Here is a 57,671-nt window from a genome sequence, read left to right on the forward strand (position 1 = left end):
GATATGCTGGTTTATCATTTAGATATTCATGGTATAGCCGCTTCTACAGGTAGTGCGTGTACCAGTGGCAGTGCGTTGGGTTCGTCTGTTATAGCTGCTTTACAAAAAGACACCCACCATGCCATACGTTTTTCTTTTAGTAAAAATACGACCCTTGCAGAGGTTGAAAAAACAGTTGCCTTGCTAGCGCAACGTTGTGCAAAGTAGATGTTTACATACCGAATGCATGTTAAGACTAAATGGTATCTGTTCACGATACTGGTTAATGCAGTAAGCTCAGTAATTTTAAAGTTCTACATCCTTATAGGGGTCATATTGTACGACCATTACACCAAATTCATGTAGAAAATTTAAGCCCTCTTCACAATCCAGATTTTTATAAGTTGCGTAAGAATCCTTGTATACAACCTTTTTGATGCCTACACTAAAGATAATGCGGGCACAAGGCAGACAGGGCGAAAGCGTGGTGTACAGTATCCCATCCTTTACATTGATGTGATGGGTTAATGCATACAGCACCGCATTTTGTTCTGCATGAATGGCTAAAAAACAACTTCCCCTTATATTTCTTGCACAACCCGTTTTAGGCCATATTTCATCGCAATTATAGGCGCCAGCTGGTGGGCCATTGTATCCTATGGAAATGATGCGGGTCTCTTTTGTTAACACAGCGCCTACTTGTTTTTTAACACAATGTGAGCGTTGGGCCAATTGCATCGCCAAGGACATAAAAATAGCATCAAATGTAGGTTTTTGCGTCATTAATATATACTACTATAGTGGTATCTGCCTCCCCCCTTGGAATTTAATCAATTTTTTGCATTACTGCTTGATTTTTGTATGCTTTTAATAAAATTATAAAGCAGAAAAGATGCGCTATGGTATTGGTATGTTGCTTCCTACTCGCTTAAATCTAACGTATAGTACAGTAACAAATCCAATCCTTTTTTATAAATTTAAGCAACGATTGAGATGCTGTATGGAAACATATTGAAGCGGTTAAATACTGTATCAATCAATTAAAGGTATTGAAAATCAGTTGTTGGGTTGGGCATTGGTAGGATGAATCGTAGGCTATATCGTCCAGTTTTTGCGTTATATTGCTAGTTTTAACAAAATTCTCTATAAATTTACAGTCATCCTAACGAACCAGTGTCCGTGCATAGACACTTTAATTTTTTGATTTCATAAAAAATAATGTCCCATACTGGAAAAATTATTCAAATTATAGGTCCTGTAATTGATGTTCGTTTTAATGAGGAAGCTAGTCTACCTAGTATATTAAATGCATTGTATATCAAAACCCCATCTGGTAAATCGGTGACCTTAGAATGCCAACAGCATCTAGGTGAGCATTGTGTACGCGCCATTGCTATGGAAGGTACAGAGGGGTTAATGCGCGGTTTAGAGGTAATAGATACAGGTGCTCCTATTCAAGTACCTGTAGGCGATGCGGTACGTGGTCGTCTTTTTAATGTTACAGGGGCCGCTATAGATGGTATGCAGCAACCAGAAACAGATAAGAAGCTACCCATTCATAGAACGCCCCCCCCTTTTGATCAACTTTCTTCCACAACAGAAATCCTCTATACCGGTATCAAGGTGATTGATCTGCTGGCGCCCTATGTGAAGGGTGGTAAGATTGGCTTATTTGGTGGTGCAGGTGTAGGCAAAACGGTGTTGATTATGGAGTTGATTGATAACATTGCTAAATCCTATAATGGACTTTCCGTATTTGCTGGTGTAGGAGAACGCACCCGTGAAGGCAATGACCTTTTGCGAGAAATGATTGAAGCAGGTGTAGTCAATTATGGCGAAGCATTTGTGCAGGCTATGGAGCAAGGCGATTGGGACCTTAGTAAGGTAGATCAGAAAGCGTTACAAACCTCTCAGGCTGCACTTGTATTTGGTCAGATGAATGAATCGCCTGGCGCAAGGGCACGGGTAGCGCTGACAGGGCTTTCTATTGCAGAGTATTTTCGTGATCATGGTGAAGGTGGAAAAGATATTCTCTTTTTTGTGGATAATATTTTTCGTTTCACACAAGCTGGTGCAGAAATTTCTGCTTTATTGGGTCGCATACCTTCTGCCGTAGGTTATCAACCCACCTTAGCTACCGAGATGGGTGCCATGCAAGAACGCATTGCCTCTGTGAAGCATGGTTCTATTACCTCTGTTCAAGCAGTTTATGTGCCAGCGGATGATTTAACGGACCCTGCTCCTGCGACTACCTTTACCCATCTAGATACTACTACGGTCCTTTCCAGAAGAATAGCTGCACTGGGCATTTATCCGGCAGTAGATCCTTTAGCTTCTTCTTCTAGAGCCTTAAATCCTGAAATCTTAGGCCACCTCCATTATGGTACCGCTCAGAAGGTAAAAAGAACCCTTCAGCGTTATAAAGAACTACAGGATATTATAGCTATTTTAGGTATGGATGAACTTTCAGAGGAAGATATACGGACGGTCTACCGTGCTAGAAAGGTAGAGCGGTTTTTATCCCAGCCATTTAATGTAGCAGAAAGATTCACAGGACTTGCAGGCACACGTGTGCCTATAGAAGATACCATTAAAGGCTTTAATATGATCATTGATGGGGCAGTAGACCATCTGCCTGAAATGGCGTTTAATTTAGTTGGGAATATTGAACAAGCCATTCAAAAAGGAGAAAAACTGCTAGGCCATCAGGGTAAAGAGAGTCATTAGTATCATTTGGTGGCGTGTAATCTATAACAAGTCTGTAAAAAGATTATAAAATCTATTTTTTTAATTAAATTTACTAGGTAACATCATACAATCAAGTATGTTATTGAGGTGAAGAGATGGCGTAATGTTTAATATTATCATCCATAGCGGTTCTTTTTTTCATCGGTTAACTTGATCTTGATCCTAATTATATGTAAATATGTATTTTTAGGTAAATAGAACCTACCTATTGGTATGAATAGGTGGATGGTTATAAGCGGAGGTCTGGATATACTATATTAGATATCCCTGTTATATGAATATTTGAATATTAATTAAACGTTAAAATTGTACTGTAATGAATTATAAATTTTTAGCTACATGGGCACTTCTTATCTGTATGGGTACTAATGTAAAAGCGGATGGTTCACCTAAGGTTATTGAGCAGCCTCAAGTAGTATCATCTAGTTTAAAGCTTGGGTATGTAGATATGTCTTCTATTTTAGACAATCTGACAGAGGCTCAAAAGAATGAATGTGAAATTAAAAGTTTTCAGAAACAGCTGGATAAGCAGATTCAGGAAAAATACGCAGAATTTCAAAAAGCAGTTGCGACTTTTCAGGAGCAGGTAAATACCCTTACAGAAGCTCAAAAAAAGCAAAAATATACGGAAGTGTACAATTTAGAGGCAGCTGTTCACGAGCTTCAGGATCAAAGGCCTGCTAAAATGGCAGAAAAGTGTAAGGTTGTTATGCAACCCCTCTATGACAAAATACAAGCGGTCATTGAGGAAATTAAAACGGAACACGCTTATCATTTTGTATTCAGTAAACATACAGATGCTGGACCTGTAGTGCTTGCTGCTGGGAAGGAATATAATCTTACTCCGCTTGTATTGAAGAAACTTGAGAAAATGGCGCCTAAAGAGGCACAACCGCCTGTAGTAGGTTTGAAAGCGCAACCACCTGCTAAGGTGGCTAAACCATCTGTCAAGAAAAAATAAATCATCTGATGCTTGCTGGTGTATAGTATAAAAGGGCGTATCCATACTGGTTGCTATGTTTGTAGTGGCCAGTATTTCATTTTAGCATCAATTTTTGTAGATTCATTTTGAGGTTATCTCGTTTGGGCAAGCTTTCTGTTTGTGGCTTATTGTTATTGATGTTTCTTTACTGGGTAGTACGGCGCTGTGGTGCTAAAAAAAGTATCCAAAAGTTGCAAAAAGAATCTTTTATTGCTTGTGTAGGCAAACAATTTCTATATCCGTCAGATCTTGCATCAATGGATCTTTCCCACATTGACGCTGCAGATGCCGATTTTTTTATTAAAAAATATGTCGAGGAATGGGTGTGTAAACAGCTTCTTATTGCCCAAGCAAACGATCCATCTATCCAGCCTGCTCTGGAAGGCAGGTTAAATGACTATAAGCATGATTTATTGGCCTACCATTTTTTAGAAGCTCTGATTCAACCTGAGTTTAATCTCCATGTATCGTCAGAAGAAATAGCGGATTATTACCAAAAGCACAAGCAGCGTGATTTTATATTGCATCATGATATCGTAAAGGGTATTTTTTTAGCGATTCCCAAAAAAGCCACTTGTATCAATGCAATCAAGGCACTGATGTTGTCAGGTAAAGTTGCAGATCGAAAAAAATTACAACTCTATTGCAAACCTTATGCCCATACTACTATCTTAGAAACCGATACATGGTTTGCTTGGGAAGCTGTTTTATCTAAAATTGGTTATCGTCCTAGTGGAGATGCACCTAGATTATTAAAAACTAATAAATTTATCCATGTAGCAGGCCGAAAGCATATCTATTTTTTAAAGATTAATCAGTATAAACTAGCACAAGAAATTGCGCCATTAGAAGCAGTGATAGATCGGATTAAGGCGGTTATCCTACATAAAAGGAAAGCAGATCTGATAAATAAAATTAAATGTAAACTTTTAGAAGATGCTAAAAAAAATCATACCTGTCTTATCCAAATGCAGTAAAAGCCTTATGGCTGTTTTTTGCTTACTCGTTTGCATTTGGTCACCTGCAACTAAGGCGGCTGATACATTATTATTAGATAAAGTCATTGCTACTGTGAATCAAGAACTGATTTTGCATTCTGATTTAGAAGCAGCATGCAAACAATTGGAGTCGCAAGGGAAGGTAGTGGATGCATCTGTCAAGCTGGGTCTATTGCGAGAGCTGGTTTTAAACAAGATTTTCTTATCAAAGGCTGCGTTATATGATGTTAAAGCGCCTAAAGCCCATATTCAAACGAAATGTGATGTTGAACTAGCCAGTTTGATACAGGAAGCAGGGTCTGAAGCAAAGCTTGTCCAGGCTTCCCATCAATCTATAAAGGCTATTAAGAAAGGTCTAAAGGAGCGATGCAAGGCAGAATGGTTGGCTTCATGGGTTTATCAGCACCTTACCCAACAGGTTGTGGTTACCCCAGCAGAAGTAGAGGCTTATTTTAATGCGTTGCCTTCCCATAGTCGTCCTTACTACCCTTCCTCTGTTGAGGTACGTCAATTGGTTGTCTATCCCAAGGTAGATGCAGCAAGACGAGAAGCAGTGAAAAATAAACTTTTGGATTTTAAGCAGTTGATCTTAACGGGTAAGGCTACCTTTTCTGACTTGGCTAAGGCGCATTCCGATGATCCCTATTCTGCTGCTAAAGGAGGTGAGATTGGCTGGGTCCCTTTGGGTGTATTGGCACCAGCTTATGAAGTAGCTGCCCTTTCGCTCAAGTGTGGGGAGATAAGTGATCCTATTGCTTCTGAATTTGGGCTCCATCTTATAGAACTTATAGCACGTAAAAAAGACCAATACAATACCCGACATATCTTGCAGATGCTGAAGCCAACAGAAGAAGAAATTAAGTTAGCTGAAGTTGAATTGCATAAAATTAGATCGAAAATAATTGCGGGCACTTTAACCTTTGAAGCAGCGGTAGCCCAATATTCAGAAGATAAGGAAACAGTGGCACAAGGAGGTCTGATTACTACCACTCATCAAGGGAGTGGCCTGTTGCCGGGTCTATTAACCCCTGTAGAATCCTTGTATCACGCAGTCTATTTTGTGATTGATGGGCTTGAAGTAGGTGGAGTAAGCAAGCCCCAGTATATCAAAAACCCCGATAAATATGCTTGGCGGTTGCTTTATCTCAAGCAAAGGGTAGCGCCTCATCCAATGAATCTTCAGCAGGATTATGAAAAGATTCACCACGATCTACTGCAACAGAAAAAAAAAGAGTCAGTTTATAAATGGTTGCAAACTGCTAAGTCGGAATTTGTGATTAGCTTTGCACCAGAATATCAGGAGGTGGAGCAGTTACTTGGATAGCTGATTAAAAGTGTGCTTTAGTATCTTAATTAGATGGATTATTAAGTTATTGTTAGCATGTTTTGGATTAAGCAATGGGTTAAGTTAACGCTATTAACGGGTGGGTTATTGATTGAGGGATATGTATCAGATAAAATAAAATGAATATCAATATGAAAAAATTATTTATAAATTATTTATAAATAATTTATGTTACTCTGCTGTACTCGGGTTAGTTGGATGTAATCATATCAGCAACAGAATGGGCATGGTGCAGGAAGAGTTTTCTAAAGACCATATTCTTACTAATGCAGCCAGTTCTTGTCCTGTCCAACATCCGACGAACGAAGGAGAACTAGAAGGCAAGATTCTAGGAAAAGACATAGAGCAGGACTTTATTTCATTTAAAAAAAAATGTGTTAAACTCATTGTTTAAAGAAGAAGAAGTAAAATCTGAGCTCGAACCATGCAATCTAGCGTTAGAAACGCTTATGAAAAAGGGAAAGAAGGTTATGGAACTATTCCAAAAAGTGCCGGTGAATCAATCAAAAATAGAAGAATGGCCCGCTCTGCTAAACCTAGGCATGCCTGAGTTATATTATTCTTCTCGAATTGTATCCAACAACATAAGCGAAAGGGAAGCGTATATTTTAGAAGAAGTAAATGGTAAGTATAAAAACGGAGAAGATCTGAAAACGTTTATAAAAACATGTAAAGATAGCGTAAACAATCGAGTAAGATCCTTAAAAGAAATAGATCTACCAATCGAAGCGTGTGCCACTTTGAAGAACTTAACGCAAGCTTTAGGTTTAGTGGTAGAAGAAATAATCAAAATGGTAGACCAAGGAGGAGAAGAAGCATTAGCATTAGAACGAGTATCTCTGCCAAAAGGCGTAAAAGCACTACTAGAGCAGATACCAGGGTGGACACTGTTACTAGATAAGGTAAAAGCTGTATTAATAGTAATAGCAGAAGCCGTAATAAAACAAATCATGAAAGTGGTTGGGACTATACGTTATGGAAAATCATACATAAGCTATCAAGAAAAATTTGGGGAACCTTATAAAGAAAAGGTTGCAGAGATAGCATTATACACAAACTATCTATTTACTTCCGTAACAAAGATAACCTTATCGGTAGAAAAAATATGCCCGGAATTAGCAGGCGAAATATAGACAAGTAGGGCAGCATTAGACACAATCATAAACAACCAGAAAGGTAAACTTCTCGAGAAGAAGTATCAGCAAGATAAAAATACTATTTTAAAAGCTATTAAGGAGAGATCGACGTGGCTAGGCCAGGTAGAGTGCGAATTGAAATCAATAAAAAATACCAAGTAATTGTAAGTTTAAGATAGCTATATTAGGTTGGCTGATGATCTATGGCCCATCCTGCAAGGAATGTATCTATTTCAGCCATCTGGCAACGCTACATTCCAGCAGGAGCAAAACTGCGCCCTTGTAACACCCGTTGTATTAGACAAGGCTTGAGTTTTTACCCACTTTTTTATCAAGAAAAAAATGGAATACAATCGATTATTAACCAGTAACGTGAAGAGATACTACTAACTAGTGACGCGAACAGATACGAATTCTTTAGCTATTTCCTTATAAAGCCAAGAGCAGCTATTTACTTTATTCAGTGTTGATTTTCCACTTTTTTCATCCTTGAGCGTAGAACCTGCACCATAGCATTAAAGGAAGCTATTTAACTGTATTCAGTAGCAATTTCCGAATTTCTCCACTTTTGAACTCATAATTTGCACCATAGTCTAGAAGCAAGAAAACAGCATCTAGACAGCAATCAATTCCATTTACGTAGCATTTATTAGTATTATATACGTCCAACAAAGTGTACAGGTATCCACTAAACATTAACTTTGCAAGTGGTAGCGCCCCATTCTTATCATGGCGGTACGGATCTACTAAGTTATTTTTTAATAAATAGTCTAGTATATGAAGCAAATCAGTACTGCTATAGTACCGTGCCTTTTTATTTTTATACTCCCTCCATTTAGGCTTAAAGTCATAACCTTTAGGACCATATCCAGAAGCTATCTTATCTATTACCTCGTAAAATAGGTCATTACTGTTTGCACCATTCTCTAGTAATCGTTTTACCATCTCGCTATAATAATTTTCTAAAGCCGTACCGCATTTATTGCGCCTAGGGAATATCTGTTTTATTTTTTGTTTGATGTTTTGTTCGATTTCTTTTTTGATTTCTTGTTCGAATTTTTGTTTGACTTTTTGGTCAAAGATACAAAACGCTAGCAATTGCATAGTTTTTTTGCGGTCCTTCTTTTTTAAGTCAGAGCTAGATATAGAACTTATATCACTGCTTTTAGATAGAGAACATGTGTGAGCGCCATATCCCTTGTTGAGGTTATTACAACCTATTGTTATCAATAGTATAAGACTACTACACAACATGGTTATTATCTGTTTAATAGGGCATCTTCTCTTGCCTTGTTGCGTTGTTATTGTGTAATTGAATTTTATCATAATCGTAATCATTATTAAGTTATAATGGCTGCGCTCTATTGCTATTATGCTAATAAGTGTAGAGCATAGCAACGAAAAACTACTCCCATTTAGGAGAAATTTAAACCATAATTTTAAAGTATTATGAATTTTATGTAGTAGCTTATTTTTTATAAAAAAGCAATAGCTAATGATTGCTATAAGCCGTTTAGATTAAATAATGTTTTAGTTAAAGCAACCTATCTGCTCAGTCAATGGCGTCAACTTAAGGGACATCTATATCTAACACATAGACAGAAATAGCTAATGCGTATAGGTCGTTGCCCATGTCCGCCAAGTTTTTTTATCGGCGGACATGAACGCTTTAAATGGACGCAATGGAAGCAAACACCCATTAAAATGATAGGTATCTGTTGTTCCAGTCTCTGGTTTTTTTCGTTAAAAAAACGCCCCTGTAAAAAGTCGCGGTTTAGAAAGTGGCATTTTACAGATGATTAAGAAAAACAGTTTCCTTTGAAGCCCCCAAAGGGGGCGCTTTCTGTTTTTCCATCTGTAGGATGCCACTTTCAGCGGCTTTTGCCGAGGGCTTGATTTTTTCTTACTTTTTTATCAAGAAAAAAGTAAAAATAAACATGCCTTAAGTTGACGCCATACCAGATACCTTATAGATCCTTTATTTAGGTTATATAATTATTATTTAGAATAGTAATTACTACTACTATTTAGATTGGCCAAAATGGTTGTATTCTTCTTCAGGGGTCATGTTATGCTTGTTGCACTTTATGGTCAAGTTTGCACCGGCTGCTACGAGTAAATTATATATGTCTTTATGGCCTTTACGTGCTGCCTGATGTGCTGGGGTATGCCCGTGTGCATTTGTTATATTCAGTAGATCCCTACTGTCTGGGTGCGTTTGTATCCATTCAATGATCCATTTCATCATCTTTGTATAGTCTAGACATGCTATTATATGTATTAGGGTATTTCCATATCCATTAACTTCTCCCAAAACGCCTGAATCTTCTGCTACTAGTTTCTGAACCTCATCCAGATCATTATTGAATACGGCTAAATGTATGGCACGATTTCCGTGCTGCGCATCACTAGGTGATGCAATAGCCATAGACGTATCTACCGGCTGCTCATCAACTGGCTTTACTACATCATTAGTAGATGCATGCATCTCCATTGGTTCATCTGGTTCATTTTCATTATTGATACCACATCTACTACTATTGCAAGCAGTGACAAAAGGTGATCCTATGATTGCAGCTATTACATAGCGTGATGCAATATGGCTTATATGTCTTGGTAACTTATATGTATTATTCATGATATGATTCATTTTAGATGTATGTTGGTATTATAGAGAGGAAATGTATCCAATGAAACCTATTCGTTAGATTGATCTATTCTACTTTCCTCCTTTATTTACTATTCACTAGTTTCTAATGCGCTAGATGCTGGATCTACTGGCCTAGTCAAGCGTACTTGAATACTAATTTTGGTTCAAGTCAATAGTAACTATAGCGTGAATTTTATATTAGACATTTTTTTTTTATTTATGCAATACTATAATGGGGTATTTTGCTCAGGCAACTTTTTAACTTGTTTTTGCATGCCTTTGCGCAAAGGTTGCTATTGTTTGATACATCAATTTGATACATCAATAAGTTTTATCAGAATGATGGTTTTATAATCCAGAGGAAATCCACTCATCTTAATTTATTTCGGATAAATTTTAATAAATTGCTATGTTTAATATGCGCCATTTGTTACCAGTCCGTAACGCAGGGTGGGCTAGATTTTGATCTATCCACCTCTGTTTTAGACGCAGTATGATCACCATATATCCTTTTAGACATGTCAGAAATTATTGCTAGTCTTGACATAGGTACCCGTAAAATTTGTGTGGTTATAGGTGCACAAAGCCAGTATGATGCCAATAAACTTGAGGTTTTAGGTATGGGCAGTGCAGCTTCAGATGGGGTGGTACGTGGTATGGTTGTGAATATTGATAAAGCAGCTATGGCGGTCAAGCAAGCCCTACAAGCTGCTGAAGAGGATTCTGGTATCAATATCAATATTGTAAACGTGAATGTTTCTGGCAAGCATGTAACAGGCGCCTGCCACCATGGTAGCATTACGAGGGATGCGGTACAAGAAGAAATTACGGTGGAAGATATCAAAAAGCTTACGGGTGATATGTATCGCATTGTGCCCCCCCTAGGTACAGAAATTGTGCATGCCATGCCGCAGGCCTATACCATAGATTATGAAATTGTAACCCAGGATCCAGTAGGTATGTCAGGTGTGAAATTAGAGGCTAATTTTCATATCATTACGGCTAAAACCGATGCCATTCAAAACATACATAAATGTATTAAAAAAGCTGGTGTAGAAGCAGATATGGTTATGGCTTCTGCGTTAGCAGCTGGTTTAGCTATATTGAGTGATGAGGAGAAAGAGGCAGGGGTCTGTTTGATTGATTTTGGGGATAGTATGATTAATCTGGTGATCTTTTATGATTCCATTATTCGGTATACTGCTACCATTCCACTCGGCGGCCATATGGTAACTTCAGACATCCAACAAAGTTGTATGGTTATGGAGCGACAAGCAGAGTTATTAAAGGTAAAATTTGGCAGCGTTGTACCCGATGCTTTAGCTGCTCAAGCAGTAGTAACCATTCCAGGATTGCGTAATCGTGCACCAAAAGAGTTGGTGACTAGTCATTTGAATAAAATTATACAAGCACGTGTAGAAGAAATCGTCACATTTGTCTATGAAGAAATGATACGTTCTGGTTTTTATGACAAGCTAGTTGCTGGTATGGTCATAACAGGTGGAAGCGCTAATTTGCCCGGTATGCAATCCATACTTCAGGCAGTAACCGGTTTGGATACCCGTTTGGGTTTTCCAGATGAGTATTTAGAAGAGGGTAGTAGAAAACAATTGCGCGATCCTAGCTATGCCACTGCTGTTGGACTTGCTTTAGCTGGATTTAAAACATTGGATTACAGGGAAGCCTACTATAGAGCAGCGCAATCTCCTGACTTGAATTTTATGAAAAAAAATATTAAAAAATCAAAAAAAAGCAGTTTTTCTTTTGCACGCATGCTTACCAAAACGAAAGCTTTTTTAGTAGATGATTATGATGACAACTAGTAGGGCATTAGCCTGCTTCCGGAACTGGTTTAACTGTCTAGATAATAGGTGGTTTGTGCACCTCATTGTGTAAATTATGAAGGATATTACCTATAAGTTTGAGCTACCTGCTCACCACAAATCTATTATTAAAGTAATAGGGGTAGGTGGTGGGGGAAGTAATGCCGTAAATAATATGTATAAGCGTGGCATTAAAGATGTTTCCTTTATTGTTTGCAATACAGATGTGCAAGCGTTACAAAGTAGCCCTATACCCATTAAGCTTCAAATTGGCGCGGCACTTACCAGTGGGCTAGGCGCTGGTGCCAATCCAGAAGTAGGGCGCAATGCTGCATTAGAAAGCAAAGAAAGCATTCGAGAATTATTGGATGATGAGACAAAAATGCTTTTCGTTACCGCTGGTATGGGTGGTGGAACCGGAACAGGCGCGGCCCCTGTCATTGCTAGTGTTGCCCGTAAGCAGGGCATCTTAACGGTTGGTATTGTCACGCTTCCATTTTCATTTGAAGGTAAAAAAAAGCATGTGCAAGCCCAAGAAGGCATTAATGAATTGCGGAAACATTGTGATACCGTTCTTATCATTTTAAATGATAAAATACAAGCCATATTAGGGGGGCTTTCTATTAGTGAAGCGTTTTTAGAGGCAGATAATGTGTTAACCACTGCCGCCAAAAGCATTGCGGAGATTATTACGGTACCTGGTTATGTAAATGTAGATTTTGAGGATGTCAAGACAGTAATGAAAAATGCAGGAGCAGCGGTTATGGGCTCTGGTGAAGCGGAGGGTGAAGGCAGGGCATTACAGGCGGCTGAAACCGCGCTGGCCTCTCCTTTGTTAGACTATACAGATATCCGGGGTGCAAAAAAGATCCTCTTATCTATTGTTTCTGGTAAAGCAGCCGAGCTACAAATGGATGAGTTGACAATTATTACCAATTATATACAAGAGCAGACGGGCAATGATGCGGAAATGATTTTTGGTCATGGTTCTGATCCAGAAATGTCAGAAAGTATTAGGGTAACCGTTATTGCTACTGGATTTAATAGAGAAGAAGAGGTAGAAAATTACCATCTGTTTGAGGACCCAAAGCCGAATATGATGCACCTTGGTGCTGAAATGTCCCATCATCCACCATCTAGTAAGCAGGGCTTGGCTGCTGATGCGGCCAAATCAGTGATGGAGGTAACCTCACAATCACCTAAGAAAAGAATAAAGGAAGCTGGTGAAGAAGCTGCGGTACAGTTGCCCTTACCTTTTGGTGCGCCTCAGGAAGTAGCGTTGGAAACAAGTTGCCCATATGGACATGCGGTGCCTACGTATGCCAAACCTGGCACACCACCCAGAAGCTGGGAAGACCGTTATGTAAAAGAACAGTTAGAGATTCCGACTTATGTAAGAAAAAAAGTACTACTCGACCCTGTAGATGCGGAGACCCAAAAAAAGTGGACACGCTATCGATTAGATGATGCATTAGATAGCCCTGATTCATAACTGGAGCAGATATGCAGTCGGATGCGTTGTGAAAAAAGTAGACCAAACATGCTGAATGCATTTGTGTAATTTTTTTAAAATGCTTAAATTGCCTATCCCTTAATTACGTTGGTGATGTAGCTCAGTCGGTAGAGCATCGGACTGAAAATCCGTGGGTCGGAGGTTCGAGTCCTCTCATCACCACTTTATACCTGTACAGTAGACTGCTTGCCAAACGCGTTTATTACCCATACCAAAATGTTGCATCAACTTTTTTCTAAAATTTTTACTTCCAAGAAAGAGAAACAACACCGTTTTTATAATCAAAAAGTAGCTGAGATCAATCAAAATTGTCAGTTATTGTCAGCTCTTTCCCATGATCAATTACGGGAAGAAGTTAGGGTTATTCGCCAAGAGATCGCTACACATTTGCAACCTATTGCATCTGAAATGGAGCGACTCAGTAGATCAATGGATGAACAGCTGACCGATGCGTTGGCTACTGCGCATGCAAGCCTAGAGGGGTATAAGCGTTTGGAGGAGTTAAAAAAACAACATAAAGCGGCGTTGGCTACCATTTTAGATCAGGTATTGGTGCGGGTCTTTGCCATTGTAAAAGAAACTGCGCGCCGTTTTAAGGATCATAGCCAGTTAAGAGTTGTTGCCAATGACCATGATCAAGCCATTGCTACCCGTAAGCCTTATGTAACCATAGCCGGCAATCAAGCCATTTGGCAAAATAGATGGCCCGTAAGTGAACACATCGTTGTTTGGGCAATGGTTCATTATGATGTGCAATTGATAGGTGGGATGGTCTTGCATCAAGGGAAAATAGCTGAAATGGCTACTGGTGAGGGTAAAACGTTGATTACCACCCTAGCTGCCTTTTTAAATGCATTAAGCAATGAAGGTGTGCATGTGGTTACGGTAAACGACTACTTAGCTAAGAGAGATGCGGAATGGATGGCACCTATTTTTGAGTTTCATGGTTTTACGGTAGACTGCATAGATAACTACCCTGCCTACTCCATCGAGCGACAACGTGCCTATCAAGCAGATATTATATTTGGTACCAATAATGAGTTTGGGTTTGATTACCTCAGGGACAATATGGCAACAGATGCCAGTGATTTGGTACAGCGTGCCCACTATTTTGCTATTGTAGATGAAGTAGACTCTGTACTGATCGATGATGCTAGAACACCACTTATCATTTCAGGTCCTGTAGAAGAGAGTGATGAGCATATTTATAAAGAGTTGGCGCCTAAAATTGCACAGGTTTATGCGCTACAAAAGGAGCTAGTGATTAAGCTGTTGCAAGAAGCAAAGCAAAAAATCAAAGCAGGTAACGTAGAGGAAGGAGGGCTTGCCCTTTTTCGTGCGTATAGAGGGTTGCCTAAATACAAACCTTTGATTAAGTTTCTTAGCGAAAAAGGGATGCGTCAGATCCTAGATAATGTAGAATCTTATTACATACAGGAAAATGCGAAGATGATGCCTGAAGCAGACCAACCGCTTTTCTTTTCCATTGATGAAAGGCACAACAATGTTGAGATTACTGAAAAGGGGCTTACCTATTTAACGGAGCAAGAAAACGATCCCTCTTTCTTTGTATTACCAGATGTAGCCGCCCACATTGCAGCTATTGAGAACGATACGGCTTTGACGCATGAAGAAAGTCTTGCCAAGCGCGCTTATTTTCAGCAAACCTATAAGGTAAAAGCACAACGCATTCATGCCCTGCATCAGTTGTTAAAAGCATATGCCTTGTTTGAAAAAGATGTCGCCTATATTGTAGCCAAGGGTAAGGTAAAAATTGTAGATGAACAAACCGGGCGCGTATTAGACGGGCGTAGATATTCAGATGGTCTACACCAAGCCTTAGAAGCCAAAGAGGGCGTTAAGATTGAAAAACCCTCTCAAACCTATGCTTCCATTACCCTTCAGAGCTACTTTCATATGTATGATAAGTTAGCGGGTATGACCGGTACAGCGGAAACAGATGCAGAGGAATTTTGGGATATTTATGGCCTTGCAGTAGTACCTATTCCTACCCATAGGCCACTGTTACGGGAAGATAGAGAAGATAAGATTTACAAAACAGTACGGGAAAAATTTAATGCCATCATTGAAGAAATTGTCGCCTTATCGAGTCAAGGGAGACCAGTTTTAGTGGGTACTACTTCTGTAGAAATATCTGAATTGGTGAGTAAGATGCTTGCTTTTCGTAAAATTCCCCATCAGATTTTAAATGCAAAACACCATCAAAAAGAAGCAGAAATAGTAGCGCAAGCTGGTATTGCTGGTACCGTTACCATTGCTACCAATATGGCGGGTCGTGGTACCGATATTAAATTGACCCAACCCTCAAAAGAGTCCGGTGGGTTGGCTATTATTGGTACAGAGCGCCATGAGTCAAGGCGTGTAGACAGGCAGTTGCGTGGCCGTTCTGGGCGACAAGGCGATCCAGGTTCTTCGCAGTTTTTCCTTTCTTTAGAAGATAGTTTAATGCGGCTCTTTGGCTCTGATAGAATTGCTGCTATAATGGATAGAATTGGTTTAGAAGAGGGGGAAGTGATTCAACATAGTATGGTGAGTAGGTCTATCGAAAGGGCACAAAAAAAAGTAGAGCAGAACAACTTTGCGATGCGCAAACGTTTGTTAGAGTATGATCGTGAAATGGGTACCCATCGTGGTGCCGTTTATCAACGGCGAAACCATGCCTTATTGGGTAAAGGCGTAGAGGTGGATATTATGCATATGCTCTACGATACCGTTAACAATATCATAGAGCATGAAGATAGCAAACAAGAAGCCAGTTTTCTAAACCCGATTTTTTCCACTGTATTTGGCGAAACTTTTGCAGCATCATTTTTTGAAGGTAAAAAGAAAGAAGTGCTGGTAGAAGCTATCTATCAGCAGCTGATGCAGGTATATTACCAGCGCACTACAGCGTTGCAAAAGCGGTTATTTGACTATTTTACAGCATCTTCTGTAGGGAATGGAGCTCGTTTCGAAGCCCCCTTTTTTGATGGAAAAATATATATTAGTGCTACGGCTTACCCTACTACCTTTGTGGCATCTGGTGGCAGAGCGCTCATTAAAAATTTAGAATGCATGGTTGTCCTGCATGTCATTGATCAACATTGGAAAAGTCATTTACGGGTCATGGATGATTTAAAGCAATCGGTTCAAAATGCGATTTATGAAAGGCAAGATCCGATTATAACCTTTAAGTTTGAAGCTTACCACTTATTTAGAAAATTTATGGCTACCGTAAGCCAAGAAATTATTTCTTTTTTGTTTCATGCATCCCTTTATGTACAATTGCCAGTTGGTCCAGAAGCGCAACCAGGTAAAAAAGAGTAACAGGTATCATCGATCTCCTACTTATAACGCTGCGCATACGCTGCTGAATACACCTTAATACAGCTGATAAGCATTGCGTTATGCATCCATATATGAACAGATTACACAATAAAATGATGCACATTCTAATAGATGGCCAGCAAAGGTCATTTCCCAAGGGGAGTACGGGTTTAACTATTGCCCAACAAGTAGGGGTACCCATGGATATTTTAGCCGTTCAGGTCAATGAGGAAGTCTATGACCTTACCCGTTCTATTGAAATAGATGCCACCATTCGTTTCCTTAGATGGGAAGACGATGCAGGCAAGCAACTTTTTTGGCACTCTTCTGCCCACCTTTTGGCGGCAGCTTTGGAATGCCTTTATCCTGGTGTTAAATTTGGTATAGGTCCTCCCATCGCGCAAGGTTTCTATTATGATGTAGATTTAGGTGCCCATGGTCCTGATACCTTAGACCTAGAAGCCATAGAAAAAACAATTATTACGCTGGCGCAGCGAAAAGATCCATTTATCCGTCGATCGGTTTCCAAACAAGAAGCGGTTGACTTTTTTACTAAAAAAAAAGATCCGTATAAGTTAGAATTACTAGAAGGGCTAGCGGATGGGACTATTACCTTTTATCAACAAGGCGACTTTGTCGATCTATGTAAAGGCGCCCATCTGCCCCATACTGGATGGGTGAAGGCTGTTAAAATTTTAAATGTTTCAGGTGCCTACTGGCGGGGTAATGAGAAAAACAAACAACTTACCCGTATCTATGGCATCACCTTTCCAACTAAAAAAGAATTGGCTGATTTTCTACATGTTAGAGAAGAAGCCCAAAAAAGAAGTCATGTCAAAATAGGGCAAGCACTTGGCTTGTTCACTTTTTCTGAGCGGGTAGGGCTGGGCCTACCGCTCTGGTTGCCTAAGGGTGCGCTATTGTGTGATGCCTTGGTGCAATTCCTTAAAAAAGAGCAAATCAAGCGTGGCTATCAGCCGGTGATTACCCCTCATATTGGCCATAAGGCATTATATATCACCTCTGGCCATTATGAAAAGTATCAATCGGATTGTTTTCAACCCATTCGTACGGCAGAAGAGGAATATCTCTTAAAGCCCATGAATTGTCCCCATCATTGTGAGATTTACAACAGTGCACCCCGTTCTTATAAAGAATTGCCCATCCGTTTGGCAGAATTTGGAACCGTCTATCGATACGAGTTACATGGTGCTTTACATGGTTTAACTCGAACCCGTTGTTTTACGCAGGATGATGCCCACATTTTTTGCCGTTCCGACCAAGTGGCAGAAGAATTTGCTAAAGTAATTGATTTGGTCCTTTATATATTTGGTCTGTTGGGTTTTGAAACCTATACCGCACAACTCTCTTTTAGAGACCCTAATAGAGATAAATATATCGGTCAGGCGGCAGACTGGGATTTGGCCGAAGCAGCGATTCAAACGATAACCCAAGAAAAAGGTTTGCAAACCACTGTTGTGCTTGGGGAGGCTGCTTTTTATGGTCCAAAAGTTGATTTTATGGTAAAGGATGTGTTGGGGCGTAGTTGGCAATTGGGTACCGTTCAGTTGGATTACCAATTGCCTATGCGTTTTGATTTGACCTATATTGGGGCTGATGGCCAAAGGCATCGACCCGTTATGATCCATCGTGCACCATTCGGTTCCCTGGAGCGATTTATAGCTATCCTTATTGAGCATACAGGTGGTAAATTCCCGCTCTGGCTCGCGCCGGAACAGGTAGCTCTTTTATCGCTTTCTGAGAAATATAATGGTTATGCTACCACTGTAACACAAAAGCTATTGGCAGAGGGTATTCGAGCCACATTAGATAGCCGAAATGAAACCATTGGAAAAAAAATTCGTGAAACCACCTTGCGCAAGGTTCCTTATATTGTAGTAGTAGGGGAAAAAGAAATGGCCAGTACAACCGTTGCCGTACGCCAACAAGATGGACAAATCAGTATGGCTTTACATGACTTTATCCAGCAAGTTTGTGCGGAGGTGGCTATGCCTTACTAACCCATACTAACCCATGTCGTGCATAGACACTGTAATTTAGGCCATGCCTATAATTGGATGATGTCTATATAACTTAAATAAGTTATGAGGATCGTTTTGAAATGGTTGAGGATAGAAGCGGGTACAATCGAGCAAGCGCGCAACGAAGGCATCCAAATAGGAGAAGCGCAAAGAAACATAGCAATCGCTAAGGCAATGCTACAAGAAGACGAGACTGCAGATAAGATTATGCGTTTTACAGGTTTATCCATCCAACAAATAAAGCAACTCCTATAGGCTAACTAAATGCGATCGAAAGTAGCTATTTTTTAGTTTATCAAGCACAACTAAGGTAACTTTTCCTAAAATTATGACCATGCAATGGACCATATCAGAATTGACCGATCGGTTTAACGGAAAATGCTTAGCCGGTAGTTCAGAGACCACTTTGACCCATCTCTGTACATTAGACGATGGATCACCCGGAGGGATTGGTTTTTTTTCCGATGCCAGATATACCGCTGCTTTTTACCGGACCCAGGCCTCTGCTGTTTTGGTAGCTAAAGATTTTACACCCGTTGCACCAGTAGCAGTGGCTTTGATCGGCGTCGAAGATCCATATGGCACTTTTTGCTTGCTTATCGAGGAAGTGCAGCAGCAAAGAATGACTATGCAGTCCTGTATAGAATTTCCCTCTTATATAGGCAACGCAGTTCAGGTAGGAGCGAATATTTATCGAGGTGCTTTTTCCTATATTGGCCACCATGTGGTCATAGGCAAAGGGGTCAAACTGTATCCACATGTTTATGTGGGCGACCATGTAACCATTGGAGACCATACCGTACTCTATAGTGGGGCTAAAATAGCTGCCTATACGGAAATAGGTAGCCGATGTGTCATCCATGCTGGTGCCGTAGTGGGTAGTGCGGGCTTTGGTTTTTTAACCCATCCAGATGGCAGCTACAAAGCGATCCCTTCGGTTGGTAAGGTACGCTTAGAGGATGATGTAGAAATTGGAGCCAATACCACCATAGATGCGGCTACGGTAGGTAGCACCCTAATAGGCAAAGGAACGAAAATAGACAACCTCGTCCAGGTCGCTCATAATGTGCAAATCGGCAAGCATACCGGTATTGCGTCACAGGTAGGGATTGCTGGATCCACTAAAATAGGTGATTATGGTCGATTGGGTGGGCAAACAGGTATTGCCGGCCACCTTCATTTAGGCGATCATATCACAGCCATTGGCAGGGCTGGTATTACCCGCTCTTTTCCAAAAGGCCATATTACCCTTTCCGGTACACCTGCTTTTGAACATAAAAAATTCTTAGCTTGCTATGCGCGATTTAAAAAGCTGGCACCAGAAAGAAAAACGTAAGGCCCTCTGCAGTTTTGCTGATCAAGGCAATGATGGTTTTACTCCTTTGCATCTGGCAGTTGAACGTGGTATTGACTCAGCAATGGCTGCCTTATTAGGATTTACTAACTTAGGTATTGATGTTAATGCACAAAGTAAAGACCATCGAACTCCTTTGCATATAGCATCTTACAATGGAAATGTAAAAATGGTTCAGGAATTACTGAAGATAGGAGATATTAATGTCAATCTACAAGAGTGTCGCGGCTGGACCCCTGCGCATTTGGCCGTTTATCAGAGCCATATAGAAGTAGTGCAAGCATTGCTGCAATCAGGAAAAATTGATCTCTATAAAAAAAATGCAAATGGCCATACTGTTATAGACCTAGCGAAGATACAAAATAATCGAGAGCTATTAAAAATGATTTATAATTTTACTTAGTATTATAGTCACGTAACCCAAAAAGAGGCAATACATACCTGATAAAAAATGTGTCTTGTAAAAAGTGGAAAAATTGATAGGTATGGATTTTATAAATCCATACCTATCAATCATATAAGTTGCTCAATATGAGAAGAAGATAAGCCAGTAAGAAGGACAATGTCATCTATAGGATATCCTTTTTGAAGCATAACTTGAGCGATTTCTATCTTACCCTCTATCTTACCCTCTATCTTACCCTCTATCTTACCCTCTATCTTACCCTCTATCTTACCCTCTATCTTACCTTCTATTTTACCCTCTTTTCTAGCTTGGTTTTTCATATAGTCTTCTACTGCTTGATTATCCATGATACGCTTGATCTCTTGTTCATAGGTAAGTAATTCCATTTCTGACCAGTTAAACCGATTTAAAGCTTCATAAGCGCGCTGAATAACCAAATCAGAATCTAGTATCTTGCTAACATCTTTTTCACTCGTAGAGGAAGCATAACGAAAAAAGTAACACCACTTCTCTACCATGGTGGAGAGGTCTTCTATAGCGGTAATCTTAAATTTGGGTAGTTCTATAAAAGTAAAAGAGAAATCTTGTAGATCATGCGTGTAGGTATTAGCGTCTAAAATGATATGATTGGATAGGTAGTCTTTTTTGTCAGGAAAAACAATATAATCTGTAATAGCGATAAAAATAACTGCTTTAAGATCTTGATATCTAGCGCCTATTTCTTGCCCTGCATTGAGCTGTCTGGAATAGGCTTTTGCAGCATAATACTGTGCCCTTTTTTCAAAGCCCTCTCGGGGAGCGACTTGCATCTCTACGATGATTTGCTTGCCATATTGGTCTGTGCATAGTACATCTACTATACTTTCTTTTTTGCAAGCAATATCCGGATCCTGAATTGTAGAAAGAAAAGTTACTTCTTTTACTTTATCTGGACCATGTAGATCCAGCACATCATTGATAAAGTGAATAAGAATATCTTTATGCTTTTCACTACCAAATATCTTGCGAAAAGCTACGTCGTTCTTCGGATTTAAAAACTTTGAGGTCACCATAGGGGTATATAACATCTATCTTTAATATAGTAACTTTTTATGGTATAGCAAGAATCTATTGGTTGAAATGGGTGAAAATTTGCTTTAATAAATCAATGTACTATCTATCATTATAAATGAATCATCTTGACTTATATTCGGATGATCTTTCATCAAAGTATCAAGTTATTTTTTTAATTGAAAGTAATTAAAAAATAAATATACATGTTTTAGAACAGAGGAAACCGAGTCATACCACCAAATATCTTTTTATAGTTGTTTTAAATTAGATTGTATTGATTGTGATGGTTTATTAATATAAATACCTTAAATTCACCCCATGGTACACTAGATGTGTTGGATGGGGTAATGGAAACATGTTCAGACCATTGAGCCACTGATCGACCCTACAACTAACTATCTTGATTCTGATTACATTTGCTCAATAGACTTGACTATATCTTTTACTTTTAATAAACTCTATTGGAGAAACATCACTCAAATCCATTCCGTATGATACGATAGAAAACATACTACTCTTTTTAGATCAAATAGCCTATTAACATGGAAGAGTAGTAGTCCATGGAGTTGATAAAGTTACCCATATGGATGGTATAGAATAGAAAAAGATAGCAATAGAAAATAAACAAAAAATAGCTGATTATAAAGATGTCAGAGTTATTTTGGTTAAATTAGTGGATCGGTTGTATAACCTAAAAACCGCTGACGTGTATGCATTGGAAAAACAAAAAAGAATAGTTGAAGAAACATTGATTTTTACATCCCATTGGGATAAATGGTTAAGTTGGGTGTTGTAAGTTGAATAGTTAATGAAATGCACACAGTTTATCAAACCATTATCACTAAATGTACATATAACATGAAGTAATACCTAGTATGATTCCTGTTGCTGTACACGTAATAGTGGCAACGAAAAATATCCATACTACGTCGCAATATATGCATAGTTATCTGGTAGTGCCATGAACCAGTGTACCTGTGTAAAAAGTGGTATACAATTTTCTAAACAAATCTTTACCATGCATCACCAACAACAGACCATTCAACATATTGTTCGCTTTGAAGGCATTGGGCTGCATACCGGTAAAAAGGTTAAGGTTACCTTAACCCCTATGCCCATGGATACAGGTATACAATTTCAACGAGTAGATCTACCTGATCAGCCTTGTATAGAGGCATCTGTAGCTTATGTGGTGGGAACAGAAAGGGGTACAGTGCTGGCAAAAGAGCAAGCACGGGTAGCTACAGTAGAACATTTATTGGCCGCTATTGTAGGGCTGGAGATAGATAATATTTGTGTACAATTAGATGGGCCAGAAGTCCCAGATCTAGATGGAAGTGCCTTGGCTTTTGTGGAGCTGCTATTAGAGGCAGGGCGGCTGCAACAGGAAGCGCCCCGAACCTTTTTTAGCCTTAAGAAAAAGTTTGTCTATGATGACCCTGATACCGGTAGCCATTATGAAGTTTATCCTGATACCAATTATAGCTTGCAGGTAACCCTTGCCTACAATAGATGGCCAATAGGCCATCAATATGCACACCTAGCTACATTAGTCCATTTTAAAGAAGAGATTGCCGCTGCCCGCACCTTTACCTATTTAGATGAAGTAGTTGCCTTGTATCGCAAGGGACTGCTACAGGGGGGAGATCCTGCCAAAGCAGTTATTTTTTCTGAGCATAGTGATAACACAGAGTGTTTGCAACAGGTCGCCCAGTTATCTGGTAAGAAAATTGAAAGTTTGGTCCTACCTACCAATCCATCTTCCTTGCGTTATATTAATGAACCAGCACGTCATAAACTATTGGACCTAATCGGTGACGTAGCCTTATTGGGTAGGCCTTTACAAGGGAAACTGATTGCCCATATGCCTGGGCATGGGGCTAATATACCTTTTGTGGCTGCTTTGCAAAAGCATTTGCTTAGGCAAGAAGCCAAAGGAGCTCCCATCTGTGACCTAGAGGCTCCACCCCTGTTCGATGTAAAGCAGATCAGTAGCATGCTACCCCATCGTTATCCCTTTCAATTGGTAGATAAAATTATGGAGCTAGGTTCTTCCCATGTAATTGGGGTTAAAAACGTAACGATGAATGAGCCCTTTTTTCAAGGCCATTTTCCTGGTACCCCTGTTATGCCTGGCGTTCTACAGGTAGAGGCATTGGCACAGACCGGTGGCCTATTGGTATTGCATAAGGTACCGGACCCAGCGGAATATTTAACTTATTTTCTCTCTATTGATGGGTGTAAATTCCGTCGTATGGTCGTGCCTGGAGATACCCTGGTATTACATTGTGTACTGCTTTCAGCTATTAAATTTAGTACTACTGAAAAGCAGTCTATAGGGATCGCAAAGGTAAAAGGTCGTATTTTTGTAGGTGAACATTTGGTGTGCGAAGCAGTCTTATTGGCTCAAATTGTGAAGCAACATGAATGATATCCATCCCGGTGCTACGCTGGGTCAAGCAGTAACCATAGGCAGTTTTGTAACCATTCAGGAAGATGTAGTCATAGGTGAGGGCACCTATATAGCGCCTCATGTGACCATTATGTCCGGAAGCCGTATTGGCAAAAACTGTCAGATTTTTTCAGGTGCCGTCATTGGCGCGGTTGCGCAAGATCGCAAGTCAGCTGCCTTAAATACCTATGTAGAAATTGGAGATCATACTGTTATACGTGAATTTGTTACCATTAATAGAGGCACTGTTGGCAATACCGTTGTAGGGTCTTATGTATTGCTTATGGCCTATGTACATGTGGCCCATGATTGTATCATTGAAGATCATGTGACCGTTACAAATGCCGTGCAATTAGCCGGCCATGTACAGCTGTACCACCATGCAGTAATAGGCGGTATGGCAGCTGTGCATCAGTTCATGCGCGTAGGAGCCTATAGTATGGTCGCTTCTAAAAGTATTGTGCGTAAAGATGTGCCCCCTTTTATTAAAGTAGCAAGAGAACCATTGTGCTATTGTGGCATCAACCTCGTCGCATTACAACGCCATGGCTTTACTAAAGAGCAGTGGAATAGCATATGCCATAGCTATCTTTTGATTTATCAAAGTCAATTATTACTACCTTTGGCATTAGAAGAGGTCGAGCAACGGGTTGACCATACGCAAGAAAAAGAAATGATCCTCTCTTTTATACGTAGCAGCCATAGAGGTATTGTGAAAAAAATAATACCTATGTAAGTAGGGTATTTTATCTCACTTTTTTCTTGATAAAAAAGTGGACAAAAAATCAAGCCCTCGGTAAAAAGTCGCTGAAAGTGACATCTTACAGATGGGAAAACAGTTCCCTTTGGGGGCTTCAAAGGAAACTATTTTCCTAATCATTTGTAAGCGGCTACTTTCTACACCCCGACCTTTTACAGAAGCGTTGTTCTTTTAACGCAAAAAACCATTGCGCTGAACACATAGATAGAATTTAAAAACTCAAAAAATAATTTACATACTTAATTAGGCAGAGCCTCTTCCAAGAGAGCCACTATTCCCTGGCGACCAAGGCGTTCTGCAACATCTATAGGTGTTTCATTATTTTTATTTGCTTTGATATTAGCGCCTGCCTTCAATAATATTTTAACCATTTTTTGAGCTTTTTCTTCATTGTCTAAAGCTACTGCATCGAATAAAGCATTATTTCCCAAGTTATCTGATGCATTCACGTTAGCTCCATGGTCCAATAACACTTCAGTAATTTTTAGAAATCCTTTCTTTATTGAAAGAAATAAAGGGAATAATAATTTATCATTGTCAGTTTTACATGTTGATATATTAACATCACACTTAAGGTTAAAGCTTGTATTTATATAATCTTTACTATAACTGCATAACTTGAGTAACGTTTTGACGAGTGGTATGGAACCCGAATTTATTGCATTAAGCAAGTCCATAGGATTATCCTGACAAGGAACACCCTTCATGACAGCTTCAAAAAACTTTTCTTCAAACCAATGGGGTATAGATTCTTTACCCATCATTCTTGGAAGCGCTTTTTGAATTGCTGAGGCATTCTTAATAATTATATTGAGTGTCAAATCATTTTGAGAAACGTTTAAAAGGTTATAGATTATTGTGAGAGGAGGTTGAGTAAAGATATGATCTGGATCCATATCCTGCTCTTTGTTTGTAATTTCACTTTCCCCATGTTGGATTGTCTCGCCTCCCAACATACCAGACCTTCCTAGCCCATTACAAGATGTAATTAGTGGCAATAAAATTAAATATTTTTTCATGGTGAATAAAAGTTTGATAATAATTGATAGTTAAATATAAATGATCTGTTCGCGCAGAAATAAGATAAATGATTATCCCTTTAATAGATTAAAAATTTTTTTATCAAAAGGCAAATAACTTTTACCTCCCATCTACTCAATTTATATCTGCCTATTTTTCGCCTCTAGATTTTTGATCTGTTTTTTTGTAAATCTGGGTCAGTTTATTATTGCATTCTTTAACCCTTATTAATGAATGGCGCAACTGTCTTCCTCAATTGGTTTATCCGATCGTTTTCATGGATGGAATGTGCTTTAAGGTAAAGGAAGTTGTGTAAGCAAATGTATGTATACCCTATAAAGTCCCTCACCCTACGCCAATAAGACCTATAAAGATTCCAGTAGATTACTAGCATAGTATAGCGTTCTATCTATTTTTTCTTATTTCATATTGCCCAAAGGCTGAATAGTAGCCCGTAAGAATGCCTTGTCAGTTGTTTATTACAGTAAAATAAATTAAATTGGCCGCTGATTGTTATCGATTTATTTGTATAACTTTATTCGATAGCGCCTATTAGTACCTTGGGTAGCCTGTTGTGGTTAGGCTTTGCATATACTTTTTAAGGTTTAAAATTATAAACAATTCATTATGATTAGTAAACGGACAATATTATTATTGATGGCGGTGTGGGTTTTTGCTTCTATCTACTATCAAGAATACAAGAAAGAGCAGAAGTTGCTTGCTACCCCCACATTAAACAATGTAACGCTATCTTCCATTAATGGTACGGATCCAATAAGGGTAAGTGATAAATATTCTGTAGAGGTGGTTGGTAAAATCTATGAAGGGTTGTATGAATATCATTATTTAAAAAGCCCTTTCGAGTTGGTATCCAATCTTGCTGAAGACCTACCTTCGATTTCTCCAGATGGTTTGGTCTATACTTTTAAAATTAAGCAAGGTGTGCTGTTTCAGGATGATCCTTGCTTTCCAAATGGTAAAGGCCGAGCGCTCAACGCATCTGACTTTGTTTTTAGCTTGAAAAGACTGGTAGATCCTAAAAATATAGTGCCTTATTTTGGCCTTATAGATGGTAAAATCAAAGGGTTGGATGCATGGAGACAGCAACCAGATTATGCGCAAGAGGTAGAAGGGTTAAAGGTGTTGGATGACTATACCCTACAAGTTACCCTTACGGAACCTTGGGCAGCATTTTTACATTTTTTAGCTATGCCGGTTGCTTTTGTGGTTGCTAAAGAGGCAGTAATGCACTATGGTCCTGAGTTTTTAAATCATCCGGTAGGTACAGGTCCTTTTATCTTAGAGGGCGGATTTAATCCGCAAGCCAAGCAGTTGACTTTTGTAAAGAATCCTTCCTTTAGGGAAAAATTATTCCCTGTTGAGGGGGATGCGTCGTATCAGTCTATCATAGCGGATTGTGCTGGTAAAAGGTTGCCTTTGGTGGATAAGGTGGTGACTAATATTATTACCGAAGAGCAGCCACTTGCCTTAAAACTAGAAAGTGCAGAACTCGATATAGCACCCATTACGGGTTCTAGTATTGCATTGAATATGGTTGAAAACAATGCTCTTTTGCCAAAATGGAGTAAAAAAGGGTTGCTTTTGGTGCAATCTCCTAGTGTGAATACTCAGTTTTTTGCCTTTAACCATAGCCATGAGGTGTTTAAAAATACCTATTTAAGGCAGGCGATGTCTATGGCTTTTGATCGGGAAGCCTATAGCCAAGCCTTTTATAAAGGTGCTGCTCAGCTGGCACAGTCTCTATTGCCACCTGTATTAATGGGTGAGGCCGATGGCTTACATGTCTCCTATGGTTATAACCTTGAGCGTGCAAAAGAATATTTAGCTAAAGCAGGCTATCCAGATGGAAAAGGGCTACCTGTTATTACGCTTGATGCGATTGTGGGAACAAGTTGTAAAGATAGAGCAGAATTTTTTGCCAAGTGTATGGCGAATATTGGTATAAAAATTCAAGTGGTAACCAATGTGCCCGCAGAACACTGGAATAAGATTGCTAAGGGGGCAACTATGATGCACCTGTTGACCTGGCAAGCTGATTACCCGGAACCTTCTACTTTTTTACAGGTGATCAGTAGCAAGGACTTGTGTGGTTTATTCTATGAAAATGCTGATTTTAATAGACTCTTTCATAAAGCGATGTGTACAACCAATGATGCGGAAAGGGCAACATGCTATCTAACGTTAAATAAAATAGCTGCTGAAGAAGTACCTATGATTTATGCCTTGCATGTCCCTGAGCAATACCTGCACTACAACTGGGTTAGAAATGTAGCTTCTAATCACTTTTGTCCATCTCTAGATGCGTATATTACGGTGGATATGGCTGCAAAAGTTAAGGCTATCAAGTAATTCTCCAGCTATTCGTATCTTCCCTTCGGGTATAATACAGCCTTTTATTTGTTTGTAATCTATGTGGGTAAATGGAAGAGGTGGTGTACACGAAGGGTAACCGCTCTTTCATTTTTATGATGCGTCTTTTTTTATACCTTCTAAAAAGATTGTGCTATGCGCTTTCGGTTATCCTAGGAGCTACTTTTTTAGTCTTTATAATCTTTAATGTACTCGTAGGAGACCCCACTTTTATTTTATTGGGTAAATATGCTACACCAGAAGCTATGGTGCTGCTTGCCCGTGAATTAGGTTTAGATAAGCCTTGGTATATCCAATACTGGGAAGTTTTAAAGTCTGCCTTTACCTTTAACTTCGGCTACTCCTGGACCACCAAGCAGTATATTTTAAAAATATTTCAAGAGGGTGGGCTGGTCTCCTTAACCGTTACATTGCCCGCTTTTTTAATAGGGAATAGTTTAGTAATATCGGTTGCCCTTTGGATGACCCAATATAGGGGAACCATTTGGGACCGTCTATTGGTCACCTTTTGCATTGTAATGACTAGTATTTCTATATTGGTCTATATTCTAATTGGCCAGTTGTTTTTTGCTTGCAAATTAAGGATTTTTCCAATAATGGGTTATGAAAAAGGCTTTTTAGCCTCTATGCCTTACATCATTTTACCAACTATTATTCTGGTATTGCTTCATTTTTGTTATCACTATCGATTCTATAGAACCATTATGTTGGAAGAAATGTATCAAGATTATGTGCGTACCGCACGGGCAAAAGGACTTCCAGAAGAGCGTGTGTTGTTTAAACACATCTTTAAAAATGTAATGGTTCCCATTGTTACAACCTTTGTGAAAGATTTTCCATCATTGTTATTTGGTTATGTAGTGATAGAGAATTTTTTTGGCATACCAGGGCTAGGTAATGTGGTGATAGATGCAATCAGCCTGTGCGATTTTCCAACGATTAAAGCCGTTACGATAATCGCTGCGGTGCTTAGTGTCTTGTGTAATATAGTGGGTGATGTATTATACACTTTGGTGGATCCGCGCATAAAATTGTAGAAAGACTATGCATAAACGTAATTGGTTCCATCCATTTGGTTTTGGTAAAAACGCTTTGTTAGGCAATACATTAAACCTTTTTTGTTTTGTAACCTTATTGGGCTATGCTTTAGTAGCCATATCTACTAAAATGGGATGGGTGGCTGCTAATTGGCATGCAGAAGTGGGTGCCTCTTATCAACCACCTAATGGCGCGCATTATTTTGGTACAGATATCTTGGGTAGAAGTGTTTTGGATAAAGTGTTGCATGGTACGGAAGTAGCCATGCATGTGGGTTTTGTAGTAGCTTTATGGACCGTTGTGATTGGTGCACTTTTTGGTATACTAGCGGGTTATTTTGGTGGCCTAATAGATGCCTGTATCGTTTGGCTCTATACCGTTGTAACGGCTATTCCCACGATGATTTTACTCATGGTGGTCGCCTTTGTATTGGGGAAAGGCATACAGACGATTTGTATTGCATTGGTTATAACAGAATGGACAGAAACCTGTCGACTGGTTCGGGGTGAAGTGATGCGCCATAAGGCTAGAGAATATATGCAAGCTGCTTCAGCTATTGGCGCTAGTAGTGGCCGTAAAATTTTTGTACATCTATTGCCCAATATGCTTCCATTGATTATTTATCAGTTTTCTTTAGTCTTTCAAACTGCAATAAAATATGAAGTAATTCTTTCTTATTTGGGTATGGGCATTCAAAATAAGCCTAGTTGGGGCATTATGATTAGTGATGCCAAAACAGGACTATTGAGGGGCATTTGGTGGGAGCTTGTTTTTGCTACAATGGCCATGTTCTTACTCGTTCTTGTGTTTAATATTTTAGCAGATGCATTGCGAGATCTATTAGATCCGAAGTTAAAAGGTCGATAAGCATGAAAATTCTTGAGGTTAAAAATTTAATAACGCAGTATTATACAGGGAAAAAGATGACCACAGTGGTCAATAATGTTTCCTTTGATCTTTTTGCTGGCCATTCCCTAGCCATTGTTGGAGAATCTGGTTCTGGTAAATCAGCTATGGCCCTTTCATTGATGCGGCTCGTTGAACCACCTGTTGGTACGATTATGGCACAGGGTATTTTTCTAGAAGGAAAGGATATTTTACAACTTTCTCTAAAAGAGATTCAAGAAATACGTGGCAACCGTATGGCCATGATCTTTCAGGAGCCTATGACGGCACTCAACCCAGTTTTTACCATTGGTGAACAGATTATGGAAACCATTCAGTTGCATCAACAGGTTCCACCAAAGGAGGCGAAAATACGTTGTATAGCCTTGCTAACCCTAGTCGGCATACCTGCTCCTCATCAGCGTATGCTGGAATATCCCCATCAAATTTCAGGTGGTATGCGGCAACGGGTAATGATTGCGATTGCACTGGCTTGTAGCCCATCTGTATTGATTGCAGATGAACCTACTACTGCTTTAGATGTGACGACGCAGGCGCAAATTATGGCTTTGATACGAAGGCTCCAAGTGGAAAAAAATATGGGTATTATACTGATTACCCATGATCTTGGAATAGTGGCTGAAGTATGTGATGAGGTGGCTGTTATGTATGGTGGTAGTATTGTAGAAAAGAGCTCCGTAAAAACTATTTTTAATGTGCCACTGCACCCCTATACACAAGCATTATTGGATTCTATTCCTCCTTTATCTGGTGGCATTCGTAGGTTGCGCACCATTGATGGCGTGGTGCCTCCCTTATCAGATCTACCTATTGGTTGTTCTTTTCAAGACCGTTGTCCCAACGTGCAAGATCGATGCAGAACGAGCAAGCCACGCCTTGAAAAAGCAAGCGTTGGCCATTCTGTAGCCTGTTTTTATCCATTACAAGGTGGCGTTAAATCGTGAGGGGTATGCAAACCAATAAACAAATTTTATTAGAAGTAGATCACCTGTATAAGACCTTTGCTGTAAAGCATCATCTCTTGGGTCATCGGGTTGGTACCGTATCTGCTGTGAATGATGTAAGCTTTACCCTATACCAGGGAGAGACACTAGGTTTAGTAGGCGAATCGGGTTGTGGTAAAACTACATTGGGTAGGACCATTTTGCGCTTGGTGGAGCCTACGGCTGGGCGTATTATTTTTGATGGGATAGATATTACGCACTGTAGTGCTAAGCGGATGCGTAGCATACGGAGAAAGATGCAAATTATTTTTCAAGATCCTTATGCTGCTTTGAATCCTAGAATGGCTATTAAGGAGATCCTAGAGGAACCCATCAAGATTCATCATCTGGCGGATAGCAAAGCGGCATCTACCCAGCGAATCTACCAATTACTCGATTATGTGCAACTGCCTAAAGCTACTTTATATAAGTATCCCCATGAACTTTCTGGAGGACAACGCCAGCGCATTTGCATCGCAAGGGCGTTAGCCGTTGAGCCTACCTTTATCGTTTGCGATGAAGCAATTGCTGCGTTAGATGTTTCAGTACAAGCGCAGGTGATCAATCTTTTAATGGATTTGCAGCAAGAACTAGGATTAACCTATCTCTTTATTTCACATGACTTAAGGGTAGTAGAATTTATAGCCAACCATGTTGCAGTGATGTATTTGGGAAAAATTGTAGAAGCTGCTCCCGCATCAGAAATCTATCAAAACCCTAAACATCCCTATACGAGAGCGCTTTTTTCTGCTATACCAACTATTCATTCATCTAGGCAAAAGGAACGGATTATCCTACAAGGAGATGTGCCGAGCCCAAGGGAGCTGCCTAGTGGCTGTTACTTTCATCCACGTTGCTGGAAAGCAACAGAAGCATGTAGGTCCATTCATCCAGCATTGGCGCAAACAGAAGGGGCCAATCATCAAGTAGCGTGTCATTTTCCAGAAGTCAATTAAATAGTATAGTTATATCATTCTATTAAACATATGTATCCACTTTCAGAGATTAAAAATCTTTCTACTTTAGATAGTCAGAAAGTCGTTAGGGTTAGAGGTAGGGTCTTTTCCAAAAAAGACTGCGGGCAGGTGTTATTCTTGATTTTACGCGATGGTATTGATACCTTACAGGCGGTGCTTGTCAAAAATCAAGCAGATACGCAGCTTGCTATAGAGGATTATAAGCTATTGCGTAGCATTGAAAATGAATCTTTTATTGAAATCATTGGTCAGGTCTATTGCGCTGAAAAAGCCGTATTGGCCTGCTCTAAGCAATCGATTGAGTTAGCTATAATGGGGTATACAGTGCTTAGTAGGTCTGTATTAGATTTGCCGATTACCCTAAAAGAGGCAGCCTTTATAGAAGATAAAAAAGGTGAAAATCAAATCTTTTCATCTATTCAGTATGTAAAACGATTGGATAACCGCGTATTAGATTTGCGTACCGATTTGGCGCAGGCTATTTTTCGCATCAATGATGGGATGCTTTTTTATATACAACAGTATCTACGCGAGCATGGTTTTATAGAAATCAAAACACCTAAGTTAATAGGGGGTGTTTCTGAGGGTGGTGCAGATCTATTTAAGGTAGACTATTTTGGCAAGCCGGCTTGTTTGGCACAGAGTCCGCAGCTATACAAGCAAATGGCAATTATAGGTGATTTTAAGCGTGTATTTGAGGTGGGCCCCGTCTTTCGTGCAGAAAATTCCGATACCAATAGACACCTAACAGAGTTTATAGGTGTTGACCTTGAAATGGTTATAGATCGGGACTATATGGAAGTAGTCCGTCTGGTATATCAGCTATTGGTTGATCTTTTTGGTGCATTGAATAAAAAATATAATCGAGAGATTGCCATTATACAATCTTTTTTTGAGGTCCCTAGGCTCACGCTTGCCTCAGAATTGGTTGTGGTGTCTTTTCCCGATGCGGTTGCTTTGTTAAGGTCCCATGGCAGGGAGCGCGGGGCGTTAGATGATTTGTCTACGGAGGAGGAAAAACAGTTAGGTGCGCTTGTAAAAGCAAAGTACCACACAGATTTATATGTGATTACCCGTTATCCATCTCGTGTGCGTCCCTTTTATACTATGGTTGATCCAGATGATAGTCAATATACCCATGCCTATGATTTTATGTTGCGCGGTGCAGAAATTCTCTCTGGTGCACAAAGAATAGATGATTATACCATGTTATCAGAACGTGTCCGTGAGATGGGCATAGACCCCACTACCATCTCCCATTATTTGAATGCATTTAAATATGGTGCACCGCCTCATGCTGGTGTGGGCATGGGGTTAGAACGGATGTTGAAATATTTTTTAGGTCTACCAGATGTACGTTACAGTAATCTCTTTCCACGTGATCCTAAGCGGTTGCATCCTTAATCAGGTAAAGCATGGGTAGGCTATTTGTGTCTATTCTCACCATTGGTTAATAATGGATTTTATCCCACTTTTTTCCTTATAAAAAAGTGGACAAAAAATCAACCCATCGGTAAAAAGTAGCTGAAAGTGCCATCTTACAGATGGAAAAACAGAAAGCGCCCACTGCATAGGCTTCAAAGGAAACTGTTTTGCCTAGTCATCTGTAAAATGCCACTTTCTACACCACGACTTTTTACAGGGGCGTTTTACTTTTAACGCAAAAAAACTGTGATTGGAATAGATACGTCTATGGAGAAGCTAATAAAGTAGTATTCGAAGGTCTTTGCAGTATGAATAATACAGCATTAATAGCCGTCTCAGCCATAGCATCAGCAAGCATCTTTGCATACTGCTTTGCATGTTTAGAAACGCCATATTTCATGTTATACTCCGTATAGGTATGGCTAAGCAAATTATTGATAAGATTATCCGGTATATTGTTATTGATCACATTAGATAGCTGATTATTTATATCTATAGAAAATATCTTAATGCCTTGATAACCAAGATAATCATAAGTATAGTCGTTTGCTTTTATATTAAAATGGTTAGGTAGCATAGTCTCCATTTTTTCGCGAAACGTGTTAACAGGGTTCTTCTTGTGAACTGGAGTTTCCTTAAGGTATCTGGCATAGTAAAGAAAATAGTCGCTTAACTCCTCTTTAACTGTAGGATATTGCTCCTGGAATATACGCTCCATAGCCTGTTCGTTCTTATCTGTAGCACGTCTGCTCGCAAAACAACAAGAATCTCTACTATTTGGTTGCATGCCATTAGGTATACCATGTTGATGCATGGTATGGCTACACCCTCCTAGGATGAGTAGATATAATAAATAAACTGTTCTAGTAAACATTGATATGCTATCTAATTATGTGTGATTAAAATAAAAACTTGCCTACTCCATCTGAATCTGTTGGTTGATTAGGAATAGTTCTCTTTTTTTTAATATTAATAAATATTTTTTTATTATGCAATATCTATTGCGCGTAGCAATTTGGGTATTGTGTCTTTTCTATGCGCCTCAAATACATTGAGGATAGGGTCTATTCTGCTGCGCCTATCTGCTTGTTATAGCTATCTTGCGAAAGTTGCGCTTTCGGTCCATTTTTATCCATTTTATTCGTATTTTTAACCATTTCTAAACCCTTAATACCCCACTTATGGATAGCACACCAACAGATCGTATTATACCCATCAATATAGAGGACGAAATGCGCGATGCCTACATAGATTATTCTATGTCTGTGATTGTAGCCAGGGCATTGCCTGATGTGCGGGATGGGTTAAAACCTGTACATAGGCGGGTATTGTATGGTATGTATGAGCTAGGGCTCAGTCAAAGTAAATCTTACAAAAAGTCTGCAAGAATTGTAGGAGAGGTGCTGGGTAAGTATCATCCACATGGTGATGTAGCCATTTATGAAGCGATGGCCCGTATGGCTCAAAGTTGGTCACTGCGTTATCCTCTTATAGAGGGCCAGGGTAATTTTGGCTCTATCGATGGAGATGCGCCTGCAGCGATGCGTTATACCGAAGCCCGTTTGGTACGTATTTCTGAGGAGCTGATTAAAGAAATAAATAAAGATACTGTTGATTTTCAGTTTAATTTTGATTCTTCCTTGGAAGAGCCTGTTGTATTGCCTGCGAAGCTACCCAACTTGCTTTTAAATGGTGCGTCTGGTATTGCAGTGGGTATGGCCACCAATATGGCTCCACATAATCTATCGGAAACCTTAAGTGCCATTGTGGCCTATATTGAGGATCATGACATTACCATTTCTGCATTAATGGAATATATGGTTGCCCCTGATTTTCCTACTGGTGGTATCATCTATGGGTATAATGGAGTGCGCGAAGCCTTTCAAACAGGCAGGGGGCGTGTGCTATTGCGTGGGAAAGCTACGGTTGAAGTGGCCGCTAATGGGAAAGAGCAAATCATTGTGACTGAAATACCCTATCAGGTGAACAAAGCGGTTATGATAGAGCGGACGGCACATCTGGTGAATGAAAAAAAAATAGAAGGTATTGCCGATATTCGGGATGAATCAGACAAGGAGGGTATGCGTATTGTTTATGATCTCAAACGAGATGCCATAGCCCATGTGGTACTCAATAACCTCTACAAACAAACCCAACTACAAAGCTCTTTTAGTGTAAACAATGTAGCGTTAGTAGAAGGTAGGCCTAAGGTTTTAAACCTTAAAGAACTCATTGTTCATTTTGTAGACCATAGGCATGAGGTATTGGTACGCAAGACTACCTTTGATCTAGAGCATGCCAAGAAGAAAATACATCTATTAGAAGGTTATCTTATCGCTTTAGATCATTTAGATAGCGTCATTGCGTTGATTCGTGGTGCTCAAGATCCAGAAGTAGCTAAAGTTGCATTGATGGAAACCTTTCCCTTGAGTGAAGTACAAGCAAAAGCCATTCTAGAAATGCGTTTGCAGCGGCTTACCGGTTTAGAGCGTGCAAAGATAGTGGAAGAACATCATCAAGTGCAAAAACTTATTGACCATTTAGTAGCGGTATTGGCTGATAAGGCGTTGCGCATGCGGTTGATTAAAGAAGAACTCATTGCCCTTAAAGAGCGTTATGGTGATGCACGTAGAACCGTAGTGGAGTATGAGGCAGATGCCTTTACCATGGAAGATATGATTCCAGATACGGAAATGGTGATTATGATTTCCAACCAAGGTTACATTAAGCGGACTCCATTGATTGACTATCGGTTACAAGGTCGAGGGGGAGTAGGGGCTAGGGGCATTACCACTAAAAAAGATGATTGTACAGAACATCTATTTATAGCTACGGCACACCAATATTTGTTAATATTTACCGAGTATGGAAAGATCTATTGGGTAAAGGTCTATACCATACCAGAAACCAAAAAGACTACACAAGGCAAAGCCATACAGAACCTAATCAATATAGCACCTGGAGATCAGGTGCGTAGTATTATTCAGGTGAGGGATTTGAAAGATAATAGCTATGTAGATAGCCATTATGTAGTGATGTCTACCAGGCAAGGGATTATTAAAAAAACCCCTTTGCGTGCCTATGCTACCCCACGTGCCAATGGGATTCATGCTATTGTGATTCGAGCAGGCGATTCGCTATTAGATGTGCAGCTAACCAATGGTAGTCATCACATTGTACTCGCCTTAGAGTCTGGAAGGGCCACGCAGTTTAATGAGCAAGATGTACGCCCTATGGGCCGTGTGGCCTCTGGTATAAGAGGCATTACGTTGGGGCATGCAGCGGATCGCGTGATTGGTATGGCCTGTTTCCCAACATCTGATTTAGATGTGTTGGTGGTTTCTGAAAATGGCTATGGTAAACGTTCGCCTCTGGTGGACTATCGGATTACCAAAAGAGGTGGTAAAGGTGTGAAAACCATTCAGATTACTGAAAAAACCGGAAAGTTAGTTGCGATTCATGCGGTGAAAAACCAGGATGAATTGATGATTATGAACCAGTCTGGTGTGGCCATTCGGATTGAAGTAGGTAGCTTACCCCTGATCGGTAGGGCTACTCAGGGCGTTCGATTGATTCGGTTGGGCAAAAATGATAAGATTGCTTCGGTAGCCAGAATCGATGTGTTAGAAGATGGCGAAGAACCTAAAGCAGGTATAGCGCAATCATTGGATACAGTGTCAGATGAAATGAGCGTATAGCGTTCAATTATAGATAGTATCTTGTTAACTGACTTATTGCTTGTCCATTTAAGCCCGCCTTAAGGGTACAAACAGCTTTCAATTAGTTATATAGCGGTCATGTATACATTTTATTTTTTACTGATATTTTTAGTCACTCCCTCGTCTCTTTTTGCTATACCTGCATCCATCGCACGCATTGTGCGTACCTTTGAAGGTCAAAATAAGCAGAAAAGTGCTAAGCCCAAGTCTGATCAGGTTACAGTTAGATCAGGAGATGGTTCGGCTAATGACACCCAATCAGCTGATCCATCACTTCTCTCTAATGCGCAGCAGGCTCGACTAGCTATAGATGCAGCCATTAAAAACAATAAGTTGGTAGGCCATCCTGCTACGTGGTATTATAGAGGGGTGATCTATGATCGACTTGTAAGGGATCATATTGCTGAAGCATCCACTGTATCTATTTTGTTAGATGAAGCACTTGCCGCCTATGCGCAGGCTAAGAAATTAAGTCTATCTAAAAGCAAGCAGTTTTATAGTTTTACCCTGAATAATGTAGCCGCTTTGTGGTCTTACTTTTTAAATAGGGGTATAGGTTACTATAGGCAAGAAGCAGTTGAGCAAGCCTTAGCGCAATTTGCTATTTGTAGACGTATCTTACCGGAAGAGCCGACTCCATTGTTGTATACGGCTATTGTCTATCATAGTGTTGATCAGCCAGAAAAGGCATTGCGTTATTATCAAGATTATGTAGCAGTCCACGGGCCGCATTTTGCGGTTGCACGTGCTATGGCTGCTATTCATTACCATAAGCTTAAAAATTTTGATAAGGCCATAGCTATTTTAAATGAAGCACTCCTTCAATTTCCTTTTCATAATGAGTTATTAGAAGAAAAGTGTTTGATCTATGAAACTTCTGGAAGCATAGATGATTATAGCACCTCTTTAAAGGTTGGGTTGCAAGATAAAAAAATAGATGCCTATTATGCATATGCTTATCTGTTGGAACATCAAGGTCGTATTCAGGAGGCCACTGGTTATTATCAGGAGCTTTTACAGGAGCATCCACATCAATATGATACATTGCGCCAAGTGGGTTTTATATTTTATAACGAAGCCATAAAACTATATACCGACATCCTAAAATTAAACCGACAAAAGGAGCAACTTGCCTATTCTGCGTTGGTTGAATCGTTCGGATTAATGCATGTAATGATGCAGCGTTTATGGCTGCATACGATTTGGCGCAATAGCGCCTTACCTAGGGGATTTTTTCCTAAGGAACCACCATTTTCTACCCGTCCTATATGGGTCGTATATGCGCATCCATTGGTTCAGCATAGTAGCGTAAGTCGCCTAGTTCATCTATTACAAGCAGGAAAGGTACCCTGTACGAGTCCTTTGTATGGCTACATCCATAGAAAAGTTGCCACTGCATGGGCTGCTAATAAGTCGGTGCAAACGGCAACAGCATTAGAACAATGCCTGCAACAAGCTTTGTATTACTTAAAAATGGTGCATAGAAAAGATAAAAAAGATCATAAAGTTGCACAAGCTTTGTACTATAGCTATTATCACTTAAAAAAGCACAGGGCTGCCTATAAGCTATTGCAAGCGATGCAAAAGCAGAAATGCCCTCTTGAAGATGATCCATTTATTGGGCATCAAGACCAGGTATAATGGACTGAAAAATAATGATTTTTATCCTACTTTTTTCTTGATAAAAAAGTGGACAAAAAATCAAGCCCTCGGTAAAAAGCCGCTGAAAGTGTCATCTGACAGATGGAAAAACAGAAAGCGCCCCCTTCGGGGGCTTAAAAGGAAACTGTTTTTCTACATCATCTGTAAAATGCCACTTTCTACACCACGACTTTTTACAGGGGCGGTTCTTTTTGACGCAAAAAACCACTGCGCTGAACACATACAAATTAAGGACAAGCTGTCCGAATATAGCAAGTTACTATACCCCTAGAGGTAGGTAGTATATTTCATTATGCGTGAGCGGGAGGGGAGGTGGTTTTTTGTGCTAAAGCAGCTTTTCTCTTACCATTTTTGAAATAAAGAAGCAACAAATGCGTGAGGATCAAAAGATTTTAAGTCTTCTACTTTTTCGCCTATACCAATGTATTGGATGGGGATGGAAAACTGATCTGCTATACCTAGCACCATACCCCCTTTAGAGGTCCCATCTAGTTTGGTAACAATGATACCCGTTACAGCTACAGCTGCTGTAAAGGCCTCGGCTTGCAGAAAGGCATTTTGCCCATTGGTGCCATCTAACACCAACAATACCTCTTGGGGAGCGCCAGGAAGACACTTTTGAATGGTTCGTTTAATTTTGGCTAGTTCATTAATCAGATGTACTTTGGTATGCAGCCGACCGGCCGTGTCTATGATCACTACATCTGTATGATTGCGTAGGCTTGCCTGTATCGTTTCATGCGCAACAGAGGAAGGATCTGACTGCATCGCTCGTGCTACTACTTCTGCTCCTACACGATTGCCCCAAATCGTTAGTTGTTCTACCGCTGCTGCGCGAAAGGTATCGGCAGCACCCAGCGTAACTTTTTTCCCTTGTGCTATAAACTGTGCTGCCAGTTTACCAATAGTAGTGGTTTTGCCTACACCATTTACACCTACTACCAGTATGACATGCGGATAGACGGGTGGTGTAGCTACCTGTGATGGGGAGGAAATATGTAAAAGTTGCTCCGTTTCAGACTGTAAAATTTGGTCTAACTCAGCCGTGGTCAGGTATTTATCCCGTGCAACCCGTTGCTCTATGGCGCCTATAATCTTAAGCGTTGTAGCTACACCCACATCTGCACCAATCAACAACTCCTCTAACCGATCCAGTACTTCACCATCAACCGTAGACTTGCCAGCAATCACTTTAGATAGCTTCCCCCAAAAAGATTGACGCGTCTTAGACAATGCTTCTACTAAATGCGGCTTGGTTGACTTAGCAAAAAAATCAAAAATACCCATAGTAAGTAACCTGCTTAATACTAAGATTATAAAACCCTATCCTGCCCCCAGGCAGGATGGTAGCAGAGCACTATGCCTTGCTAGCTACAATCTCTTTGATTACCTCAGAGGGTACAATTCTGCTACGAAAGGTATAAGCACCTGTTTTTGCTGATTTTTTTACTTGAATCAACTTAGTTAACTTAACCGTATCTCCTTTAGAAAGGGTGGCTACTACTTTCTTTGCCATGCTATTTAATAATTATTTAATTTCCTTATGAAGGGTATGTCGCTTGAGTATAGGATTATACTTTTTTAATTCCATGCGTGCAGTAGTAGTGGTTCTATTTTTTTCTGTACAATACCTGGACATACCTGCTACGCCACTATTTTTGTGTTCTGTACACTCTAAGATTACCTGTACCCTACCGCCTTTTTTCTTTGCCATTTTGCTTTATTACTTTTTACGAGGTTTCACACATTTAAACCAACCAGTGGTATTGCTTGGACAGCGTTCCCTTCTGTTTGGCCTCTTTTAACACCGCATGAATCCCCTTCTTATTGATGGTACGGATCACAGAAGTACAAACCTTCAATGGAATCCAAATACCCTCTTCCGGAATGTAAAAACGCTTTTTTTGCAAATTTGGGTAAAACCATCTTTTGGTTTTGTTGTTTGCATGGGATACGTTATTCCCTACAATGGGCTTTTTTCCCGTTATATCACAAATTCTTGCCATGCTTCTCTATGCTTTAAAATACTTACAAATATAGGGTAACGAAAGGATTATTCAAATTATTGAATAATCCTTTTCTTAAAGGGTATCATGTTGGTGTTGCTTTGCCTATCATCATAGGGTCTTTTTTTTGTTTTTACTCTTGACGTTTTCTGGTTGGCAGCTGCAATAGGTTCCTGGAAAAGTTTGTATTTTCGCTCTAGATTGGGGGGCGTAAGGCCCTTTATATCTGATTTATATAAACCCGCTCTAGCGTGTGGTAAACTTAGTAATTGAGTAAGTATACTATCATCCTCGCCTGTATGGTATTGTACGATCACCAATGTTTTGGGATTAGAAGGGGAAACTATGGATTGATGCGTAAGGGATTTAATGAGCGTACAGATTTTTTGCATCTCCTTAAAATCTTGCGTTTTAATGGCTTGCTCTTGTTTGGCACGCGCATTATCTATGGCTTCAAGGGTAGCATGCAAAACCGTTCGACCTCTTTTATCCTGTATGGTGAGATCAGCATCTTGGGCAATCAGTACCTTAAGGATATCCTTACGACCTAGCACAGCTGCCCATTGTGCTAGAGTATTCCCCTGGTTATCTTGATCATTAATATTGTATTCAGGTAATAAAAATTGGAAGATTTGTAAACTTGTTTCACGAGTAGACTCCTCATTTTCTTCTGAATGTTCTGGATTTACGGTCCAATATATAGCCGTGCAAGCGCCTATACCTGTTTTTGGATTGATAGCTGTTTTGCGTTGTATAAATGTTTTGGCTGCTGCTTGCGGCAGTATTCGTTTTGCATAATTTACAACTGCTTCTACTGCATTTTGATTATTATTGGCTACTGCCCAGTGCAGGACAGTCATGCCATTGCGGTCTGTTGTGTTGATATGCCTACCACTATACTGCAATATTTCTTGTAAAATTTCAAGTTGTTTTGCGCTATATTTCCCTTGTTCATTAAAATCCACGGCATAATGTAATGCGGTCAATCCATTGTTATCATGTTGATGGATAACATTTGAAAATTTTTTGCTCAAAAATTCTAATATTACTTTTACACCATTGAGGTGCTCATTATATACCGCCCAGTGTAGGATCGTTTTGTTGTCTTTATCTACTTGGTTGCTCTGGTAATGATGCAACAATAGTTTTAATATGGCTATGTTATTCTTAGCCTCATTGCCACTTTTGTATGAGAATTTTTTACTTACTGCCCAGTGGATAGGAAAATACTGTTGTATATCTTGCTGGTTAACCCGTCTATCAGATGCACGGCTATATTGCTGTTTATCTGCTTTTAATATAGCGGCAACCGCTTTGTAGTCATTTTCACACACTACTTTATGTAACGGATATGGATATGGCGCCTCTGCTCTGGTTGTTTTACCTTTTTTTGCGTTGGGTTTTTTTAAATTGCCTGATAATGTATGGTCATTTTTTTTGAACAGTTGAACCATTCCTTTTATCCTAGGACTAAATTGGTATACAATAAAATCTGACTGACTACAGGAAAAGATAAAAATGAGTATGATGCTGCATAGCATATAGCAACATTTGTGGTGCGTTGTATAGGGGGCAGTATGCATGAATGGCGCAAGTTATATGGTGTGCATGGTTTTAGTAAAAACTTTTCAAAATTTAGCATAGTATTGGCTAATAAGCAAGTAGCTTGGATTGTTTATGATCAAAGTTTTTTATATACACAAATCTTCATGCATATGATTCAAAAATATATTCGTACTTTTTTGCCAGTAGATTACGTCTTAACAGATTGGCCTTCCATTCAACCTTTTTATACTAATCTGCTTGACAGAGACCTTGCTTCATTGGATGGGCTCACAGAGTTTTTAGCCGATTGGAGTGAGCTAGAGGGGGTGCTAGAAGAAGATGCTGGCTGGCGTTACATTCGTACTTCTTGCGATACGACCGATGCAGTAGCTAAAGAGCGTTATGAATACTATATTACTGCCATAGCCCCGCATGTAGCAGCAGTTACAGATCAGTTGCATCAAAAAGTTTTAGGTGCAAGCCAGATCCATATCCTGCGTCAGGAAACACAATATGCTATCTTTTTTCAAAAAATTGAAAATCAACTGCGTTGTTATAGCAAAGAAAATATACCTATTCAAACTGAAATTCAGTTAAATGCAAGTCAATTTGGTGTTATTTCAGCTGCGATGATGGTAGAGATAGCTGGCAAAGCGTGCACGTTGCAGCAAGCAGCTGCCCATTTAGACGCTACCGATAGGGTCTTTCGCAAAGCGGTATATGACCAGATACAGCAGCGCCGGTTGGTGGATAAAGAGGTATTGGATGCACTCTATTCAAAGCTGATTCAGCAGCGTCATCAATTGGCTTTGAATGCTGGGTTTAAAAATTTTAGAGATTATGCTTTTGTATCCATGAACCGGTTTGATTACACGCCAGAGGATTGCTTTACCTTTCATAGCGCCATCAAAGAAGAAATTGTTCCGCTACTCAATGAGCTGGCAGCAGATCGCAAAGCAAAGCTGGGCCTAGAGCAGTTGCAGCCATTTGACCATGCAGTAGACGTAGCGGGTAGGCAACCATTGCGCCCTTTTAGGGATCCGGAAGAGCTGGTTGCTAAAACGATTACCATATTTGAACGGTTGGATCCTTTTTTAGCAGATTGTTTGCGCACCATGCAGCGGATGGGCCATCTCGACTTAGCCTCTCGTAAGGGCAAAGCGCCTGGTGGGTATAACTATCCTTTGGATGAAACAGGGGTGCCTTTTATTTTTATGAATGCAGCTTCTACGTTAGGTGATCTAGTAACGATGTTTCATGAAGGCGGCCATGCGGTGCATGCTTTTTTAGTACATGGTTTGCGTTTGAATGCTTTTAAACATTGTCCATCAGAGCTGGCAGAACTGGCTTCTATGTCTATGGAGCTACTTACTATGCTGCATTGGGATGTTTTCTTTGCCGATCCAGAGGAACTCCATCGTGCCAAAAAAGACCATTTGATACGTGTGATCAGCTGTCTGCCCTGGATGGCTACCATTGATGCCTTTCAACATTGGGCTTATACACATCCGGAACACACCTTAGCAGAAAGAGCAGCAAACTGGAACCGTATCTTTAGTGATTTTTCAGATAATATAACATATTGGTCTGGTTATGAGGTTGTTAAAAGCAATCTATGGCAAAAACAGCTCCATCTTTTTGAAGTACCTTTTTATTACATTGAATACGCTATTGCGCAGCTTGGTGCAATAGGCGTATGGCAGCAGGCGCAAGCAAACCCTTCACAAGCCTTGTCTAATTACCTAAATGCATTAAAGTTGGGCTATACTGCTTCCATCCGTACGGTCTACCAAACGGCTGGTGTCTCTTTTGATTTTAGTAGGGAACACATTCGTTCTCTCGCACAATCTGTGCGTAAAGCTTGGAGGGAGTGGTGAGGAATGTTGGGTCTTATCTTTTCTTATCACTGGTTTTTTGCGTTAAAAGCAAACCGCTCCTGTAAAAAGTCGTGGTGTAGAAAGTGGCATTTTACAGATGATTTGGAAAAACAGTTTCCTTTGAAGCCCCCAAAGGGGGCGCTTTCTGTTTTTCCATCTGTAAGATGACACTTTCAGCGACTTTTTGCCGAGGGCTTGATTTTTTTGCCCACTTTTTTATCAAGAAAAAAGTGGAATAAAATTCATTTATCATCAAGTGGGCGCTATTGGTTGTATAAATCTCTATCTTTTGTTATCTACGTGTTTTTGGGTGGCTTCTGGTAATACTTCGTTAATAAATTTTGTAACCGCTTCGAATGTCTGAGGATGCTCAAGTATAACTTGAGTTTCTGGTGGGCAGAGTCGTAGTAAAAAAGCATTATGAGCCGCATTTTGTATGATCACCCTTTCGAAGTTTTGAATACCTTTTGAGATATTCGATGCAAGCTGACTGGCAAGAGAAACAAGCGTATCGTGTCTTTTATCAGGAGCGTTTCTGCCAGATATAAGATCACCTAATAGTTGATCTGGATCTATACCTAGATCTAGTATTTTTATATTAGTGGAACTTGTTCCTCCTATAGCTCGTATAGGGACATTTAGCGTATTGAGGTTTTGGGATATTTCAGTTAAAAATTGACTGCCTGGTATTAAATCCTTACTTCCAGGCTGATTCTTTAAGTCTGTTAAAATCTTGAACAAGTTTGTATTATCATCGGGGCTAAAAAAAGAAAAGATCTGACTCAAATTCTCGAGCATAGACTTTGATTCTGGATCTCTCATAGCGTTAGGCCCCCCTTCCCATGGCGTAGCGAGTGTAACAATCCCTTTTATATTTAAACCTTTGTTCTTGGCAGCTATAGCACAAGCACGATTGCCTCCTTGGCTATGGCCTATTAGTAGAATAGGGCTGTTAACTCCGTGTTCTGGACACGTTAAAAGTGTTTTAAGTTCTTCGAAGCTTAAGTCAGCTTGCTCTTTTATGGAATGTAAGAAGGTCTTGTCTCCTTCTACACTTTTCAGAGCAATTATCTTGGCAGTAGGATACGCTTTTTCTAGGTTACCTTTCAGTATATCAAAACAAGAAGCATCTGAACCCAATCCATGCAACAGGACAATTAATGGTTGCCCAGCACCTTGAGGGATATCCGGTGTAGCCGTTGTGTTATTCGGTGAGGAGTTGGTGTTGCACAGTGACTCATAGCTACTTTTACAATCAACAGTTAATGGCTTCCCATCACCTTGAGGCGCATCCGGTGAAACCGTTGTGCCACTCGGTGAGAGGCTAGTGTTGCGCAGTGAATCACAACTACCACCTTCACAACCAATAATAGAAAGAAAAAAAATAGTTAGGTAAATAGAAATATTAAATTTAAACTTAAACATTTGATTATCAGATTTTTATATTATATTAATTTTATTGTTAGCATGGAATGGTTATGGCCTCAATCAACAGAACAGATGTTAAGATATTTTTAAAATATAAGTAAATTAAATCAAATACAGCGTTATGGTATGATGCCTAGCATTAGCCTGCTGATTCCGTATCATCCGTTAGGTTAATGGCTATAGGGGTTTGGCCAAATAGTTGTTCCGTGGCATTTTGAAAGGATGGGGTTAATGCGGTGGCCATAAAACAATCCGGTAGCTTTTTTGCTGTGTGGCTTAAGAGATTCTGTTTGGTGAGCAATTGCTTGGCCGCTAATGCGGTAAGCCCTGCTGCGTCTATTACCTCAACTGCTTTTTGATCTTGTGCCCTTAAAATGCTTTTTAATGTTTTGCTTAAAAATAGATAATGGGTACAAGCTGGGATGAGGGCATCTAAATGTTTAAGTTGACTTAAATAATAATGTACCAAACGGTAATCTACCTTTTTTCCATTAAAACAAGCGTTTACCATCGGAACCAATAGGGGCGTGGCCAGCGCTGTAAGTCTGATCCCAGTGGGGCGCAATCGTTCTGTGTAGATGCCAGATGCCACGGTATACTTGGTGCCTATAAGGCCTATCTGTTTATAACGGTTGGTTCTATAAAGGTAGCTGATAATTGGATCAATTACATTGATCACAGCCATTTCTTTCGTTTTCAGATAAGTAGGTAAGTAGTGCACTGCAGCAGCCGTAGCGGTGTTGCAAGCCATTACCAGCAGTTTATAGCCTTTACGTAAGCAAAAATTGACTACTTGCTCTACATAACCACATAACGCCATAGACCCCTTCTCGCCATAAGGTAAGTTTTTCGTATCTCCGATATAATGGATTGATTCTTGTGGCAAAAGTGCTTGAATGGCGCTAGCAATGGTCAAACCACCTATACCACTGTCATAAATAGCAATAGGCGCATGCTTATTGGGATGGGAATACACAATAGGGCAATAAGTAAATGAGGTGGGCCCACCAGGACTTGAACCTGGGACCTGCTGATTATGAGTCAGATGCTCTAACCGACTGAGCTATGGGCCCTTGTAGGAAACCTATCGTACCAGGGCATTCCCTGGTACGAAATGAATAATACCCCACAATACTACGTCTTTTTTTCTAAAAAACCAGGGGTTTTGTTTTAATTATAGCGCTATTTTGATTTTCAGTATTTGTAAGGGTACTATTTCGCCGTCTATCCGTTTGCTGCATCTATTCGGCCAATGGTCTATTTTTCTATTCGACTTATTTTTTTTAGCTTTGAAAAAGCCATTCGCTTAGGCTTCTATTTTTTTACTTTTCTCTATTTTGATTTTGTCTATGCGTTATTGTTTATGCTTGTTAGCCCTTTTGCGGAGGCCTTTTATAGCTCTGGTTCCATTGTGTTTGTTGTGGGCTGGCGCTTGCCCTTCGGAAAAACAAAAAAAGGATGAAATGTTGCATCCAGACTGGGAGTATCTGAATGAATTAGAAAGTAATTTGCCTAAAAATAAGTGTATCTTTACCAAATTTGGTACGGGGGGCTTGCGTTTGCAGGTTACGCATCAGCAACAGCCATTTAATGCCCGTGATTGTTTTAAACAATGTGAGAAAAATATTATACATACGGATCAAAATGTAAATAGCTGGGTGGTAACGCCCAATTTTTATGGTAGTGTAACGGAGGAAAAGTTCCCGAAAACCATGCAAACGGGCATGCGGTATAGGTTTCATAAGGATGATAAAGCGGATGGTATACCCCTATCATTTTTAGAAGAGTGGTTGGCCATAGACCCTGCTATCGATCCTAAAGAAGCCATTTTGATTATTGCTACAGGCATAGAAGGTAAATTAGGGGTAAGTGACGCCCTCAAAAAGGCCCTAAAGGATAAACAAGATCAAGGCGCCATTAAAGCCTATTACATCGCAAGGTCTAAGGAGGCGGTAAGGCTACATAACAGGTGTATTAAAGAGGGGAAAACGGTCTTTACCTTTATCCATATGGCTGGCTAGTGGTTTTTTTGAGATCATCTGTAATGAAGTAGCTGGGCAGCTAAAGAAGTTGAGTCTATAAAGCACTTTTTGTACGCTTGCGCTTACGAAAAAATGCCCCTTGGTGCAAGTTGTGTTTACAGAAGCTTTTACCAAGGGGCTTGATGTTTATCTTGATTCTTGATCAAACAATAAGCAAGACAAAAATGTTTTTTGTAGGGTTGGCTTAATTAAACTCTATAACTTTTAATAAAAAAATACAAATCTGTTTTGTTATTTCTGATTATTTCTTGTTCCATTCTTTTTCCATTTTATTCCTTTTATCGTCTTCTTCTTTTAGTTTTTTAGTTACATTGTCTGCTTTTTTGGTTTCGGATTTTACGAAATTAACCAGTAACGTCGTGCATAGATACAAGTTTTTTTCTCTACCACATCCCTCTATCATGTCAAAATTCCCAAATTGGTTGGCGCTATTTTCCAGGCTTCTGAGCCGATTGTGTGGTTTGGCTATTGCCATTTATCAATACTGTATTGCCCCCTTGTATCCGCCTGTCTGTCGTTTTCAACCCAGCTGTTCGCATTATGCAAAAGCAGCTTTTGCCAACTATGGCTTGCGCAAAGGTATGCTGCTGACCTTACGTAGGCTGCTCCGTTGCCATCCTTGGGGAGGTAGTGGGTATGATCCATTAGACCGCTTTTAGAGTGTCCGTTCAGCCCGCTTGCTCTACTGTTCTGAACAGGAAATGGCATCCACCTAAGGAATGTATTGTATGGACTGTCTAATAAAAATATCATTTTAATGGATACTTGCGTTCATTTCGTCCATTTAAAACCCTTATGTCCGGTATGTGTTCAGCGTGCTGGTTTTTTGTGTCAAAAAAACCGCCCCTGTAAAAAGCCGTGGTGTAGAAAGTGGCATCATACAGATGATTTAGAAAAACAGTTTCCTTTGAAGCCCCCAAAGGGGGCGCTTTCTGTTTTTCCATCTGTAGGATGCCACTTTCAGCGACTTTTTGCCGAGGGCTTGATTTTTTGTCCACTTTTTTATCAAGAAAAAAGTGGAATAAAGTTCATTATTAATCAGTAATGTGAACAGATACTATCTCCGCCGATAAAAAACTTGGAGGACATTAAGCGGCCATGAGCAGCGGCATATACTAACTAGCCATCTAACCTCGAAAGTAATCTATTGCTTTCCATCTTTCTTTTTTAGAACCGTTGGATAACCAAATCTTTTTAAGAGCAATCGATTTTTGCGCCAGTCTGGGGTAACCTTCACACGTTGTTCTAGGAAGATTTTCTTTTGAAAAAAGTTTTCTAATGCCTCCCTAGCTGCTATCCCTAACTTTTTCAGCGCATCCCCTCTTTGGCCGATGAGAATACCTTTCTGGGTTTGGCGCTCTACATGTATAATCGATCGGATTTTAATCAGGTTTTCCATTTCCTTAAAGGCATCTATCACTACTTCTACACTGTAGGGTATTTCTTGATGGTATTGGCCTAGTATTTTTTTACGTATGATTTCCTGTACAAAAAATCGTTCTGGTTTGTCTGTTAAGGTTGCTTCTGGATAATAGGGAGGGTGAATGGGCAACCATTGAACGATTTGTTGCATGAGTGCATCGATGTTTTTATTTTTTATCGCTGATATCGGTAGGATAGATAGGTCTGGGTGGTGGTGGCGCCAATAGGCCATTGCTGTATCGAGTTGGCCCGCTGTGATTAAATCTACTTTATTCAATACCAATAGGATCGGCTTTTTGGTGCGGTTTTCAAAAAACTCGGCCTCAAAGTCATTGACATCTACTAGCCAGATGATCAGGTCCGCATCTGCATGCGCGACTTTTACCGCTTCCATCATAGCTGTTTGTAGCGGATAAGCAGGTGTAATCATACCTGGTGTATCTATATATACAATTTGAAAGTTTTGGCCAGAAATAATCCCATGGAGTTTATGGCGTGTCGTTTGTGCCTTGGAATGGGTAATGGCCAGTTGCTCACCGATCAATAGGTTCATTAAGGTAGATTTGCCTGCATTGGGTTTGCCAATAATGGCTACAAAACCAGACTTATATTCATTGTTAGCTTCATCCATACGCATCATATATTTGCAATGTTACAAAAAAACATATAAATTCGTAATAATTCAAGTGGCTGTATAGGGAGTACATCACTGGATGATGAAGACTTTACCGCGGGGTGGAGCAGTTGGTAGCTCGTCGGGCTCATAACCCGAAGGTCATAGGTTCGAGTCCTATCCCCGCAACTTTCCCTTCTTATGTAAGGCCTGTTGTACAATGCCCCTTCGAACAGATTCCGCTGTTGTAAACTGCTTGCTATGAACCCCTCTCAAAAAGCATCTGACACTCCATTGAAGTTCATTTTTGGCTGTAGGGCAATTATAGAAATCATACGTGCGGGCCAGACGATTGATAAAGTTTTTTTTCAAAATAAACTAAAAACAGCGTGCGTAAAGGAATTGTATAACCTGGTGCGTCAACATGAAATTCCTTTTAGTTATGTGCCCATTGAAAAATTGGCGCGCATGGTGCGTGGCAACCACCAAGGTGTCGTAGCCATCTTATCACCTATTGTCTTTACCCCTTTAGATGGCTTGGTGCAAGCCACTTTTGAAAAAGGGAAAGCCCCTTTAATCGTGGTACTCGATGGCGTAACAGATGTACATAATGTAGGCGCTATTGCTCGTACTGCGCTTTGTATGGGTGTGGATGCATTGGTACTACCTACCCAGGGCAGTGCTGCTTTAACAGGTGCAGCAATGAAAACCTCAGCAGGTGCATTGGCCACCTTGCCCATCTGTCGCGTAGCAGATTTAAGTAAGGCCTTGCGTTATTTACAAGCCAGTGGATTAACCCTATTGGCTTGTCATGCACAAGCTGCACAACTCTTATACAAGGTAGACTTAACCCTCCCTACTGCACTGCTTTTAGGTGGAGAAGGATCAGGTATAGCGGCAAAACATTTAAGCATAGCTACACATCATATTTGCATTCCTATGCAAGGCCCTATTGCTTCTTTTAATGTCTCTGTGGCAGCTGGTATTATGCTTTACGAAGTATTTCGGCAACGTTTGGTATAACTGTTTCATCTATCTATGGAAGATATAACGTCACCTGCTTGCTATGTCTATGCACATTTCTTCCTTGATTTTTTTATAAAAAAAATGCGTAATATGAAAGCTAGCGTTAGCGCTATAACTATTTTGTGATTTTTTCAAATTAACCACTTGTTTTTAACCGCTTGTTTCTATGCTCTGTTTTGATGTTTCGCTATGGATAGTGGCTACTTTTTTATTGTTAACCTTGTTGGTAGCCATTTATTTTAGTAGGAAAAAAACTTCTTTTCGAGAATATGCAGTAGGGAGTAAACAATTTTCTACCGCTACCTTAGTTTTCACTGTATTGGCTACTTTGTATGGAGGAGGAGGGCTAGTGCGTAATGTAGAGTGTGTGCATGGTATGGGCTTATCGTGGATGATGCTCACCTGGTTGTCTTCTTTTGGTTTATGGGTTGTGAGTAGATTGGCTGTACGTATGGGGCCATTTATGCACCACCTCTCTGTTGCCGAAACGATAGGCCATATTTATGGTAGATATCCCAGTATGCTAGCTGCATTTGTGGGTATCTGTAGCGCTATTTTTAGTATTACGATGCAAATTACGGTAATGTCCCAGGCTATTGGTATCTGTTTTCAGGCAGTTAATCCCTATATCGTGTCTATCCTGACCACCTTACTCCTTATTTTTTATTCTACCTTTGGTGGCATTCGTGCCGTTGCCTTTACAGATGTATTGCAGTTTATAACCTTTGCGGTTGTTATTCCTATTCTCGCTTGGTTTATGTTTTTAAAAGTAGATAAACCCGTTTCCACCCTTTTGCCTATGCTGCAGAGTCACACTAAATTTCAATGTAGTCATGTGTTTCATTTTGATAGCCAATTGGTGGGCACCTTCTTACTTTTTTTATCGCTGATGGCTTCTTCTATATTGCCCCAACTGATGCAGCGGGTCTATATGTCTTCTGGTCCCATGCAAGCACAGACCGTTTTTTCGTATGCCACCATCTTTAGTATGGTGCTATCCATTTTTATTATTCTCATTGGCCTATTTACTTTTCTAGGGGCACCTGATCTATCAAAAGAGGCCATTTGGGGGTATATAGTGGCCCATACGCCACCTGTTTTTAAAGGATTACTTGCGATTAGCTTACTGGCTATGGCGATGTCTACCGCAGATTCTTGTTTAAATGCTTGTGCGATTATGGTGAGTCATGATATAGTCAAAGGGCTATATAACGGGCAAGAGGTGGCTGATGCGCTTCAGGTGAAGATCGCACGGTGGACTACACTAGTGGTAGGTCTATTGGCTATGGTACTCGCCTTTTACTGCAATGACTTATTGCAGTTGCTCTATTGGGGGCTTGCTTCTCTTGTGCCTGTCGTAACGGCGCCTTTTGTTTTGGCTATTTTAGGCTTTCGAGGTACCTCACGTACCGCTTTGATTGGTATGGTTACAGGTGTACTCATTATTTTAGTTTGGAACAAATGGGTGCATGCCTTCATAAGGTGGGATGGTTCTTTTTTGGCTATGGTAGCCAATGGTCTGGCTATGATGGCTGCCCACTATCTATTCAAGCAACCCAAAAGTGTAGGGTGGGTTGAACCAGATAACGAGTTTAAACAAATGCAACAAGCGCATGCGCGGCAGAGGGCAGAACGTAAAGAAGCCATTAAAAATGCTTGGATGAATCGAAAAGTTACCTTGGCTAAGTTGAGACCCAGTGATCGTACACTATGTTTAACCGGACTCTATATGATTATTACCACTGTTCTGGGATATTGGTTTATTAAGCCAGATCACATTTATTGGGCTATATACCAGGGACTTTTGGGTGCTATTTTTACCGCTTATAGCTTATTTGCACGTTATAAAACGTTTTTTAGCCAAGTAAGCCCAAGTTGGTTCATTGGTTTATGTTGGTTGATAGGTTTGGTGGTTTATCTTCCTGCCAACCTACTTTGGCATTGGTGGAACCTAGTAGATCCTGTTTTTAGTGCCTCTTTATCCTTGGCCCATTATGCTGTAATCTTATGGGTATTGCCGCTCTATCTGGGTATAGGGGTTGTAGCGATTGTATGCGTAGTAGCCATTTATCCGATCTCTGTTGGATTGTCCTTTTCTGCCTTATCCTCTCTGTTTCCGTTGTTTATGGTAACCCTACTTGTGGTGGCTATTATTATTTGTTGTAAAGCTAAAATGGGTGATTATATGGTGCAAAATTTTTACCTAAAAAATCAAGATAAAATTAGGGCATCTCAAAAATTAAAGGAATCCCTTTATGACTTGTCTACGGTTCCCTCTACTCCGCCCAATGCCTCTAAAGGTTATGGTGCTATTTTAGAACAAGTAATAGGTAAAGTAGAGCAATCTGTTTCCTTTTTAGATAGCAGTATGCCCCTATATAAAGAGGATTTTCAGGGTATTATCAATAAACTATATGATTGGGCTGCCTATTTTAATAAAAGAGAAAAGGCCAAAGAGCATGCCTTATTGCAGCCTACTAAGATTGCCCTAGATAAGTTGGTGCGTAAGGTGGAATTTGCTTTGTCTCAAGAGGTGGCTGATCCGCCTAGGCTGCTTGTGGAGCACAAGAAAGCGTCTACGGGAGAGGCATCCTCCTATATTGTATGTGATATCAATCAGGTAGTATATGTATTGGTTCAGGCTGTTCTACGGGTGAGTAGGTTAGAGGGTGTTTGTGCACCTATTGTTGGCATACAACTGCACCACACTGCCTTTCAATTTAAGCAAGCAGAGCCTTTTGAAGGCAGTTACCCTTCATTTATGCTTTTCCCAGCTACTGCCTTTGTAGTAAGTCAGGTGCCTATTGCTTCTGAGCAACTGCCTAAAGTCAAAGACCTCTATGATGATAGGGTCGATGTGATGGGTCCTCGAGGAAGGAAGGAAACACCACCATCCATAGACCTTCAGCAAGAAACCATATCCAGTATTGTCGGTGCCCATTATGGTTATTTGGAATATGGTCTTGATGGGCAGCAACCCACGCTACTCCTGGTACTGCCTAGTGATCTCAATGAGATGCTTAGTAAGATCACGGTAAAGCTACCTATAGATTGCTTAACCTCAGACACCCCTGTTACCCCTAAGGAACAGGCCGATTCCATGATGGAGTTAATGCAGTTCCATGACCATGTCTCTCAATTTTCTCATGACATGGATCCTATTGATGCAGGTACGATTTCAGACTTGCTTTTATTACTCAGACAGCACTTTGGCTTTAAGCGGCATGCTTCGGGTCAATTGTTTTATGTACGTGCGGTAGGGATTGCTAAACTAGTGGTAGAATGGGTTTTCCACTCTCCTAAAGTCATTTATGCTGCTTTGCTCTATGAATTGGTACGTCATACCTGTTTGCCACTTTCTTATGTCAGGGAACACTATAATTTAGGTGTCTATGCCTTTGTATTAAATATACTAGGGGTAGATAAACGAAAAGAGTTGCACCATCCTTCTTTGCTTTACCTGGAAAATCGATTAGAGAAGGCGATCAAAGAAGATCACATGCAGCTTTCTGTATTGTTTGTCAAGTTCGCTGAGCGGCTCTATGATCTACGCTACGCTGCGGGCTATAACCATGTAGAAGAAGTAGCGCATATGGTCCAAGAAACACTTGCGATAGATGTTAAATTGGCTAATGAATATTTAGGTGTAGAGATAGGGGAGGCATTGGAAAATGCCGCTAAACAGGCACTAAAGATGTGTAAAGATAAAAGCAAAGACAAGGATAAGGATCGTTAAGGCGCCTCTACTTTTTGGCTTGAGGATCTATAGCTTCTACCTGAAAGCGTTGTTTCCAATGCAAAAATTACTGCGCTTTGCAGCATCATTGTATGTGTTTAGCGCGATGCTTTTTTGCGTTAAAAAAACCGCCCCTGTAAGATGCTACTTTCTAAACCGCGACTTTTTCCAGGGGCGTTGTTCTTTTTATGTGAATTGAATAGATATATTTGCTGCTTAAGGCGCATATGTCCGCCGATAAACAAACTTGGCGCTTTAGTAAACTTGTAATTTTTAGACGAACGGTTATGCAGCGGATTAGAAAAACAGTTTCCTTTAAAGCCCACGCAGTGGGCGCTTTCTGTTTTTCCCGTTGCATAACCGTTCGTTTCATTACTTTTATTATGTGCCAACTTTTTATTGGCGGGCATATGCAGCGCCGTACGAATTAGCCATTTCTATCTCTGTGTTAGAATAGATATTCCTTAAGTTGACACCATTGGGTGTACAATATAAAAATAGTTTTATGCCCCAATGTACTTACTATGATCGTTAGTCAAACAACCATTCAAGCCGTTCAGCGTGTTGCGCGCATTGAAGAGGTCGTAGCTGATTTTGTATCCCTTAAAAAAAAAGGGCAAAATTTTTGGGCCTGTTGTCCTTTTCATCATGAACAGACCCCTTCCTTTTCGGTATCTGCTACAAAAGGATTTTACAAATGTTTTGGATGTGATGCTGCTGGAGATGTTATCAATTTTGTACAACAGATAGAGGGCGTTACCTTTGTAGAGGCCATTACCGCTCTTGCCCAAAAGTATGGCATACCGGTTGCATCAGCGGAAGAGCATACACAGGACTTGCAGGCTTATCAAGCCAAAGAAAGTCTCTATATGCTATTGAATTTAGCTAAGAATTATTATACAGATCTGCTGTGGCATCATCCAGAAGCAGCTGCAGTAGCCCTGCCCTATTTGGCGCAACGGGCCATTCAACCTGAAATGGCCAAAAAGTTTGCGTTAGGGTATAGCCTGAATAGCTGGGATGGATTCTATACCTTTGCCATAGGAAAAGGCGTAACCTTAGAGCGATTGGTTGCGGCAGGCTTGGTGGTCCAAAATGGTACGAAGATTTATGACCGTTTTCGAGGCAGGTTGATGTTTCCTATTCATAATGGTAGCGGACAAGTCGTTGCCTTTGGTGCGCGTCATATGGTTACGTTTGCGCAACCTACTTGTGATGTGCAATCTTTAGAAGCAGTACAATCGAGTGCTCCGGCATATGTGGCTGTATGTGCCGATCGTAGGCAAGATCCGATACCCGGATGGCCATTAGCAACCGAGGTGCGTAAGCAGTCTACTGCTGTAGATAGCCCTAAGTATATTAATTCACCCGAAACCCTGGTCTACCAAAAGGGGAGCTTGCTATATGGGCTTTCTTTTGCCAAGCAATCCATCAGGCAGGCCAGCAATTGTTACCTTGTGGAAGGGTATACCGATGTATTGGCCTTTCATAGGGCAGGGGTAGAACAAGTAGTTGCTTCTGCCGGCACGGCGCTTACAGAAATCCAGATAGACGCGCTCTATCGTTTTACCGCTAAGGTGACCTTGGTTTTTGATGGAGATCAAGCGGGTATGCAAGCTGCGGTGCGTGGCATAGATAAATTATTAACCAAGGGTCTTGAGGTCAAGGTCATATTGTTGCCTTCCGGGGAGGATCCAGATAGTTATCTCCGTAAGGTAGGCGTAGATGCTTTTAATCATTATATCCATTGTTCTGCGCAAGACTTTATTACCTTTAAGGCTGGGTTTTTACTTAATGCGTCTGTTGAACAGAGTCCAGTAGCACAAGCAAAAGCAATACGGGAGATTGTGCAAAGCATTGTTGCTATTCCAGATGAAATAGCGCGCACCCTATTTTTGAAAAAATGTAGCAAGCTTTTTGCTATAGAAGAAGCGGTGCTTGCAACGACCTATCGTGCATTACTGCATAAATCTACGCCAGTGTGGCGGCAAAAAAAAACATTTACTACACCTCAGGGCAGGCCCACAACCAACCCCTATGTAGACCCTAAAAACCTTCCTTTAACCAGTAAGCTTACAGCAAGCATTGAAGCCTATGAGCGAGAAATTATGCGTATTCTATTGGCCTATGGTGCAACAAAAGTAGCTGAAGGCAAACCATTGTATACCTATATTTTCTTGGAGTTAGCGGATGTAACCTTTAGATCTACTGCGTGCAAAGTACTTTTTGAGTATTGTAAAGAAGTTGCTCAGCAAGGTGGTTTGGTAGATATGCAATGCTGTTTAGATAGTCAGGAAGCAGCCATTAGAAAAATAGCCATTGATTTAACCGCTTCCCCGCATGATATTAGTGAAGCTTGGGTCAAAAAATATGGCATTTATACGATGGAAGAGGGGCAAAATGCACAAAGACTCAGCTTAGAGGTTATTCTTCGGCTAAAGATTCGTTTGGTACAAGAACTTATTGAGGAAAATAGAGCAGCCCTTACACAAGCATTGTCTGCAGATGAAGAGATGCAACTACTCAAAGTCCATCAATTGCTTAAAGATGCTGAGTGCAGCATTGCCCGGCAACTTGGTACCGTGGTGGTGCAGTAAAGGAATGTTTATTCTTACTTTTTTCTTGATAAAAAAGTGGGCAAAAAAACCTTAAGTTGGAACGGTTGGATGCGTGATCTTGTGGACTTGAAGGGATTCGAACCCCTAACCGCTGCATCCGTAGTGCAGTGCTCTATCCAGTTGAGCTACAAGTCCATCCTTAAACTGTTATGCAAATTTAACAAACAAAAATTTATTTCAAAGTAATGTTTTGACATATTTAAAAAAAAAAGTACCTTTGTTAAGTAATATTTATGCACTATAATATCATTATCTACATGAAAAAGAAGCTCCTTCCTTTGTTATTGTTTTTTATTTCTACGCATGTTACCCATGTAGTTGCTGTTGATGAGCCAGCGCGTGTCGCTGTGGATAGCCTGGAAGATCCATCTGATGCTTACTTGCCACTTGTACAAAATTATCCCAGCCTTATGTTGGAGCTGTTGCGGATGGATTATTTATACAATTTAAGTTCGAATCAATCTATACCGTTTCATAGCATGAAAAAATTGAATTGGTCTGGTTTATTGCGTGGAAATGGAGCTATGTTATATGCTATACGCCTCAACCAATCTCGTTTTGCTTTTTGTGCAGGGGTGGGTTGGAGTACATTGCATTATGCTTTTGCGGGTACAGAAGGTCAAGATGGTGAGGGTAAGCGGGTTTATCCAAGGCTCACAAGGAAGTCGG

Annotated in this window: 50 protein-coding genes and 4 tRNA genes (2 of these 54 only partly in view); 36 read left to right on the plus strand and 18 right to left on the minus strand. The window is 40.2% G+C overall.

Annotation, left to right across the window (positions count from 1 at the left end; genetic code table 11):
• Positions 1 to 207 carry the 3' end of a cysteine desulfurase family protein gene (locus tag CE557_RS04375; RefSeq protein WP_114910361.1) on the plus strand. 918 nt of this gene lie to the left of the window's left edge, so only the last 207 of its 1,125 coding nucleotides appear in the window; its start codon lies off the left edge, out of view; the stop codon is at positions 205 to 207.
• A 78-nt stretch (positions 208 to 285) separates the two neighbouring features.
• On the opposite strand, the gene CE557_RS04380 is transcribed toward CE557_RS04375, so the two are convergent.
• A complete protein-coding gene (locus tag CE557_RS04380; protein ID WP_114910362.1) occupies positions 286 to 762 on the minus strand; it encodes a deoxycytidylate deaminase in 477 nt (158 codons plus the stop codon).
• 435 nt (positions 763 to 1,197) lie between these two features.
• On the opposite strand from CE557_RS04380, the gene atpD reads away from it, so the two are divergent.
• The 7 genes from atpD to CE557_RS05080 all read left to right on the plus strand — a co-directional run bounded on the left by atpD (position 1,198) and on the right by CE557_RS05080 (position 7,559).
• On the plus strand, positions 1,198 to 2,706 hold the full coding sequence (gene atpD / locus CE557_RS04385; RefSeq protein WP_114910363.1) for a F0F1 ATP synthase subunit beta: 1,509 nt from the start codon (positions 1,198 to 1,200) through the stop codon (positions 2,704 to 2,706).
• A 337-nt stretch (positions 2,707 to 3,043) separates the two neighbouring features.
• Positions 3,044 to 3,688, plus strand: coding sequence for an OmpH/Skp family outer membrane protein (locus CE557_RS04390; protein WP_114910364.1), 645 nt, complete (start codon positions 3,044 to 3,046; stop codon positions 3,686 to 3,688).
• Between the two features lie 212 nt (positions 3,689 to 3,900).
• A complete protein-coding gene (locus tag CE557_RS04395) occupies positions 3,901 to 4,686 on the plus strand; it encodes a hypothetical protein (protein ID WP_162790010.1) in 786 nt (261 codons plus the stop codon).
• On the plus strand, positions 4,646 to 6,031 hold the full coding sequence (locus CE557_RS04400; RefSeq protein ID WP_114910366.1) for a peptidylprolyl isomerase: 1,386 nt from the start codon (positions 4,646 to 4,648) through the stop codon (positions 6,029 to 6,031). Before CE557_RS04395 ends, CE557_RS04400 begins: the two co-directional genes overlap by 41 nt.
• A gap of 247 nt (positions 6,032 to 6,278) precedes the next feature.
• Entirely contained in the window at positions 6,279 to 6,446 is a 168-nt protein-coding gene (locus tag CE557_RS05075) for a hypothetical protein (RefSeq protein ID WP_162790011.1), read from the plus strand.
• Positions 6,427 to 7,185 carry a hypothetical protein gene (locus CE557_RS04405; RefSeq protein ID WP_162790012.1) on the plus strand — a complete coding sequence of 253 codons (759 nt, stop codon included), beginning with the start codon at positions 6,427 to 6,429 and terminating at the stop codon, positions 7,183 to 7,185. Before CE557_RS05075 ends, CE557_RS04405 begins: the two co-directional genes overlap by 20 nt.
• Positions 7,186 to 7,391: 206 nt before the next feature.
• Positions 7,392 to 7,559, plus strand: coding sequence for a hypothetical protein (locus CE557_RS05080; RefSeq protein ID WP_162790013.1), 168 nt, complete (start codon positions 7,392 to 7,394; stop codon positions 7,557 to 7,559).
• Between the two features lie 154 nt (positions 7,560 to 7,713).
• On the opposite strand, the gene CE557_RS04410 is transcribed toward CE557_RS05080, so the two are convergent.
• Both CE557_RS04410 and CE557_RS04415 read right to left on the minus strand, forming a co-directional pair.
• Positions 7,714 to 8,292, minus strand: coding sequence for a hypothetical protein (locus tag CE557_RS04410; protein ID WP_162790014.1), 579 nt, complete (start codon positions 8,290 to 8,292; stop codon positions 7,714 to 7,716).
• Positions 8,293 to 9,211: 919 nt separating this feature from the next.
• Positions 9,212 to 9,826 (minus strand): ankyrin repeat domain-containing protein, encoded by a 615-nt coding sequence (locus CE557_RS04415; protein WP_162790015.1) that lies wholly within the window; start codon positions 9,824 to 9,826, stop codon positions 9,212 to 9,214.
• A 530-nt stretch (positions 9,827 to 10,356) separates the two neighbouring features.
• Here CE557_RS04415 and ftsA point away from each other — a divergent pair.
• The 8 genes from ftsA (at position 10,357) to CE557_RS04455 (ending at position 20,300) form a co-directional block, all read left to right on the plus strand.
• Positions 10,357 to 11,661, plus strand: coding sequence for a cell division protein FtsA (gene ftsA / locus CE557_RS04420; RefSeq protein WP_114910370.1), 1,305 nt, complete (start codon positions 10,357 to 10,359; stop codon positions 11,659 to 11,661).
• A 76-nt stretch (positions 11,662 to 11,737) separates the two neighbouring features.
• The gene (gene ftsZ, locus CE557_RS04425; RefSeq protein WP_114910371.1) at positions 11,738 to 13,153 is read left to right on the plus strand and encodes a cell division protein FtsZ; all 1,416 of its coding nucleotides are present in this window, start codon (positions 11,738 to 11,740) and stop codon (positions 13,151 to 13,153) included.
• Positions 13,154 to 13,263: 110 nt separating this feature from the next.
• Positions 13,264 to 13,336, plus strand: a tRNA-Phe gene (locus CE557_RS04430).
• A 54-nt stretch (positions 13,337 to 13,390) separates the two neighbouring features.
• The gene (gene secA / locus CE557_RS04435) at positions 13,391 to 16,501 is read left to right on the plus strand and encodes a preprotein translocase subunit SecA (RefSeq protein ID WP_114910372.1); all 3,111 of its coding nucleotides are present in this window, start codon (positions 13,391 to 13,393) and stop codon (positions 16,499 to 16,501) included.
• A 92-nt stretch (positions 16,502 to 16,593) separates the two neighbouring features.
• Positions 16,594 to 18,522, plus strand: a complete 1,929-nt coding sequence (thrS, locus tag CE557_RS04440; RefSeq protein ID WP_420888368.1) for a threonine--tRNA ligase — start codon at positions 16,594 to 16,596, stop codon at positions 18,520 to 18,522.
• 84 nt (positions 18,523 to 18,606) lie between these two features.
• Positions 18,607 to 18,798, plus strand: coding sequence for a hypothetical protein (locus CE557_RS04445; RefSeq protein ID WP_114910374.1), 192 nt, complete (start codon positions 18,607 to 18,609; stop codon positions 18,796 to 18,798).
• Positions 18,799 to 18,877: 79 nt separating this feature from the next.
• A complete protein-coding gene (gene lpxD / locus CE557_RS04450; RefSeq protein ID WP_114910483.1) occupies positions 18,878 to 19,879 on the plus strand; it encodes a UDP-3-O-(3-hydroxymyristoyl)glucosamine N-acyltransferase in 1,002 nt (333 codons plus the stop codon).
• A complete protein-coding gene (locus tag CE557_RS04455; protein ID WP_114910375.1) occupies positions 19,839 to 20,300 on the plus strand; it encodes an ankyrin repeat domain-containing protein in 462 nt (153 codons plus the stop codon). The genes lpxD and CE557_RS04455 overlap by 41 nt, the downstream gene beginning before the upstream one ends.
• Before the next feature lie 110 nt (positions 20,301 to 20,410).
• Here CE557_RS04455 and CE557_RS04460 read toward each other — a convergent pair whose 3' ends face one another.
• Complete coding sequence (locus CE557_RS04460) at positions 20,411 to 21,355, minus strand: Rpn family recombination-promoting nuclease/putative transposase (protein WP_114910484.1); 945 nt, start codon at positions 21,353 to 21,355, stop codon at positions 20,411 to 20,413.
• Between the two features lie 614 nt (positions 21,356 to 21,969).
• Here CE557_RS04460 and CE557_RS05225 point away from each other — a divergent pair.
• The 3 genes from CE557_RS05225 to lpxA all read left to right on the plus strand — a co-directional run bounded on the left by CE557_RS05225 (position 21,970) and on the right by lpxA (position 24,544).
• A complete protein-coding gene (locus CE557_RS05225) occupies positions 21,970 to 22,152 on the plus strand; it encodes an HD domain-containing protein (protein ID WP_317048466.1) in 183 nt (60 codons plus the stop codon).
• Between the two features lie 165 nt (positions 22,153 to 22,317).
• Positions 22,318 to 23,787: a bifunctional UDP-3-O-[3-hydroxymyristoyl] N-acetylglucosamine deacetylase/3-hydroxyacyl-ACP dehydratase gene (locus CE557_RS04470; RefSeq protein WP_223245893.1), complete on the plus strand. Its 1,470-nt coding sequence runs from the start codon at positions 22,318 to 22,320 to the stop codon at positions 23,785 to 23,787.
• The gene (lpxA, locus tag CE557_RS04475) at positions 23,780 to 24,544 is read left to right on the plus strand and encodes an acyl-ACP--UDP-N-acetylglucosamine O-acyltransferase (protein WP_114910377.1); all 765 of its coding nucleotides are present in this window, start codon (positions 23,780 to 23,782) and stop codon (positions 24,542 to 24,544) included. The genes CE557_RS04470 and lpxA overlap by 8 nt, the downstream gene beginning before the upstream one ends.
• Positions 24,545 to 24,807: 263 nt before the next feature.
• Here the strand turns inward: lpxA and CE557_RS04480 are convergent, their stop codons facing one another.
• Positions 24,808 to 25,587 carry an ankyrin repeat domain-containing protein gene (locus CE557_RS04480; protein WP_114910378.1) on the minus strand — a complete coding sequence of 260 codons (780 nt, stop codon included), beginning with the start codon at positions 25,585 to 25,587 and terminating at the stop codon, positions 24,808 to 24,810.
• Between the two features lie 628 nt (positions 25,588 to 26,215).
• On the opposite strand from CE557_RS04480, the gene CE557_RS04485 reads away from it, so the two are divergent.
• The 6 genes from CE557_RS04485 to aspS all read left to right on the plus strand — a co-directional run bounded on the left by CE557_RS04485 (position 26,216) and on the right by aspS (position 33,287).
• Positions 26,216 to 27,958 (plus strand): ABC transporter substrate-binding protein, encoded by a 1,743-nt coding sequence (locus CE557_RS04485; RefSeq protein WP_114910379.1) that lies wholly within the window; start codon positions 26,216 to 26,218, stop codon positions 27,956 to 27,958.
• 71 nt (positions 27,959 to 28,029) lie between these two features.
• Complete coding sequence (locus tag CE557_RS04490; protein WP_223245894.1) at positions 28,030 to 29,016, plus strand: ABC transporter permease; 987 nt, start codon at positions 28,030 to 28,032, stop codon at positions 29,014 to 29,016.
• Positions 29,017 to 29,023: 7 nt separating this feature from the next.
• Complete coding sequence (locus tag CE557_RS04495) at positions 29,024 to 29,884, plus strand: ABC transporter permease (protein ID WP_114910380.1); 861 nt, start codon at positions 29,024 to 29,026, stop codon at positions 29,882 to 29,884.
• A gap of 2 nt (positions 29,885 to 29,886) precedes the next feature.
• Positions 29,887 to 30,867 (plus strand): ABC transporter ATP-binding protein, encoded by a 981-nt coding sequence (locus tag CE557_RS04500; RefSeq protein WP_162790016.1) that lies wholly within the window; start codon positions 29,887 to 29,889, stop codon positions 30,865 to 30,867.
• Between the two features lie 5 nt (positions 30,868 to 30,872).
• A complete protein-coding gene (locus CE557_RS04505; RefSeq protein ID WP_114910487.1) occupies positions 30,873 to 31,862 on the plus strand; it encodes an ABC transporter ATP-binding protein in 990 nt (329 codons plus the stop codon).
• A gap of 30 nt (positions 31,863 to 31,892) precedes the next feature.
• The gene (aspS, locus tag CE557_RS04510; protein WP_114910382.1) at positions 31,893 to 33,287 is read left to right on the plus strand and encodes an aspartate--tRNA(Asn) ligase; all 1,395 of its coding nucleotides are present in this window, start codon (positions 31,893 to 31,895) and stop codon (positions 33,285 to 33,287) included.
• A gap of 286 nt (positions 33,288 to 33,573) precedes the next feature.
• On the opposite strand, the gene CE557_RS04515 is transcribed toward aspS, so the two are convergent.
• A complete protein-coding gene (locus CE557_RS04515) occupies positions 33,574 to 34,182 on the minus strand; it encodes a hypothetical protein (RefSeq protein WP_114910383.1) in 609 nt (202 codons plus the stop codon).
• A gap of 307 nt (positions 34,183 to 34,489) precedes the next feature.
• Between CE557_RS04515 and gyrA the strand changes: the two genes are divergently transcribed.
• The 3 genes from gyrA (at position 34,490) to CE557_RS04530 (ending at position 38,960) form a co-directional block, all read left to right on the plus strand.
• Positions 34,490 to 37,006 carry a DNA gyrase subunit A gene (gyrA, locus tag CE557_RS04520; protein ID WP_114910384.1) on the plus strand — a complete coding sequence of 839 codons (2,517 nt, stop codon included), beginning with the start codon at positions 34,490 to 34,492 and terminating at the stop codon, positions 37,004 to 37,006.
• Between the two features lie 99 nt (positions 37,007 to 37,105).
• Positions 37,106 to 38,668, plus strand: coding sequence for a tetratricopeptide repeat protein (locus CE557_RS04525; RefSeq protein WP_114910385.1), 1,563 nt, complete (start codon positions 37,106 to 37,108; stop codon positions 38,666 to 38,668).
• Positions 38,634 to 38,960 carry a hypothetical protein gene (locus CE557_RS04530; RefSeq protein WP_114910386.1) on the plus strand — a complete coding sequence of 109 codons (327 nt, stop codon included), beginning with the start codon at positions 38,634 to 38,636 and terminating at the stop codon, positions 38,958 to 38,960. The genes CE557_RS04525 and CE557_RS04530 overlap by 35 nt, the downstream gene beginning before the upstream one ends.
• Positions 38,961 to 39,031: 71 nt before the next feature.
• Here CE557_RS04530 and ftsY read toward each other — a convergent pair whose 3' ends face one another.
• The 5 genes from ftsY to CE557_RS04555 all read right to left on the minus strand — a co-directional run bounded on the left by ftsY (position 39,032) and on the right by CE557_RS04555 (position 42,149).
• On the minus strand, positions 39,032 to 39,976 hold the full coding sequence (ftsY, locus tag CE557_RS04535; RefSeq protein WP_114910387.1) for a signal recognition particle-docking protein FtsY: 945 nt from the start codon (positions 39,974 to 39,976) through the stop codon (positions 39,032 to 39,034).
• Between the two features lie 70 nt (positions 39,977 to 40,046).
• Positions 40,047 to 40,205, minus strand: a complete 159-nt coding sequence (locus tag CE557_RS04540) for a DUF4295 family protein (RefSeq protein ID WP_114910388.1) — start codon at positions 40,203 to 40,205, stop codon at positions 40,047 to 40,049.
• Positions 40,206 to 40,217: 12 nt separating this feature from the next.
• Positions 40,218 to 40,403: a 50S ribosomal protein L33 gene (gene rpmG, locus CE557_RS04545; protein ID WP_114910389.1), complete on the minus strand. Its 186-nt coding sequence runs from the start codon at positions 40,401 to 40,403 to the stop codon at positions 40,218 to 40,220.
• A 34-nt stretch (positions 40,404 to 40,437) separates the two neighbouring features.
• The gene (gene rpmB, locus CE557_RS04550) at positions 40,438 to 40,695 is read right to left on the minus strand and encodes a 50S ribosomal protein L28 (protein WP_114910390.1); all 258 of its coding nucleotides are present in this window, start codon (positions 40,693 to 40,695) and stop codon (positions 40,438 to 40,440) included.
• 56 nt (positions 40,696 to 40,751) lie between these two features.
• Positions 40,752 to 42,149 (minus strand): ankyrin repeat domain-containing protein, encoded by a 1,398-nt coding sequence (locus CE557_RS04555; protein WP_162790017.1) that lies wholly within the window; start codon positions 42,147 to 42,149, stop codon positions 40,752 to 40,754.
• Between the two features lie 99 nt (positions 42,150 to 42,248).
• Here CE557_RS04555 and CE557_RS04560 point away from each other — a divergent pair, with 99 nt between their 5' ends.
• A complete protein-coding gene (locus CE557_RS04560) occupies positions 42,249 to 44,117 on the plus strand; it encodes a M3 family oligoendopeptidase (RefSeq protein WP_317048460.1) in 1,869 nt (622 codons plus the stop codon).
• Between the two features lie 282 nt (positions 44,118 to 44,399).
• Here the strand turns inward: CE557_RS04560 and CE557_RS04565 are convergent, their stop codons facing one another.
• From CE557_RS04565 to CE557_RS04575, 3 genes are all read right to left on the minus strand, one after another.
• A complete protein-coding gene (locus CE557_RS04565; RefSeq protein ID WP_114910392.1) occupies positions 44,400 to 45,542 on the minus strand; it encodes an alpha/beta hydrolase in 1,143 nt (380 codons plus the stop codon).
• Positions 45,543 to 45,684: 142 nt separating this feature from the next.
• Positions 45,685 to 46,521, minus strand: a complete 837-nt coding sequence (gene murI / locus CE557_RS04570; protein WP_162790018.1) for a glutamate racemase — start codon at positions 46,519 to 46,521, stop codon at positions 45,685 to 45,687.
• A gap of 23 nt (positions 46,522 to 46,544) precedes the next feature.
• Positions 46,545 to 46,618, minus strand: a tRNA-Ile gene (locus tag CE557_RS04575).
• Positions 46,619 to 47,008: 390 nt separating this feature from the next.
• On the opposite strand from CE557_RS04575, the gene CE557_RS04585 reads away from it, so the two are divergent.
• On the plus strand, positions 47,009 to 47,566 hold the full coding sequence (locus CE557_RS04585; RefSeq protein WP_114910395.1) for a hypothetical protein: 558 nt from the start codon (positions 47,009 to 47,011) through the stop codon (positions 47,564 to 47,566).
• Between the two features lie 262 nt (positions 47,567 to 47,828).
• Here the strand turns inward: CE557_RS04585 and CE557_RS05085 are convergent, their stop codons facing one another.
• The gene (locus CE557_RS05085; RefSeq protein ID WP_162790019.1) at positions 47,829 to 47,990 is read right to left on the minus strand and encodes a hypothetical protein; all 162 of its coding nucleotides are present in this window, start codon (positions 47,988 to 47,990) and stop codon (positions 47,829 to 47,831) included.
• Here CE557_RS05085 and yidD point away from each other — a divergent pair.
• Complete coding sequence (gene yidD / locus CE557_RS04590; RefSeq protein ID WP_114910396.1) at positions 47,989 to 48,246, plus strand: membrane protein insertion efficiency factor YidD; 258 nt, start codon at positions 47,989 to 47,991, stop codon at positions 48,244 to 48,246. The two genes, CE557_RS05085 and yidD, sit on opposite strands and share 2 nt — an antisense overlap.
• Before the next feature lie 485 nt (positions 48,247 to 48,731).
• On the opposite strand, the gene era is transcribed toward yidD, so the two are convergent.
• Positions 48,732 to 49,649, minus strand: a complete 918-nt coding sequence (gene era, locus CE557_RS04600; protein WP_223245895.1) for a GTPase Era — start codon at positions 49,647 to 49,649, stop codon at positions 48,732 to 48,734.
• A gap of 89 nt (positions 49,650 to 49,738) precedes the next feature.
• Between era and CE557_RS04605 the strand changes: the two genes are divergently transcribed.
• The 3 genes from CE557_RS04605 (at position 49,739) to CE557_RS04615 (ending at position 54,384) form a co-directional block, all read left to right on the plus strand.
• Positions 49,739 to 49,811 (plus strand) — tRNA-Met (locus CE557_RS04605).
• 72 nt (positions 49,812 to 49,883) lie between these two features.
• A complete protein-coding gene (rlmB, locus tag CE557_RS04610; protein WP_114910398.1) occupies positions 49,884 to 50,645 on the plus strand; it encodes a 23S rRNA (guanosine(2251)-2'-O)-methyltransferase RlmB in 762 nt (253 codons plus the stop codon).
• 169 nt (positions 50,646 to 50,814) lie between these two features.
• Positions 50,815 to 54,384 (plus strand): sodium:solute symporter family protein, encoded by a 3,570-nt coding sequence (locus CE557_RS04615; protein ID WP_114910399.1) that lies wholly within the window; start codon positions 50,815 to 50,817, stop codon positions 54,382 to 54,384.
• A 119-nt stretch (positions 54,385 to 54,503) separates the two neighbouring features.
• On the opposite strand, the gene CE557_RS04620 is transcribed toward CE557_RS04615, so the two are convergent.
• The gene (locus tag CE557_RS04620; protein WP_114910400.1) at positions 54,504 to 54,794 is read right to left on the minus strand and encodes a hypothetical protein; all 291 of its coding nucleotides are present in this window, start codon (positions 54,792 to 54,794) and stop codon (positions 54,504 to 54,506) included.
• 114 nt (positions 54,795 to 54,908) lie between these two features.
• Between CE557_RS04620 and CE557_RS04625 the strand changes: the two genes are divergently transcribed.
• Positions 54,909 to 56,981, plus strand: a complete 2,073-nt coding sequence (locus tag CE557_RS04625) for a DNA primase (RefSeq protein WP_114910401.1) — start codon at positions 54,909 to 54,911, stop codon at positions 56,979 to 56,981.
• A gap of 82 nt (positions 56,982 to 57,063) precedes the next feature.
• On the opposite strand, the gene CE557_RS04630 is transcribed toward CE557_RS04625, so the two are convergent.
• A tRNA-Arg gene (locus CE557_RS04630) sits at positions 57,064 to 57,137 on the minus strand.
• A 122-nt stretch (positions 57,138 to 57,259) separates the two neighbouring features.
• Here CE557_RS04630 and CE557_RS04635 point away from each other — a divergent pair.
• On the plus strand, positions 57,260 to 57,671 hold the 5' portion of the coding sequence (locus tag CE557_RS04635) for a hypothetical protein (RefSeq protein WP_162790020.1). The gene runs 410 nt beyond the window's last position; only the first 412 of its 822 coding nucleotides appear in the window; it begins with the start codon at positions 57,260 to 57,262; its stop codon lies off the right edge, out of view.

Source organism: Cardinium endosymbiont of Sogatella furcifera, from assembly GCF_003351905.1.
Lineage (GTDB): Bacteria > Bacteroidota > Bacteroidia > Cytophagales > Amoebophilaceae > Cardinium.

Excerpts from the sequence above, each read along its gene's own strand:
- CE557_RS05080 (WP_162790013.1), top strand. The coding sequence starts at position 7,392 with ATGGCCCATCCTGCAAGGAATGTATCTATTTCAGCCATCTGGCAACGC.
- CE557_RS05085 (WP_162790019.1), bottom strand. The coding sequence starts at position 47,990 with ATGATAGAGGGATGTGGTAGAGAAAAAAACTTGTATCTATGCACGACG.
- CE557_RS04525 (WP_114910385.1), top strand. The coding sequence starts at position 37,106 with ATGTATACATTTTATTTTTTACTGATATTTTTAGTCACTCCCTCGTCT.
- CE557_RS04410 (WP_162790014.1), bottom strand. The coding sequence starts at position 8,292 with ATGCAATTGCTAGCGTTTTGTATCTTTGACCAAAAAGTCAAACAAAAA.
- yidD (WP_114910396.1), top strand. The coding sequence starts at position 47,989 with ATGTCAAAATTCCCAAATTGGTTGGCGCTATTTTCCAGGCTTCTGAGC.
- CE557_RS04400 (WP_114910366.1), top strand. The coding sequence starts at position 4,646 with ATGCTAAAAAAAATCATACCTGTCTTATCCAAATGCAGTAAAAGCCTT.
- CE557_RS04555 (WP_162790017.1), bottom strand. The coding sequence starts at position 42,149 with ATGGTTCAACTGTTCAAAAAAAATGACCATACATTATCAGGCAATTTA.
- CE557_RS04505 (WP_114910487.1), top strand. The coding sequence starts at position 30,873 with ATGCAAACCAATAAACAAATTTTATTAGAAGTAGATCACCTGTATAAG.
- aspS (WP_114910382.1), top strand. The coding sequence starts at position 31,893 with ATGTATCCACTTTCAGAGATTAAAAATCTTTCTACTTTAGATAGTCAG.
- CE557_RS04415 (WP_162790015.1), bottom strand. The coding sequence starts at position 9,826 with ATGAATAATACATATAAGTTACCAAGACATATAAGCCATATTGCATCA.
- ftsY (WP_114910387.1), bottom strand. The coding sequence starts at position 39,976 with ATGGGTATTTTTGATTTTTTTGCTAAGTCAACCAAGCCGCATTTAGTA.
- CE557_RS04565 (WP_114910392.1), bottom strand. The coding sequence starts at position 45,542 with ATGTTTAAGTTTAAATTTAATATTTCTATTTACCTAACTATTTTTTTT.
- CE557_RS04380 (WP_114910362.1), bottom strand. The coding sequence starts at position 762 with ATGACGCAAAAACCTACATTTGATGCTATTTTTATGTCCTTGGCGATG.
- ftsZ (WP_114910371.1), top strand. The coding sequence starts at position 11,738 with ATGAAGGATATTACCTATAAGTTTGAGCTACCTGCTCACCACAAATCT.
- CE557_RS04620 (WP_114910400.1), bottom strand. The coding sequence starts at position 54,794 with ATGCCCGCCAATAAAAAGTTGGCACATAATAAAAGTAATGAAACGAAC.
- CE557_RS04470 (WP_223245893.1), top strand. The coding sequence starts at position 22,318 with ATGAACCAGTGTACCTGTGTAAAAAGTGGTATACAATTTTCTAAACAA.
- CE557_RS04455 (WP_114910375.1), top strand. The coding sequence starts at position 19,839 with ATGCGCGATTTAAAAAGCTGGCACCAGAAAGAAAAACGTAAGGCCCTC.
- CE557_RS04530 (WP_114910386.1), top strand. The coding sequence starts at position 38,634 with ATGATCCATTTATTGGGCATCAAGACCAGGTATAATGGACTGAAAAAT.
- CE557_RS04615 (WP_114910399.1), top strand. The coding sequence starts at position 50,815 with ATGCTCTGTTTTGATGTTTCGCTATGGATAGTGGCTACTTTTTTATTG.
- lpxD (WP_114910483.1), top strand. The coding sequence starts at position 18,878 with ATGCAATGGACCATATCAGAATTGACCGATCGGTTTAACGGAAAATGC.
- secA (WP_114910372.1), top strand. The coding sequence starts at position 13,391 with ATGTTGCATCAACTTTTTTCTAAAATTTTTACTTCCAAGAAAGAGAAA.
- CE557_RS04480 (WP_114910378.1), bottom strand. The coding sequence starts at position 25,587 with ATGAAAAAATATTTAATTTTATTGCCACTAATTACATCTTGTAATGGG.
- CE557_RS04390 (WP_114910364.1), top strand. The coding sequence starts at position 3,044 with ATGAATTATAAATTTTTAGCTACATGGGCACTTCTTATCTGTATGGGT.
- rpmB (WP_114910390.1), bottom strand. The coding sequence starts at position 40,695 with ATGGCAAGAATTTGTGATATAACGGGAAAAAAGCCCATTGTAGGGAAT.
- era (WP_223245895.1), bottom strand. The coding sequence starts at position 49,649 with ATGATGCGTATGGATGAAGCTAACAATGAATATAAGTCTGGTTTTGTA.
- CE557_RS04495 (WP_114910380.1), top strand. The coding sequence starts at position 29,024 with ATGCATAAACGTAATTGGTTCCATCCATTTGGTTTTGGTAAAAACGCT.
- atpD (WP_114910363.1), top strand. The coding sequence starts at position 1,198 with ATGTCCCATACTGGAAAAATTATTCAAATTATAGGTCCTGTAATTGAT.
- CE557_RS04515 (WP_114910383.1), bottom strand. The coding sequence starts at position 34,182 with ATGTTTACTAGAACAGTTTATTTATTATATCTACTCATCCTAGGAGGG.
- CE557_RS04445 (WP_114910374.1), top strand. The coding sequence starts at position 18,607 with ATGAGGATCGTTTTGAAATGGTTGAGGATAGAAGCGGGTACAATCGAG.
- gyrA (WP_114910384.1), top strand. The coding sequence starts at position 34,490 with ATGGATAGCACACCAACAGATCGTATTATACCCATCAATATAGAGGAC.
- CE557_RS05075 (WP_162790011.1), top strand. The coding sequence starts at position 6,279 with ATGGTGCAGGAAGAGTTTTCTAAAGACCATATTCTTACTAATGCAGCC.
- CE557_RS04585 (WP_114910395.1), top strand. The coding sequence starts at position 47,009 with ATGTTGCATCCAGACTGGGAGTATCTGAATGAATTAGAAAGTAATTTG.
- CE557_RS04540 (WP_114910388.1), bottom strand. The coding sequence starts at position 40,205 with ATGGCAAAGAAAGTAGTAGCCACCCTTTCTAAAGGAGATACGGTTAAG.
- CE557_RS04500 (WP_162790016.1), top strand. The coding sequence starts at position 29,887 with ATGAAAATTCTTGAGGTTAAAAATTTAATAACGCAGTATTATACAGGG.
- CE557_RS04460 (WP_114910484.1), bottom strand. The coding sequence starts at position 21,355 with ATGGTGACCTCAAAGTTTTTAAATCCGAAGAACGACGTAGCTTTTCGC.
- CE557_RS04625 (WP_114910401.1), top strand. The coding sequence starts at position 54,909 with ATGATCGTTAGTCAAACAACCATTCAAGCCGTTCAGCGTGTTGCGCGC.
- CE557_RS04490 (WP_223245894.1), top strand. The coding sequence starts at position 28,030 with ATGGAAGAGGTGGTGTACACGAAGGGTAACCGCTCTTTCATTTTTATG.
- CE557_RS04485 (WP_114910379.1), top strand. The coding sequence starts at position 26,216 with ATGATTAGTAAACGGACAATATTATTATTGATGGCGGTGTGGGTTTTT.
- rpmG (WP_114910389.1), bottom strand. The coding sequence starts at position 40,403 with ATGGCAAAGAAAAAAGGCGGTAGGGTACAGGTAATCTTAGAGTGTACA.
- rlmB (WP_114910398.1), top strand. The coding sequence starts at position 49,884 with ATGAACCCCTCTCAAAAAGCATCTGACACTCCATTGAAGTTCATTTTT.
- ftsA (WP_114910370.1), top strand. The coding sequence starts at position 10,357 with ATGTCAGAAATTATTGCTAGTCTTGACATAGGTACCCGTAAAATTTGT.
- thrS (WP_420888368.1), top strand. The coding sequence starts at position 16,594 with ATGAACAGATTACACAATAAAATGATGCACATTCTAATAGATGGCCAG.
- lpxA (WP_114910377.1), top strand. The coding sequence starts at position 23,780 with ATGAATGATATCCATCCCGGTGCTACGCTGGGTCAAGCAGTAACCATA.